Source organism: Pseudomonas sp. NFX15 (assembly GCF_049132105.1).
Taxonomy (GTDB): Bacteria; Pseudomonadota; Gammaproteobacteria; order Pseudomonadales; family Pseudomonadaceae; genus Aquipseudomonas.
The window spans coordinates 56,908-111,894 of the sequence record NZ_JAFMPV010000016.1 but is presented as its reverse complement, the minus strand read 5'-3'; the positions used below and the strand labels follow the sequence as shown (position 1 = coordinate 111,894).

Sequence of the window (54,987 nt, the reverse complement as noted above, 5' to 3'; positions counted from 1 at the left end):
GTTCGATTGAACACAAGATGGGCATCCAGGCGTCCGCGACCTGCGTGATGAACTTCGATGAAGCGGTGGGCTACTTGGTTGGCGAACCGAACAAAGGCCTGGCGGCGATGTTCACCATGATGAACTACGAGCGTCTGGGTGTCGGTATCCAGGGCCTGGCCACGGGCGAGCGCTCGTACCAGAACGCCGTGGAATACGCCCGCGACCGTCTGCAAAGCCGTTCGCCGACCGGCGCGCAGAACAAGGACAAAGTGGCTGACCCGATCATCGTCCACCCGGACGTGCGTCGCATGCTGCTGACCATGAAAGCCTCGAACGAAGGTGGCCGTGCGTTCTCCACCTACGTGGCGATGCAACTCGACACCGCCAAGTTCAGCGAAGACGCCACTACCCGCAAGCGTGCGGAAGACCTGGTCGCGTTGCTGACGCCGGTGGCCAAGGCATTCCTGACCGACCTGGGCCTGGAAACCACAGTCCACGGCCAGCAAGTGTTTGGTGGCCACGGCTACATCCGCGAATGGGGCCAGGAGCAGTTGGTGCGTGACGTGCGCATCACCCAGATCTACGAAGGCACCAACGGCATTCAGGCGCTGGACCTGGTCGGGCGCAAGATCGTCGGCAGCGGCGGCGCGTTCTATAACCTGTTTGCCGACGAGATTCGCCACTTTACGGCCACCGCGAGCGCGGACCTCGCCGAGTTCACCAAGCCGCTGAACGATGCGGTGACCACCCTCGACGAGCTGACTGCGTGGCTGCTGGACCGGGCCAAGACTAATCCGAATGAAATCGGTGCGGCGTCGGTCGAGTACCTGCAGGTATTCGGCTATGTGGCTTACGCCTACATGTGGGCCCTGATGGCCAAAGCTGCAGTGGGCAAGGAAACGCAGGACGATTTCTACGCCAGCAAAATGGGCACCGCACGCTTCTATTTCGCCCGCCTGCTGCCACGCATTCACTCGTTGAGCGCGTCGGTGAAGGCCGGTAGCGAATCGTTGTTCCTGCTGGATGCCGGGCAATTCTGATGAAGGCGCCCATGTAAGCATTCGCTTACATGGCGTGCTGCTGTTCTCCCATAGAAGCATTTTGGATCCACAGCTAATCTACTTCACATGGACGTAGCGCAGGAAGCGCAAAGCAACAACACGGACACGTAGGATTCTGCCAGGACGGCGGAGCGAAATGGATGTCAGGGAAACAGTCTGCAAAGCCCCGCTTCGGCGGGGTTTTCTTTTGCCTGAAGAAAAGTTTTCAGCTTGTCCCTTGCAAAGCCTGCGCGTTGTTCAAGCGTTGATCCGGTCCGTTAATCACTTCCTCCAGCAATGTCCGCAGCAAGGCCAGCGAGGCCTGTTGCCGTTGCACATCTCGGCACACCAGTCCGACTTTCAGCGGTACTCGCGGTTCGCTCAAGGGTTTCCACAGCAGTTCGTGGCTGCCATGGGTCTTTTGCGAGCGCCCGGGCAGCACGGTCGCCAGGCGCGTGTGCGGCAGGCTGTCGAGGATGCCGGCCATGTTGTTCAGTTCGGCTTGCACTTGTGGGCGGCGCCCAAGGCTCGCCAGTTGGGTCTGCCAGATCTGCCGGATCTGAAACTCTTCGCCCAGCAGTAACATCGGCAGTTCCGCTGCCTGGCTCATGGACACTTTCTTGAACTCACGCAGCGGATGGTCCGCCGGGATGACCAGTGTCAGTTCATCTTCGTACAGCATCACGCCATGTAATCCGGGCTGGCGGGGCGGCAGGTAGCCGATGCCGATATCCAGAGAGCCATTGAGCAGGCGCCGCTCGATTTCCAGACCGGTCAGTTCATAGATCTGCACCACCAGATGCGGCTGCGCCTTGCGCACCCGTTCGAGCATCTGCGGCACCAGGCTGGTGTGCACTGTCTGCAACACGCCGATGGCCAGGGTGCGCAACGCCTGCCCCTTGAAGTTGCCGAGCGCTTCCCGCGCCCGTTGCAAACCATCGAGCAGCGGCTGGGCGTGGTTGTACAGGGTATGGGCCGCGAGGGTCGGCAACAGGCGTTTGCTGCTGCGTTCGAACAGGCTCACCTCGAGGTTTTGTTCCAGATGGCGGATCTGCTGCGACAGCGCTGGCTGCGAGATCGACAAACGCTCGGCAGCCCGGCCCACATGACCTTCTTCATACACCGCGACGAAATAACGCAGTTGCTTGAAATCCATAAGTAATACTTATCAAAAAAGCTGGGAAATCGAAATGGCTCAACGCCTCGTCAACGCCTAGTCTAACCGCATTCACAAGGCTTACAGGGCCAATGAGCGCGATGATTAGCGTTTACTTCGATGGTGTTTACATAGGTAAGGCAAAAAACCTTAAAAGAGGTTTTTTTGAATGAATCTGTTCAGTCTGCGCCGCAATACTCCCAGTCTCGATGACTTGGTCCTTGACGCCTCCCTGCCTTCCAACGGCAATAGGTTTTCCAGCGAGTACTTGATGCCCAGTGTCGAGCGGCCGAAACAGGTGTTTGTGCGCGGCCAGGGTTCGTGGTTGTGGGACAGCGAAGACCGCGCCTATCTGGACTTTACCCAGGGCGGCGGAGCCAACAGTCTGGGTCACAGCCCTTCGGTTCTGGTCAATGCCCTCACTGCCCAGGCGCAATCGCTGATCAATCCGGGTTTTGGCCTGCATAACCGCGGCATGCTCCACCTTGCCGAACAGCTGTGTGCCAGCACCGACAGCGATCAGGCCTACCTGCTCAATACCGGCAGCGAAGCCTGTGAGGCGGCGATCAAACTGGCGCGCAAATGGGGTCAACAACATCGCGGTGGCGCATCACGAATCATTGTGGCCAACAACGGTAACCATGGTCGTAGCCTGGCGACGATTTCCGCGTCGGACAGCGTGAACCTGACCAACCGATTCGAGCCGCAACTGCCAGGCTTCAGCCACGTACCGTTCAATGATCTTCCGGCGTTGCACGCGGCTGTGGATGAGCGGACCGTGGCCATCATGCTCGAACCGGTCCAGAGCGAAGCCGGCGTGATCCCGGCGACCGCGCTTTACCTCAAGGGCGTTGAGCGTTTGTGCCGTGAACTCGGCATTCTGCTGATCCTCGATGAGGTGCAAACCGGCATCGGCCGTTGCGGCACCTTGCTCGCGGAACAGTCGTACGGCGTAAAGGCAGATATCGTCGTGCTGGGCAAAGGGCTTGGCGCAGGGGTGCCACTGGCTGCCTTACTGGCGCGGGGCAGGGCTTGCTGTTGCGAGCCTGGCGAAATAACCGGCACGCACCATGGCAACGCACTGATGACCGCGGCGGGGCTCGCGGTCCTCGACAGCGTGCAGGACAAGGCTTTTCTCAAACACGCCGCACAAACCGGCCAGCACATGCGCGAAGGCCTGGGACGACTGGCCCATCGTTATGGCCATGGCGAACTGCGCGGACAGGGGCTGCTGTGGGGGCTGACGCTGTCGGACGATTGCGCCGATGCAGTCGTCAAGGCCGCGCTGTACGAAGGCTTGCTGCTCAATGCCCCGCAACCCGACTGCCTGCGCTTCACCCCCGCGCTGAATGTCAGCAACGCCAACATCGACGAAATGCTCCTGCGCCTGGCCCGCGCCTTCTCCCGAGTACGCAGCGCGCAATTGCAGTGCCGCAAAGGGATCGCCGTCTGATCAGACGCGCCCTACACACTTCCAGAACCGTCTCGCGGTAATACGCACGCCCCACGCCCGATACTTTTGGCGTGGGGCGTTTTTTTTGTCCGCGAAACGCAACGAGTCGCCCAGCTCTGGAGTAGAGGGACTGAACCCTGACAAACGGCACAGGTCGATTAGCTGTAGGGCTTGAACGAGCCCACCCCAATCAGGAGTTTCCTCATGGACTTTATTCGCATCATCATCGCCATCCTGTTGCCGCCACTGGGCGTGTTTCTGCAAGTAGGATTCGGCGGCGCGTTCTGGCTGAATATTCTGCTGACGTTGTGCGGTTACATTCCGGGGATCGTGCACGCGGTGTACATCATCGCCAAGCGCTGAGTTTTTGCGGTACTAGATAGATCGGGATCGCTGGCAAGCCAGCTCCTACAGGGGATCACCGTTCTGTAGGAGCTGGCTTGCCAGCGATTGGAGCACCGCCGATTTCAGCCGGTGTGCTCCATCACCCGCCGATAAAACAACCACTCCTGCTCCAGCGCATGAGCCTGGTTACCGGCCTTGCGAAAGCCATGGCGTTCGTCCGCGTAGTAATGCGCTTCGACCAGGATGCCGTTGTCCTGCAGGGCCTCGACCATGTCGCGGGTTTGCTGCGGGACGACCACGGCATCCAGTTCTCCTTGAAAGAAGATCATCGGCACGCGGATGTTTTTCGCGTGTAAAAGCGGGGTGCGGGTGGCGTAGCGTTCGGCATCTTGCACCGGGTCGCCGATCAGCCAGTCCAGATAATCGCCTTCGAACTTGTGAGTTGCCTGACCCAGCGCTACGGGATCGCTGACCCCATACAGGCTGGCGCCGGCGCGAAAAACATTATGGAACGCGAGCGCGCAAAGTGTGGTGTAGCCACCGGCACTGCCGCCGCGAATGAATGCTTTCTCACCGTCAATCAAACCCCGCCCGGCCAGATAAGCGACCACCGCGCAAGCATCTTCGACATCAACGTCGCCCCAGCTCAAGTGCAGCGCCTGGCGATATGCCCGACCATAGCCGCTGCTGCCTCGATAATTGAGATCCGCCACGGCGAACCCGCGTTGTGCCCAATACTGGATGCGCGGATCGAGCATCGGATAGCACGCCGACGTCGGGCCACCGTGGATAAACACCACCAGCGGCGGTGGCGCTTCGCCGGTCATTGCCGGAAAGAAAAAGCCGTGGGCCTCGCCTGAGCCGCTTGGGTAACGCAAGGTTTGCGGGCGGCTGATCTGTTCGGGAAGAAGTGGTGCGATGCCGCCGGCCAGCACCTTCACTTGTCGGCTCTGGCGGTCGATGGCGATGACCGCCGTTGAACAGACGGGCGACGCTGCGATGCAGTAGACGAACTGCTCATCCACGGCAAGCGAACGGAAGCGGCTGTAATCGCCGGTGAGGTCGGCGCTGGACTCGCCGCTGATGCCTAATCGACCGAACCCGCCCTCGGTCCAACTGGCCAGATAATGCCCATCGTCCAGCGGTAACCAGGTGCTGGCGCCCAGTTGCCACGGGGCGGGGCCATGGTCGGCGGCGGCACTTGGCAAAGGAACCAGTCTGTTTTCAGATTCCCTCCATGGCTGCCAATAACCGGCGCGGTCGGTCAGACAATACAAGCGACCGTCGGCATCAAACTGCGGTTGTTGCACAGACTCTTGTGCGCCGTCGCCCGCCACACAACGCGGTTGGGTCAAGCTGCCATTGGCCATGCGTTCGGCAACCATCAAGCGGGTCGCGGTCCATGGCTGATTCGGGCGACTCCACTCGATCCAGGCCAGGCGCCGGCCATCAGGACTCATCGTCGGTGCGGCGTAAAAATCAGCTCCTTCGGCCAACAAGTGGCGCGCACCGTCCAGCCAATCGATCGCGACCAGTTGGTGCTTATCGTGATCTTCCTCGACGGCCAGTACCTGCCCGTTGGCGAACTGCAGATCGCCATAACGGTACGCGCCGGACGTTAGCCTTTCGGGCGATTCACCTCGCAACGATTGCCGATACAACTGCTGGTCGGCCTCGTTGACGAAAACGATACCGTCATCCGTCAGACAAAACGCCCCACCGCCATATTCGTACACTCGACTGCGAACACTGAACCCCGGCGGCGTCAGGCAATTCGCCGCGCCGTCACGCCAATGCCAGATCCGGCACGCAGCGTCTTCGGGGCGGTACTCGTTCCAGAACAGGCCCTGACGACCGACCTGCAACTCGGCAAAGTCGATACCGGCGGCAACGGCTTTGGCCGCGCTGAACGGTTCAGCTCTTGGCGATGAGGCGTGAATTTCGTTCATTGCGAAAGGCCAGTTGGTCGATGGTCTGGGTCGCGTGTTCGGCTTCTTCGCGAGCCTTGAGGATCACGCCGTGTTGGGGCGACTTGCTGCACACCGGGTCGGCGTTGCTGGCGTCACCGGTGAGCATGAACGCCTGGCAGCGGCAGCCGCCGAAGTCTTTTTCTTTCTCGTCACAGGAGCGGCACGGCTCGGGCATCCAGTCGTAACCGCGATAGCGGTTGAAGCCGAACGAGTCGTACCAGATGTGCTGCATGCTGTGGTCGCGCACGTTGGGAAACTGCACCGGCATCTGTCGGGCACCATGACAGGGCAGGGCGGTTCCGTCTGGCGTCACCGTCAGAAAAATACTGCCCCAGCCGTTCATGCAGGCTTTCGGGCGTTCTTCGTAATAGTCCGGGGTGACGAAAATCAGCTTGCACGGATGCCCTTCGGCGGCAAGTTTTGCGCGGTATTCATTGGTGATGCGTTCGGCGCGCACCAGTTGTTCTTTGGTCGGCAATAACCCAACGCGATTGAGCTGCGCCCAGCCGTAGAACTGACAGGTGGCGAGCTCGACAAAGTCTGCTTCCAGGGCGATGCACAACTCGATGATGCGGTCGATCTGGTCGATGTTGTGCCGATGGGTGACGAAGTTCAACACCATCGGATAACCGTGGGCCTTCACCGCCCGGGCCATTTCCAGTTTCTGCGCGAAGGCTTTTTTCGAACCGGCCAGCAGGTTGTTCACCTGCTCGTCGCTGGCCTGGAAACTGATCTGGATGTGATCGAGCCCGGCCTTCTTGAAGTCGCTGATTTTCTGCTCGGTCAGGCCGATGCCGGAGGTGATCAGGTTGGTGTAGAAACCCAGCTGCCGCGCCTCATGAATCAATTCGGCGAGGTCCTGGCGCACCAGCGGTTCACCACCGGAAAAACCCAGCTGCGCGGCGCCCATTTCCCGCGCCTCACGAAACACCTTGATCCATTGCTCCGTGCTCAGCTCCTTGCCTTGCTCGGCAAAATCCAATGGATTGGAGCAGTACGGGCATTGCAGCGGGCAGCGATAGGTCAGCTCGGCGAGCAGCCACAGGGGCAGGCCGATTTCCGGTTTGGGCGGCACTTGCACCGATGACTCAGGCAAGTTCGATCCAGTGCTGTGCACGGGCAACCTCCATGAATTGCTCGATGTCGTCACCGAGCTCGGGCACGCCGGGGAATTGCTGGTCCAGTTCGCTGATGATCGCGGCGACATCACGCTGACCATCGATCAAACCGCCAATCAACGCGGCAGTTTCGTTGAGCTTGATCATGCCCTCCGGGTACAACAGTACATGGCCTTTTTGCGCCGGTTCGTACTGGAAACGATAGCCAGGGCGCCAGGTCGGGGTCTTGCTGCGATCAAAACTCATAAGGTGATTCCTTTGTGCCAGACCCGTTCCCCGGTCACGCTGTGATACGGCGGGCGTTTGAGTTCGTAGGCCATGCTCATGGCATCGAGCATGCTCCAAAGAATGTCCAGTTTGAACTGGAGAATTTCCAGCATGCGCGCCTGGCCTTCGCGAGTTGTGTAGTGCTCGAGCGTGATCGCCAGACCGTGCTCGACATCACGCCGCGCCTGGCCCAGGCGCGTGCGGAAATACTCGTAGCCGGCCGGGTCGATCCACGGGTAATGCTGCGGCCAACTGTCCAGGCGCGATTGGTGGATCTGCGGGGCAAACAGTTCGGTCAGCGAGCTGCTGGCGGCTTCCTGCCAACTGGCGCGGCGGGCGAAGTTGACGTAGGCGTCCACGGCGAAACGTACGCCAGGCAACACCAGTTCCTGCGAGCGCAACTGGTCCGGGTCCAAACCCACGGCCTGGCCCAGGCGCAACCAGGCTTCGATGCCGCCGTCTTCACCGGGCGCGCCGTCGTGGTCGAGCAGGCGCTGGATCCACTCGCGCCGGATCTCGCGGTCCGGGCAGTTGGCCAGGATCGCGGCGTCCTTCAGGGGAATGTTCACCTGATAGTAGAAGCGGTTGGCGACCCAGCCCTGGATCTGCTCGCGGGTGGCGCGGCCTTCGTACATCGCCACGTGATACGGGTGATAGATGTGGTAATAGGCGCCCTTGGCGCGCAGGGCCGCTTCGAATTCGGCGGGGGACATCGGGGTGTCGGTCATTGCGGTTCTCCGGGTAGGACCGGTGGATTCTCTGTGCTTGAAATGGCCTCTTCGCGAGCAGGCTCGCTCCCACATTGGAATGCGATCCCCTGTGGGAGCGAGCCTGCTCGCGATAGACCGCGCAGCGGTCTCGATGACTTACAAAACAATACTCATGCCGTCAAACGCCACTTCAACCTGACGCCGATCCAGCTCCGAACGCTCGGGCGAATCCTCATCCAGAATCGGGTTGGTGTTGTTGATGTGGATAAGCACCTTGCGCTGCTTGGGCAGGTGTTCCAGCACTTCAAGCATGCCGCCGGGGCCGTTCTGCGCCAGGTGGCCCATCTCGCGACCGGTGCGTGTGCCGACGCCGCGACGCTGCATTTCATCGTCGTCCCACAACGTGCCGTCGACCAACAGGCAATCGCTGCCGGCCATGATCTCCAGCAGCGGCGCATCGACCTTGCCCAGCCCAGGCGCATAGAACAACTTGCCGCCGGTGTTCAGGTCCTCGACGATCAGGCCGATGTTGTCGCCCGGATGCGGGTCGAAACGGTGCGGCGAGTAAGGCGGCGCGGCGCTGCGCAGGGGCAACGGGGTGAAACGCAGGTTCGGGCAGGCGGGAATGCTGAAGCTTTGATCAAGCTCGATGCGGTTCCAGTTCAGCCCACCGTTCCAGTGGCTCAGCATGATGAACAACGGAAAACCGGTGCTCAGGTCTTCATGGACCATGTCGGTGCACCAGACCTGGTGCGGGCAGCCTTCGCGCAGCATCAGCAGGCCGGTGGTGTGGTCGATCTGGCTGTCCATCAGGATGATCGCGCCGATCCCGGTATCGCGCAGGGCGCGGCCCGGCTGCATCGGGGCGAAACTCTGGAGTTGCGCGCGAATGTCCGGCGAGGTGTTGCACAGCACCCAGTTCACGCCGTCATCGGAAATCGCGATCGACGATTGCGTCCGCGCCTTGGCCCGCAGGCTGCCATCGCGAAAGCCGGCGCAGTTCACGCAGTTGCAGTTCCACTGGGGGAAACCGCCGCCGGCAGCGGAACCTAGAATCTGGACAAACATGGACGCTCCATCCTTTCAACGCTGAAAATAAAACGCCTCGGATAACCGAGGCGTTGTGCTGCATCTGCCAAGGCAGGGATTAGCGGCTTGCGAAGTACATGGTGACTTCAAAGCCGATACGCAGGTCGGTGTAGGCAGGTTTGGTCCAGGCCATAAGTTGAACTCCTTCAGGTAGGTGGGACAGCGCTATCTATAGGTATAGTCCACCTCAAGTCAGAGATGTTCCAGATAGTTAGGTGGCTATGTTACTCAAAATTTCAAAGAGATTGTCCGTGAAACTTTGAGAAAGCTCATTGCAGCGCCGGTAATGATCATTTTGCCCCTTGCCATGGCTCACACGGGCTGGCCGCGCTGGCCAGGCAGCGCCAGCCGCCCTCGGCCTGATTCAGGCGCAGGGCCGCAGCCTGGATAGCGGGCCGGTCGATCTGCAAAATAGCCTCGGGCAATTGCGTCAGATAACCCGACGAACGGCTAGCCAATTTCCCCTGCCAGAGCAATTCGGCCGCTTGGCTGGTGGTGAGCGTGGCGCCGGAAAACTGGTCCGCCAAGACCTGCCGTTGAGCGTTGAAGGTGCTGTCGTCGAGCGCGTTGATCAGCTCGGGCAACTGCTTCAGGAATTGCTCGATGTGTTGCAGCAGTTCCGCTGGTGCAACACTCGGCGATTGCACGCCGAACAGCAGTCCGGTCTGCCCGTGAATCTGCCGCAGGGCGCTGAACACCGCATAGCCGAGCTGCAACTCCACACGCAGGCGTTGGTAGAACGGCGTCTGACAGACATGCGCGAGTAAACGCCACCCGGCTTCGTCGGCCAATTCCTGGGTGGCTGTCGGACAGAACAGCAACAGCGCGTGCTCGCTGGAGGCCGTATCGACACGGCTCCACAGATGTTGTGCAGCGATCGAAGTGGGCAGCGCCAGCTGATTGTCCGGCGTGCCGGGTATGCGGCTCAAAGCCAGGCCCATGGCCGCTTGGGTTTGGGGCGATAAGCCGATGGCCAGTCCGTCCCAGCGCGCACTCGACCAGAGTTGCTGCACGTCATTCGAGGTCGCGGTATGCCCGAGAATGTGATCGGGCAATGCCTTGAGCAGTTGTCGAATCGGTATCAGCGCAACGCTGGTCGATTCTGCTTGAGCGACCGCGGCATCAGGTTTTGTCAGATCGTTCAGCACATGCTCCAGGACGCTGGGCATCGGCTCCTGAAGTCCGTTCAATTTCAGTAGCCATTCGTTGCCCGATGCGCTGAAGGAAAAGTCCACGCCAGCCTGATGTGCGTCTTTGCGCAGGGGTTGCAGGTGGTTTTCCAATCGGGATTGAAGGTGGCTATCGGGCGCCGAATCCAGACGCCAGCGCAGGTAAATCGCCCCTTCAGCACCACTGTCCGGCCATGCCTGGCTGAACTGCATCGGTGAACGTTCGCGACGGCTGCGCGAGCGGTCCTGGGCAAAGGTGCGCAGGCCGCGGTGAGCGCTGGTCTGGCCGCGAATCAACCCGGCGTTGGAGGCTGGGGCTTCGTCGCGCAGGAACGGGTTAGGTGTCGGCAACAGCCATTCGCCGCTGAAGTTATCCACAGCACCGATTTGGTGGAGGAGTTGCCGGAGGGCTGCAACACCTTTTTCGGACAGCCCGGCTTCGTGTTGTTCGCTGTCCAGTCGCGCCAGTTGCAAGGCACTGCTGACTTGCTGCTGGCGTTGCAGCACGGCGGCGTACTCTTCGCGCAATCGGCTCCAGTCCTGCTTGGCAAAGAAACAGAGCCAGTCGAGTAGACGTTCGCGGATATCCGCTGCCGAGTCTGTGTCGGACAGGGTGAACTCGATATGCAGCAAGGCTTGCCCGGCGAACTGGTACAGCGGTTGGGCTTTCAGGTTTTGCGCCAGCCCGTGTTCGCGCAAGTTCGCCAGCAAGCTGCCGGGTTTGGCCATATTGAGCCAGTGGCACAGGAACGCCAGCGCTTCGCCCACGTTGCCAGGCAATGTTTCGAGGGCGAACAGCAGGTCCAGGCGTCGTTCCCCCGCCTGTTGATAACTGTTGTGCGGTGCATCCATCAGCGGTGCGGGCGCTTGTTGCGAGACTGTTTCGCCTACGGCAATGACGCTGGCAAAGGCTTCGGCCAGTGCCTTCAACTCATCGAGACTTTGCGGCCCGGCCAGGCTCAGGGTCATTTGTCCGGTCTGGTAAAAGCGCTGATGAAAATCCCGCAAGGCTTGTTGAAACTCAGGTTGCTCCACCAGCAGGCTGTCACGATTGCCAGCATGGAAACCCCGTAGCGGATGAGCTTCGGCCAAGCCATTGGACAGCGCAAACTGCTGCTGCGCCGCCGCATCCTGCGACCAGGCGACAAATTCCGCCTGCAGCACCTCCCGTTCCCGCTGCTGATCGTCTGGATTCATACGTGGATGGGCGAGCATGTCTGACAGACGCTGCAGTCCACCAGCAAAAGCCTGAACCGGCAGTTCGAAAAAGTAGTCCGTCGTGCGCTCGCTGGTGCGCGCATTAACCTGCCCGCCGTGACCTTGCACGTAGGCCATCAACCCTTGTCCAGCAGGCCAACGCTCAGTCCCCAGAAACAGCAGATGCTCAAGAAAATGCGCCAGCCCTGGCCACGCCAGCGGCACATCATGGCTGCCCGCCGCGACCCGCAACGCTGCGGCGCAGCGCTTCAAATTCGGGGCATGACGCAACGTCACCCGCAAGCCGTTGGCCAGGGTTTCGGTGTGGGGGCGAGGGGGATTCAGCGCGGGCATGGGCACTTCCAGAACAGTGAAGTGCCAATGCTAGCGGATAAGCGAGGATCAGCGCTTGTTCAAGTCGCCGTAAAGCTCGGGGCGACGATCGATCAGGTAGCGGTTGGCAGCGCGGGAATCGACCATCAACTGGCGATCCAGCTCCCCGACAATCAGCGCTTCATCAAGACCCGCCTGGGCGATTCGGCTGCCATCCGGTGCGGCGATGCTGCTCTGGCCGCAATAGTGGATGTCGCCTTCGTGGCCGCAGTAGTTGGCATAAGCCACATAGCACTGGTTTTCGAAGGCACGGGAACGCACGGTGACATCGGCGACGAAATCGAACGGAATCATGTTCGCGGTCGGCACCAGGATCAGCTCAGCGCCGGCCAGTGCCAGGCGCCGGGCGTTTTCCGGAAACTCCAGGTCGTAGCAAATCAGAAAACCGAGCTTCCAGCCGTTGAGTTCAACGATGGGAAACTCGTCGGAACCTGCGCTGAACATCGAGTGATCGAGGTCGCCGAACAAGTGAGTCTTGCGGTAGTTGCACAGGCGCTCGCCGTTGGCATCGATCAACTGGACTGCGTTATAGATTTGCCCGTCGGCGGTGCGTTCGGGATAGCCATACACAATGGCGATCCCGGCGGTCTTGGCAATGCGCGCAATCAGCTGCGCCGATTCACCGTTGTGCACCTCCGCCAGCACGCTGACGGCATCGGCGCCGATGTTGTAGCCGGTCAGGAACATCTCCGGCAGTACCAGCAAATCGGCGCCTTTGGCCTCCAGCGCCAACTGGTGCAGGCGTTGCAGGTTGCCGGCGACATCCAGGGGCAGCGGTGGACATTGGTAAAGGGCTACGCGCATTTCGGATTCCTCTTACTCGGGCAGGGCGATCGGTCCGATCTCGTTGAACACATCTCCTGGACCCGGATTCTCGGTGTGAGTTGCACCGCCGAAGTGTTTCATGATCCCCCACACCGCGTTGAGCGAGGTCTGCACCGCACCCTCGACCCACGCCGGCGTCCACGAAACGTCATCGCCGGCAATGAAAATGCCGCGCTGCTCGGCCGGCATGTCGTCCTGCATGAAGTGCGCGTACATGCGCTGGTTGTAGCGGTAGTGACCGGGCAGGGCGCCTTTGAACGCGCCGAGGAAATGCGGGTCGGCTTCCCACGAAACGGTGATCGGGTCGCCGATGATCCGCGCGGCGATGTCGACTTTCGGGTAAATCTTCTTCAACGCATCCAGCGCCAGCTTCACGCGTTTTTCCACCGGGTGCGGGAGCATTTTCAGCGCGTCGCTCATCCATGAGTACGACAGACAAATCACCCCTGGCTTGTCGTCGCCGTTGTCGAACAGGTAGGTGCCACGGGTCAGGCGATCGGTGAGGGTCATGCTCATCAGGTCGCGACCGGTTTGCGGGTCCTTGTCCTTCCAGAACGGGCGGTCGACCATCACGAAGGTCTTCGACGATTGCATGTAGCGGGTGCGGTCCAGGGCCATCCACATCTTTTGCGAGAACAGCGTTTCATCGCATTCGATCTGGGTGGTCAGCAGCCAGCTCTGGCAGGTGGTCAGCACGGCGGCGTATTCGCGGGTGTCGCCCCAATTGTCGGTGACGGCGAAACGGCCACCCGGCGCGTGGGCAATTTTTTTCACACCGGTACGCGGTGCGCCGTGGTGCAGGGAGCTGAGGCTGGTGCCTTCGGGCCAGTGCACGCAACGTTCCGGCACATGGCGCCAAATGCCTTGCGGCACTTGTTCCACGCCGCCAACCACGAGGTGCTGGTGATCGTCGCAGTTGGTCATCACCACGCGGAAGATTTCCAGCATCGAATTGGGGAAGTCAGAATCCCAGCCGCCGGTGCCGAAACCGACCTGGCCGAACACTTCGCGGTGATGGAACGACAGCTTGGCGAACGCCTTGGAAGTGGCGACGAAGTCGTAGAAGGTGCGGTCGTCCCACAGCGGTACCAGCTTGTTCCACAGCTCTTTGAGGCGTGGCACGTCGCGGTCGCGAATGGCTTGCTGGATATCGGCGAACTGCGAGCCGGCTTCCAGGGCATCGGCCCAGGCGTCAGCCACTTCCTGGAACAGTGCAGGAAGGTCCGACAGTTTCTGAGCGTAATGAGTCTGGCCTTCGAGGTCGATCACCGTGCTGCCCGACGCGGGTGTCAGCGGGTTGGGGAAAGGTTTGGTTTCTAGGCCGAGCTTGTCGACGTAGTGATAGAACGCAGTGGACGACACCGGGAAGCGCATCCCGCCCAGTTCGGCCACGATGCCTTCGGCACCGTTGAACGCCTGGGAGCGCAGGCGGCCACCCATTTTCGAGGCTTCGTAGACGACCGGTTTCAGGCCCAGTTTCATCAGTTCATACGCCGCCACCAGGCCGGCGATCCCGCCGCCGACGATCGCCACTTCGGCACCGTGATTGTGCTCGGGGATGCTGCCCAGCCCGGCCGGGTGTTCGATCCAGTCGTCGAAGGCGAAAGGAAAGTCCGGGCCGAAAATGGTGACTGGTTTCTTACCGTCTGCTGGATGGCGATTGTTCTTGTTCATGGCTGACCTTGCTGGCGACCCGACGCGGAATGCGCATCTGAGTATAGGAAAAGATGCCAGCCATTCTAGAGAGCTCAGAACACGTTAATAAGACGCAAAGTGTCGTCGTTTTGCCATTTTACTGCTCAATATGACGATCTTGATATGCACACTGATCACTGTGGGAGCGGGCTTGCTCGCGAATGCACTGTATCAGTCGCTAGTGGAGTCGACTGACACGACGCATTCGCGAGCAAGCCCGCTCCCACATTAGATGGTGTTCAAACCGGCTGTCCCCGATCAATCTTGCTGCTCAAGATGATCGACGTCGTGGTCTTCTCCACCCCATCCACACTGCCAATCTGATCCAGCAACTGATCCAGTTGCTCCGGCGAATCGGTGCGCAACCACGCCACATAATCAAATTCACCACTCACCGCGCACAATTGCTGCACCTGCGCCATCGCACTCAAGCGCCGCACCACTTCCTTGCCCGAACGCGGCTGCACAGTGATCCCGACATACGCCTGCAACCCGCCATCCACCACCTGCTGTCCGAGGCGCACGCCATAACCGGTGATTACCTTGGCCTTCTCCAGCCGCGCCAGGCGCGAAGTGACGGTGGTACGGGCGATGCCCAGTTGCCGGGCGAGCATGGCCACGCTCTCGCGGGCGTTGATCTGCAGGGCCGCGATCAATTGGCGGTCGATTTCATCGAGAACAGGGGGGCGAGTGTCGGGCAACGGCGTGGCTCCAGAGGCGTGAATCAATGGTCCAGCATGTTACAGGCTCGTTCGACGCGACGCTTGTGGCCGAAAGAGAGTGGGCAATCGACTAAGATTGATGCTGTCGTGGGTGAGAGGCCAAGGATATGACAACGAAGCTGCCTGCCGCAGTACGGGACCGCGCATTACAGATCGCCCATCACGAAATGGGCCACTACGTCATGGCCCGCGCCTTGGGCTTTGTTACGGGCGGCGTGACCCTGACGGTGACCATGGATTTGCGGCACCAAGGAGGGGCTTGCATTACGTTAGTGCGCCCCATTTCGTCGATAGAAGCCATGAAAGAGCATCTGGAAGCCCGGATGATGGTGCTCCTGGCTGGCGCAATGGCGCAGACATTCCCTTCAAAACCTTCAGCCGCGAAACGCGTCGATAAACCGAAGGCCACAGCCATCCTCAAAGGCGAGCAGGGTGCGGAACAGGATTACGCAAAAATCAGGGAGCTTCAGCATCTGCTGCGCAACATCGCCTACCCCGATACCGATCCAGTGTCGTGTGAGCGAATAGCGGCGCAGCTTAAAGCGATGACTGACCGGGTGTGGGATCGGACTCAAAAAATCGTAGAAGATCAGGCCGAGGCGATTGCCGAATTGGCCGGCGCGCTGGTCGACGGCATGGTCATCGTGGAGCAGTGGGGAAGGGCGGCGGATACGTATGAGGTTATGTACACCGGGCCGATGTTGGAACGGTTGCGGGCGGTGCAGGCCATCCCTTCGTTATGTGTTTGGACTGACAGTTGCGGTGATGCCGTTCAGCACTGGAAATAGCGAAGGCCCGAAGAGGCTGGCTCTTTAGTTTGACGTATAAGCCCGAGTCGGTCGCACAGCCTCTATTCAGTACCCGCACGATAATCAGGGCAGTCATAAAAGGGCTTGACGGTAAAACTTTTCCTGTGCGACAAGTGTCCACGTTTTATGGAATGTGGACAGCGGGGCTTTTTGAGTTCATGAAGAGTCAAGATATTTTGCTTCTTTTTAAAATGGCTAGCCTCCACGCGCAAGAGGAGAAGCTGTTTGAAAAAATGGAATCGAAGTCAATGGCGGATTTATTTGAACCGCTGTTGGAACCCGGTGTGAGTCCATCAATGATGGCTGACGATCCGGTGGGGCGCGCATTGGCTGCTCACAATCCTGATCCAGAAGACACGGTTTATCGCGTGCAGGAGCTTGATACCCCCATGGGTGATGCTGACGGGTGGGAGGGGTGGTCGGACGCGGTTCCGTCCCTTCCAGGGTCGAGCTGGAATGAAAGTTACTCCTTGCGCGCACTCTCGGCATCTCTTGGCCTGAGTAAAAGTGAGGTTTCGAACTCAATGGCACGGTGTCGCGAGGCGGGGTTGCTCACCAACGACTACGACACTTCTCTCCCGAAGGTGAACCGCCGAGAGCTCGTGAAAATCACGGAGCATGCCCTCAAATACTTTTACCCGGTAAAGCTGGGTGCAATTGTTCGCGGCATACCCACCGGCTTTGCAGCGCCGGCGCTGTCCAAGAGCCTCAAAAGTGCGGGTGGGCTCATTCCGGTTTGGCCTGATGCTTTCGGGAGTGAGCGCGGTCAGGCGATTGAGCCGCTCTACAAAACCGTTCCAGACGCGGTGAAGAAGGACCGAACCCTTTATCATTACTTGGCGCTCGTTGATGCGATCCGCGTTGGCGGACCGAGAGAGTGCGCAGTAGCGGTCAACATACTCAAGGCAGGGATGGGGCTGAAATAAGATGGCATCAAATGCTGACCACAATTACGAGCTGATCGAGTACGTGGCTGAAGGTCTGGGCAAAGAATTATTGACTGAAGTTGCCTTTGTCGGTGGATGCACGACGGCAATGCTGGTGACCGACACCGCTGTCATGGATGACATCCGGTTTACTGATGATGTCGACTTGGTAATCGAGTTGGCAGGTGTGAGTGCCTGGCAACGCCTCACAGAACGCCTGGCGGCCAAAAAATTCAAAATCACAGGGGAAGACGAGGTCAACTGTCGATTTCGTTTCAACGATGTCATCGTAGATGTGATGCCTTCGGATCCGGCTGTTCTCGGCTATGCGAACCGCTGGTTCGTGGAAGGGCTCGCTCAAGCTGTAAAGTTCGCGCTACCCAGTGGTCTGGAGATACAGATCTTCAAGTCGACTTACTTTCTTGCTACGAAGCTGGAAGCCTTCAGTGGTCGCGGAGAAGGCGATCCTTATCACAAGGATGTCGAGGACATCGTTATCTTGATTGATGGGCGCCCGGAGTTGTTGGAGGAGGTCCGAGGGGCAGAAACTGAATTGCTGCAGTTCATCGCCAAGGGAGTTGGTGAGCTGTCTAGGCTCAGTGGCATCGACTACGCAATTCAAAGCTCAGGCTCGGTTCGGGCAAACCCCGCTCGTGGCATGCTCATCCATCAGCGTATGAAGGATCTGAGTCTGCTCGCATGAGATACGAAGTCAGATCGGTAAAAGGGCGAGCCCGAGAAGCCAACCATGATTGCGCTGGCGCGGTATTCGATGGCGTGAGGGGGCTGTTTGTTGTCGTGGATGGCACTTCGAAGCCCGGTAGCGACCAGTTGGCCCATGGATTTGTGCAAGCAGTGATGGATGCCTGCCAGGCCCGTATTAGTCAAGGCGCTGAAAACACTACTCATAGTGGCGTCCAGCAGCTGCTACGGTCTGTACTTACAGATTTACACGCTCCACTGTTTGCTAAGCAGACCGGTACAACAAGCTACTTGGTTGGTATTGCTTCTCATGGGCAGCTCACCCTTGCATATGAGGGCGACTGTTCATGTGGCGTTGTCAGTGCGGAGGGTGGAATCGAGTGGTTCACACCGCCGCATTGCAAGGCGAACTGGAGGCGTGACCGATCACATCGGGAACTTGCGCTTGATCCGGCCCGCCATCTGATCACCCGTTGCTATAGGGCCAACCGTTCCCCGGATCCAGATTTTGTTTTCCGTTCAGTGGCTGCAGGCGAGCGCCTGGTGTTCGCAACGGATGGCTTTTGGGCGGAGCTGACCGATGCTCGACAGGATGACGTGCTTGCAGCTCCTGCCATTGAAATCACTGATGTAGACGATGATGTGACTTGGATTGATGTGAGGCTGTAAACATTGCGAGTTGGCCGGTTTTTTCATTGATGGCGCGCCACTTGCGTATGAAGTGGGTCGAAGGGCTTGAAATGGGGCCGAAGTCATTCCAACTGAAGAGTTCCAGTCGCTCCCACCGACCAGACACGAAAAAGCCGCGCAATGCGCGGCTTTCTTGTTTGGTGGGCCCACACGGACTTGAACCGTGGACCAAAGGATTATGAGCCCACTTAATGTCCTTAAGTCCATTGAGTTTGGCGAGAAAACATTAGAATTATCTGGCTTGGTGTACCTATATTCCGCATATTTTTACCGGTGCTGTGGACGGAGTGTGGACGGTCATTGCGGGTGGCGACAGATAAAAATGGCCAAGAAATCGTCGTCTCACAGTTACTCGAAGTGGGTCCCCGTGCGAGTGCCATTAGACATTCGTGCTTCCTACGAACCGCTGTGTAATATTTAGGCAACGATAGAGGGAAAGCCCGATGACGAGATGGACTCAAGAGTTTGATAAGCACCCATTCAAGATCCTATGGGCAGCGTTGCTGATGGAGATCGAGCCGATAGGTGTCGATGATCAAACTGTATCAACAACGGTGGAAGAACTGGCAAGGCTGAAAAAGGTACTCGCCTATGTCGACAGCATCATTGCTAATGCAGATATGGAGCTTACCCCCAAAACCGTGTGGGTAAATTGCCACGGCCAAGCAGAGGCATGTTTACAGCAGATTCGAGCATACGACAGCAATCGGAACGTCGCACACCTCATCCAGGCGAACGAACACGCTGATAACCTCTTAACCTACGTACGCCCATACATGGTGCTTCCACAACAGGCCTTACAGGCGCTTGGAGAGGCGGAAAAGGCATTTATCAATCAGATTTCGCAGTATGTTGAAGCATTTAAAACGCGGGCCTCAGCGGTTCAAGCAAGCCTTGAAACCGCCGTAGATGACGCTGTCGCACAACAAAAGAATATTGAAGCTATGGAGCTGCGTGCGAAGCAGTTCGACGATTACCTGTACGAAGGGGTAGAGGGAAACAACCCGGCAGAAAAGTACGTCAAGGAAATGGTTTCTGATGTGGAAGAAAAACAGAAGGCCGTAGTGGCTTTGCATCAGAAACTTTTCGAAGGGCCTGAGTCCACATCTGAGACAGTCACGATTTATGCAAAAGAAATACATGACTTGCGCAACTCACTTGACGATATGCTGGACTCTGCCACAACAAGAAACAAAGAGTTGGAACGTTTTTATGAACGAATTTTTGGTCGCCGGCTGGCCGATGACGACGAAATGCAAGAGGACGGGTTAAAGCGAGAACTCGATAATCGGCTAGAGCAACTCGGTAAACATGAAGTAGAGCAAAAGACGCGGCAAGAAGCATTGTTCGAAAGTATAGAATCTTTGTTGCCTGGAGCCACGAGTGCGGGTCTAGCCTCAGCCTATAATAAACTCAAGAACAAATTTGATACCCCTATCATTGGCTATACGGTTGCGTTTTACGTCTCAATGCTGATTTTGTTCGTCGGTGGAATGGCACTGGTGGCGGACAATTTCTCGCTGTCGCCGTTCCGCGTTGAATTCGTAAAAACGAGCGACTGGGACGGAATGTTGCGTACCCTTCTTGCCCGACTCCCGATTGTCTTGCCCGTGATTTGGGTTGCAATATTTTCAGCAACTCGCCGCAGTCAGTATGAACGGCTTCAGCAAGAGTATGCTCACAAGGAGGCTTTTGCGTCTTCATATGAAAGTTATAAGAAGCAACTTCAGGCGCTTCAGGTCGATGCAGATGTCTTACAAAAAGAGTTGATTGGAAAGGCTATCGAAGCCATTTCTTTTAACGCCTCTAAAACTCTAGACGGCAAACATACGGAGAAGCTCCCGGTCCAACAGTTACTAGAAAAATTCAGTATTGAAGAGGTCAAAAAGCTATTGGATTTTGCAAAAAAAGAATAAGTTGATCATAAAGGCCCATAACCAACAGAGTGCGTCGAATCGCTTCGAGCCGTTGGAAAGGTTTAACTCAATAAATTCAGGAGGGCTGGTGAAGGTATTATTTCAGTTGCTTAAAGAGTTCTGGTTGCCGTTTTTTATTTCTGTATCTTGGACTATTTACTCGAAATGGGGGGTTAAGTTTGATTTTGTAGGGTATATGTCTACCCTAGGTCCTGCCTTTTTTCTGGTGAGTTGGGTTGTTGGACAAGTGTTCAGAGTTAGGAAGCAGGTTGGCGTAGAAAGTAGTTTTGGGAATGTCGAACGCCGACTGCAAGACTTAGCGGAAAGTTTAGAGCAGAACGTGGCAAAAATGGTAGGCCATATTAATGGAGGCGACAGCTTTTGCTATTTGATGCCTAATGGAGGCAGTGGAGGGCAGTTCGTCCTGCGGCATTGTGGCGAATACCCTTTATTTAAACTCCATATCAGGATTGCCGATATTGGTGCGTTAAGACAGGGAGGTATGCTGGAACAACAATTTGCATACGAGGAATTTGCAGTTAACTCTTTTGCTATGTTAGATACGCCACAGTTTTCAGATTCTCAGGCTCTGAATATATTTTACAATTCGAGAAGTGGGAAGGTTGTTCAGCAGATTCGTTTTGTAAAGGTCAATGGCCACAGTGGCTACGCCTATCGCATTACTCGCGATGCAGAATTGTTGGTTCAATATTTACCAGAAAATTTCCCGCTAGACGAGGAAGATAAGAAATCTTGGTTGGGGGAATTCGGTCTCAAGGGAAATAAGGCAAGTTGGACCACAGAGCATATTTTATCGGAGGCGTTAAAACATCAGCTCGTGTCGTAACGCGATAAGAGGGGAGACAGTGGGGGCCGAATTTGATTGGTCTTCATTGCCTTGCGATAGGTCTCGTCTGTGACGAGAGAAATGAAACGCCAATTCACGAGAAAAAAACACTATCAAGGCCCTTATAGAGCGCTCTGCGTGGCATTTTTACTCAATCTCAAAGTGTTCGAATTTTCAGTTCGCTCCCTCTCCTCTACCAGTTTTGAAAATCGAGGAATTACCTTCGTTTTCTATTTCTACAGGCTCTAGCCCGGGGCTGCCAGGTATCCGCTGTGAGAGGCGTACTAAAGGCTTTATGCGTGAGGCCGTATCAATCTCTTTCTCTTTCCTGCAAAAAATGAAAAGTCCATCACCCTGGCTATCCCCGTAGCCAGGGTGAGCCGGACGGCTATTTTCATCATCCAGATACTTTCACAAAAAATATGTATAAAGCCCGTCGGCGGGAGGGGGAAAAGTGCGTTCCTTGCCTGCGCTTTCTTCGCGCAAGAATTTTCCTGTGAGTAACGGGGATACGGACGCAAGCGCGGCTCAAGCGCTAGGTGGCATCCAGAGAAGTCATGAAAACTAGGGAAAGACTGGCAGAAAACGGTCTTGCGGAGTGACCCTTAAGGGGTCAATATAGTTTCCAAGGGGGACGCGGAAGGCGCCGCCCAGACCAAGGAAGCCAAATGGACCTAGATGAAAAAGCTTACCTCGAACTGGATAAGCTCCAGCTAGAAAACCGGAAGTTAGTCGCTGAGACCCGCAAGCTAATCACCGAAGAACAGAAGTTGAGACGGGAAGGAATGTTTTACCCGCTACTGGTTGGAGCGGCCCTGATTACCGCGGTAGTTTCCCTGATCAACCTGCTCAACAAGCCCTGAGTCACCGGCCCCGAACATCGGGGCCAACCCTCTCGGCCTTGAGCTTTACCGGGAATCGGTCCAAATTACCCATAAGGGCCGCGATAGGCGCGCCCGCCCCCCCTTACGAGGATGAACGATGAACCACAGCCACAAGACGCCGATCAAGCCGATGGCAGATGAGATCGCCGCCCTGGACAAGCTCCTAAGCAAAAAGCCCACCTACGGCTTCGTGCCGTTCTTAATCGGTGCCGCATGCGCCGGTATGGTGTTCATGGCTTACACCTATATCTCGCACCTGTAACCTACCTTTCCAGCTTTTGGCCCCAGCGTTTTGGGGCTTTCGGACATTCAATGAAACGAATTCAGCACTATGGACCGCCCACGGCGGAAGATTTGGCGCGCCTGAAAATCGAACTGGGGTTCACCAGTCCGCAGATGGCGGATCTGGCCGGGTTGGCGAAGGGGTCGCAGTGGCGCAAGTACACGGGCCGCACTGAGGGCCGAGTCATGGGGATGCACATGCATTTCTACATGGCGGCGTTGCTGACGCTGAGTGAAGACGAATTGACCCGTGTCGTTGCCACCATGCGTACACAAGGGGCCGACGTCGAACTGGGGCCTCTACCAGCCGGTCCGCCAGCTTTCGCTGAAGCGCAAGCTACTGCGAAATTGCACTCCACTTGACCAGCCAGTTGCGTTCGACCTGCTACGCTAGCGAAATAAATGAAGGCCAGTTTTGAGGGTTCTATGAGGTTCTTTTTTTTAATTGGGGTCTTAATTGGGTCGCTGATTGTATTTTATATTTTATTGGGTGTGGCGGCTTACTCTCAAGAGATATCGCTTTTGATTAATCCATTGGTCGTTGCTGTTTTAAAAGATGTTCTAGGGCCGGTGTCGGCGGGTTTTGGGGGGGCTATCGCTGGTGCATATGGTGCGTATTTTTTGCAACGGAAAAGTGAGTCCGATAAAGAAAGCAGAATTGACGCCTCAACACTTCATAGGGCTATTATTCTTTTTGGGGACAAGCTTAATGATTTGCTATCCATAAAAAAATATAACATTCACCCGTACCAAAATAGTGAAATTAGGTTTCTTGAAATCCCGAAGATATCTCCGAGACCAAGCGTGCAGGACCAGCTTGATACGCGAATCATCGACATTTTGATAGCGATGAATTTGTCTGCGCATTTAGACATTGTAAAGATTGCAGGCTTCAGATATAGCGCCTGCTTTGAGAACTTCTCAAACAGAAATCAGATGTTGGATGAGTATCGAGAGCTTTTGCATACCTCCGAATTTCGTAAAGAGACAGGTGTTAGTTTGGACGATATCGCTTCTGTGGTTAACCCGGGCCGATTGATTGCAATATGCGCCATGACTGAACAGACCCTGGAAGTTTTAGACGAGGCGCTTCAAAGTTTAAAAGAAGCCACAGATCTTTTGGCTGATGCTTTTGAAGCGAAATTTAAGGGGAGCGGTACCCGAGGCGTGCGAATGGTGTTCTCTGATGCTGATATTTATTTAGCACCAGTACCAAAGCCATATTTTGATACTGAACGCTTAAAGGCTTACTTTCGTAGGCGTTGATATTTTTAACTATTGATACGTGCCGCTATCAATTACGGTTCATGACCTCGTCTGTTATCCACTTACAGGGTGATGGGTTTTAGCTGCCCAACCAGAACGGAAGCTTGTGTTGCATTGTCGGTAAATACGCTTGCATCGCTCGGACTCGGTGCAGGCCCAGGTATATGAGAATGGCCGGCCAGTTGCGTATTCATCGCCGTCACCAGATCGAGTAAGTCGCACAGGACCTGCAACACGTTCACCCCTTCCGATCCCATCCAGGTTTTCTCCGCCACACTGAGCCGTAGGCCGGTGATGCGCTCTTCCATATCTCCCCCCACCGACGCATTGAGCTTTTGCCCGACGACCAGATTCAGGTCACGACCGGTGGCCTGGTGCAGGTCGTCCACGGCCGCCAGGCTGGCAGAGCCACCCGAGAGCAGCTTGAGCGAGCCCAGGGCCTCGATCTTTTTGATGCCACCCACTGACTCGATACTGTGGTCATCCACGGTAAGTCTGTGGCGTTGGTAGTGCTCAGTGTTCTCCAGAGCCTCCACACGGCGTTCGCTGGCTTGATCATGGATTTGACCATCGGTCTGGCGCAGCCAGTTGCCATCGGCGTCGACGCGCTGCTGTACCGCTTCGCTGTGCTGCCAGACCTGATCGCCTTTGGGCAGGTTGGGCAGGCTCAAGCCCTGGGGCAGGATGGCCAGGACAAAGGGTTTGTGCGGCAGGCCGTAAGCAAACGACACCACGACCATGGTGCCTTCGTCGGGAAGGCCGTAGATCCCCATGGACTCTCCGCCCATCGGCAACGGCAACGGCACGCCCTGGAGCAGCGGCAATGCCGTATCGGGTTCGCCGTCCGGCCCCAGCACCTCAAGGTCAGCAGCGAAGCGCGGGCGAAAGTCGTCGCACAGCCCCGCGTTGGTCGGTGGGTCCGGGATGGCCACCACCCGGGCAAAGCGCGGCAGGTGATAGCCGCCAGTCAATTCGGGATATTGGCGGTCAACCACGCGGCGGATTACGTCTTCCATTTGATGCTCATCTGGCTTTCGGTGAGGGTTACGGCGGTGATGCGCTCGCCCTGGTTAATCGGCGCACCAGGACGAATCCCTGGCAGCGCGGCAATGACCGCGCTCTGGTTGCTGTTGTAGCTGTCAAAAAGCTCGCGGGGCAGTTGCAACGGCTGGCGCTGGCCCCAGAAGCTGTCGGCCCAACTGCCCACATAGATTTCGCCGTCGCCCTGCTGCTGCCACATAAAGTCCGGGATCGAAAACACTTTGCCCAGGCTGTCGATGGCTTGCACGCCGTTGGCCAGGTTGAAGAAAAACGCGGTTTTGGTGCGGGCGTAGGCTTGGTCAGGCACCCGAAAGCGTAGGCCATTGCGCTCACTGATCGCGGCCAGGACCGCGTGCAAGTCCACATGACGCAGGTTCAGCGGCATGGGGATTTCCAGCGCGGCGGACAGTTCACGGCACAGCAGGACTTGCTGTTGGCTGTTGGCAGCAGTGCAACGCTCCACGTAGCCCAAAAAATGCCGCTGGAGTGGGCTGTCGTTGTAGCCAATGTCGAAGGTCACCAACCCGTGTACGGATTCGCTGGCGGTGATGGTGAAACTGGCGCGCCCGGGGGCGTGATGGTCCAGGCGTGTTTCATCTTTACTGAGGGGGTAGGACACCCCGTCGACGGTCAACACTTTGTGCAGGTTCATGGCGTGACCGGTTTTAACCAGTCGTCGACGGACTTCAGGACTTTCTCAAATCCATCCATCTCGACGGGTGCGCTGCCACCATCCGCGCTGGATGCACCAGAGACGGGTTGTCCTGGTGCACTCTGCTGCACCACTGGATTATTCGGGCTGCGCTGCTCTACGCGCTCCGGTATCGACAGTTTTTCGATCAGATTGAACTGAACACGCCAGGCTCGCAGGCTGTCGTCTTCATTAGCGTTCACACTGTCGCGGAACTGTACTTCGCGCACACCGAAGGCCGAGGCCGTGCGGTTGACGATCCGATAGACAGTCAGTTGTCCGCCGCCGGCGGTGGAGCTGGCCAGGCGCATCAAGTTGCGCAGGTCGGACTCATCTCGGTAGGGGATCATCAGTGTGACGCTGATGGTTTTGGGTTTGAAGCCCTTGTGCGCCTGCGCCGTATTGCTGGTCTGGCCTGACAGGTCTTCACTTTCGATAGTCAAGGTGGCCGTGACTTTGAGGCCCTTACCCTGAACTTTCTCGCCGTTGAGTAGCAGCGTCATAGCCCGATCAACTCCTGCACAAAGCTCAGGCTCTCTTCGCTGCCGAGCAACAGCAGGCCCGCACACAACACCCATTCATAGCCAGGCGTGGGGCCTTCCAGCAGTTGCCGGCGCAACTCAGCGGCATCACCTGGGCCGATCATGCGCGCCTGCATTGTGGCATCGGGCACACCGTTGGCCAGCGCATCTTGCAGATCTTTCAACTGCTGATCACTGGCGGCCTGCTGCTCAGCCTTGCGGGTCGCCAAGGCGCTCAGGTCAGACATGGGGGACGTGTCGGCAGCGTAGCTTTCATAGATGGCCAACTGACTGTTTAGCGTCTGCTGGGATACCCGGGTCACGGTGCAACGCTCCAGCGGCAAAGCTCCCCAGCGCGGCAATGTCTCGGCCGTGGGCAGTGTCCACTTCTCCGCCTCCAAACGCGCGATGTTCGCGGCACGGCGTTCGGCGCGCTCCAGGTCGGGAGTGGGCAGCAAGGCATTGAAGCGCCCCAGGGTGGCAGCAAACTGGTCGAAGCGTGTCGAAAGGAACAGCACACACAAACCATACTGCTCGCCTTCGGGACGGCCGGCATCGGTGTCGGTAAGCTTGTTGGCCAGCGCCTCCAGCAGGTTGGGTGCCGAGAGAAACTTTTGATACCCCCGGCCCTGGCCCATGCCACTTTGGAACGGCGTCACCACGAGGCTGGCCGGCGCGGTGGCCAGTTGCTCGGTCATGGCGGCGCGCCCGACCTCGATGGCCTCTTGCGCGGCAGAACCCACGGGGCCCGGGTTGGTGGTGGCCGTCATGCCGGCCAGGCGCTCTTCTGTCTTGGCGATCTCAGTGCTGGCCAGGCCTTTGGCCTCGTCCAGGCCTTCGACCCATTGGGTGGCTTCGCTGGGCCACTGCATTGTGACCGGCGCCCAGGTCATGGCTGCTGGCCGTCGGGCGCGGTTGGGCGGTCTTCAGCATTGGGAAACAACTCACTCCGGGGCCAGGCTCTCAACTCAACCCGGTAGGTGCGCCAGGCCTGTTCCGTGAACGAGGCCTGCGGATCCTGATCTTCGTGTTTGCAGATTTCTTGCTCTGCTTGAGCCAGTTGTTCTTTAACCCACAGCTGTTCGATTCGGGCCTTGGCTTCGGGGCTGGTATTCGCTTCCGAGGGTGGGGCAGCGATCTCGCCAAACTCACCTGCTACCACGCGCTCATAGATCTCCGGGCCGTAGCTGGTCGAGTCGTTGGGTGTGGCGGTGAAAGGTATATCACCCAGCGCTTCGGTGACCAAGACCACGTTGACGGCTGTGTGGTCTGCATTGGTCCATTGCGGGGTCAACACGTTGGTGTAGTTCATCATGCAACCCTCTTGCAAATGGTTGTCGAATAAATATTACCGGCGGAACTGTTCGAGGAGCCGCCCATAACCATCCAGGTACCTCCAGGAGCGCCGTAGTTCTCGCCACCCGCGTTTGACCACCCCATGTAGCCGCCTGCTACTAGCGTTCCCGGCCCCAATGCACCTGTATTTATGTTTACGACAACAATAAACATGCCATAGGTGCCCACCTCACCCGCGCCAAACGCGGCGTTGGCCCAGCGCACTTTTTCTGTGCCCATGCCGTCCATCCATAGCTCGCCAAAATCAGAGGCATCAACCGTAACCTTGACCGCGCCGTTACCATTCCAACCCAGCTTTACCGCGTTCTGTAGCTGTCCAACACCCGTGCCCTGTTGCACGGGAGTAAAACCTAACGCCGGTTGATATAAGGTAGGGTTGAAGTTGCCGCTATTCCAACCCATTTGCCATGCACTGAAGACGTATCCCGCTTCTGTCAGGACGGCACCACGCGTATAAAGCGTCCCGGTGCCGTATTCGATGATTTGTTGCGAGAGCGTGTCCTGACTGACTGCGACTATCATGGCGGAGTACAGACCACCATTTGGAAAGTTCGGCCCGGAGTTCACGCGGTAAACGCCTGCGGCGGTGATTGTGTTTAGATCTGTGTCGATGGGAAGGACAATCCCTCCCCGACCCCAGCCATACGCACCCGCGAGTAGAATGCGCCCCGGCTCATCATCTTGGGGGGAGGTTTGTTTAACCAGATTGGTGCCATTCCAGCTGGTGGTCCATTCACCAAAGTTAGGAACCGGGTCAACGCCCGCACGGTCGCCAGCCCGAGATACGATGGTGCCCGATACGTAGTTGACGAGAATCTGCGCAATCGTGTCGTCTGCGCGCAATACCAGCATCGGACTGTGCAGCATTCCATCCGGGATTCCGCCTCCAGTATTTACTCGGTAAAGACCACCGAGAACAACCGTGTCCAGATTCGTGTCGGCAGGCAAAACAATGCCGGTGCCACCCAGCCCAAATGCTCCGACCTTCATCAGTGCCTCAGCCGTTTCGTCGTGCACATCGGTTTGCGCATCCAAGTACGCGGCGGTACCGAGTGCGGCGAGGTCGGTTTCGATGCCCGTCTTGACGGCATACACGGCGGCGGTGGTCGCCAGAATGTCACTGCTGTTGGACTCAGGGTCATCGCTCTTGGCGTTGGGCAGATTGCCCAGGTCGACGTCCTCTTTGGTGGTGGCTCGTGCCCGCAACTCCGGATAGTCACCAATGCGCGCGGCGAGGTGCTGAATCAAAGCTCCAGTAATGGGTTCAACGGTGCTACGCAGGTCGGTGATTTCGGTGGCGCTGAGAACCGTAGCCACCGGCACCAGGTAGTGCCACACACCGTTGTTATCGGCGTAGTCCACCAGGGCGTCGCCGTAGCTGGTGGCCAGCACCACTTTCACGTCACTCAACTGACCTTGCAGCGAAATGTCGTACCACAAGGTAAAGGGGAACGCCGGCGGCGTGATGAGTGCGCCGGCTGGCTGATGGACAGCCAAGCCTTCCACGTAGGCAATGCCTGGCTGGAGGGTGAACTGCTCGTCCTGATAGACCAGGGCCAAGCTGTCGGCAAAGAAACAGGCCCGCCCGAACATGTCGCGGTTGCTCAGGCGCTCGCGCTCGTCCATGCCCGACATCCGCACGGTGAAGTCCGCCTGCCAGGTGTCGGCGTTGATGGTCAGCTCGGTGACCGACTGCGCACCGTCGAACACCAACATCATGTTGCGGGTGATGTTGTTGCCGATCTGCTGGTTCGGGATGTTTTTGCGCTTCTGCTGCACCGGCGTGTAAGCCGCGGCTAACAGCGCACCTTCAGCAGTTTCCAGGCCCAACCAGTTGAAGTCCCAGTCGCCGACATTGGAGCCGATCATGCTGCTGTAGACCACCTGGTTGGGGTCCACGTAGCCGCCTTTGGTGATGTCCGTTTCGTACATGATCTGTTCGGGCGGTGGCTTGCCGGCATAGCGATCCACCGGTGTGGCCGGATCAAGCCCGGGCACCAGGGCGTAGAGAAACTTGCTCACGACCAGGACTTCCTGAGCGGCTTGCTTTTCGGCGATCAGGTTTTCACCGGCGATGGTTATTGCGGCCATGTGGCTTCCTCGTAACTGGCAATCAGGGTTTGCTGGTCGTCGTTGAACTCCACCGCGAACACCCGCAGGTTATCCAGCGGGGTCACGGTCAAAAATGCGTATCGGCGACAGGTGCGCCCGTAACTGCGGAGCAGTACACGCAGCAGGTCGGAGTGCAGTGCGCTCTGTTCGTCGGTGATCTTCACGAACACCACGTCCCAGTCGCGGCCCTCCATGCGCTCCTGAATCTCGACGCGGCCGACGCCCAGGCGCATCAGGATTCGTTTCAAACCCGCCGTGCTGCCCGCGTCCACGGCGTTGATGTAGGCGTGCTTGATCCGCAAGCGGTACAGGCTTTCCTCTTCCCCGGGGAAACGAGTGATGTCGCGCTGCCAGGCGAGCAGATCGAGCAACGAGAGTGGGCAGATGTCAGGGTCGATCTGGTGCAGCGGCCAATTCAGCCAGCCCTCGACGTTGCCCCACCAGGCTTGTGCGGCTGCTTTGAGTTTGGCCAGCTCCGGCCCGTCGAGCCAAAACGGCAGTTTGAGGTTAAACACCGGCCACCACCTCCAGCGTCTGGATGCGGGGAATGTTCAGGTCCGACACGATGTCGAGGTTGTCGAAGTGCAGCGAGTCGAGTTCGGGGAAAGTTTGGTGCAGCTCTTCGCCCAGGCGGCTGAACGAAAATCGCGACTGGGGATAGGTCAGCGTGGGCTGATAGTCGGCCTGGGTACTTTCACGAAAGGCCGTGCGGATGAACATCTCGACATCGGCAAACAGCTTGTCGGATTGCTCTGTGGGCAGATTCAGCACCGGCCACAGCGTGACGCGGATGTCATGCAGGGTCTCGGGCATGGCCATGACCAGCATGTCGTCACCATGGCCATGGTTGCCCTGGTCGCGTATGTAGTCGTTAATTTCTTCCAGGTAGCTGTCCGCCGGTACGTTGGCTTCAAACAGCACAAAAGCATTGGCACTGCCTGGGCCGCGTGGGGCTTCGTGTTCAAAGTACACGCCGTCCGGTTGTACGCCGGGAAAGGTGGTGATCAGCGCACGGTAAACCGCGTCGGTGTTCCACTGGTTGATGGCCGAGTATTGGTTGCGCGTGCGCAGGCGAAGGTCTTCGTCCGACTCCTTGTCAGTGCCCGGCACGGTCATCCAGCCGTCCAGGTTGACCACGTTGACAATGCCCGGTACCGGCTCCGGCAAGATGGCGTAGTAACCCGGTGCGAGGTTGTAGCCGCTGCCCGGTTCGGCGGCGATGGCCGGAATCAGGATCTGGGTGAGACCGTCGGTAAAGGTGCCGGGCAGACTGGTCAACAGCTCGTACACATGGCCGTTAATGGCGCCGGACTGAACGCGTGTGCCGGCGGCCACTTCCAGCGTGCCGACTGGGCTGGAACGGGTGAACAGCAGATTGCCTTCGGTTTTGGTGGCGCCCATGGGTTCCACCTGAACTGCCCAGGCGAGCATTTCCAGATACTCACCTTCGGCGGTTTTGACGTAGGCGTTGGGCAGCGAGACTTCGACCATAAAGTCGATTAACCACATCACCGGTTCGGTCACGATGGCCGTCACCACCCGCCAGAATGGCGACCAGGCGCTGGTGTTGCTCAAGCGACTGCCCTGTTCGGCAATCTCACTTTCCCATGCAGCCTGTAGCTCTTCCTGCGTGGTCGGAATGCCGGCGTCAGCCAACGCCTGACGAAAATCTACATCGCTCAAAACGCCACCTCGATGCTGCCAAATTTAATGGTATCGGCCTCGATCAAATACTGGCCGTACCCGGGTTGAGTGATGCGCGCCGTACCCGGCACCAGACGTTCGTCCGCTTCCACCATCAGCTCCAGCTGCTGGATGCAGTCGCGCTGACGCAGGCTGTTGCGCTCGGCGATCAGCGTCACCAACAGGCCGCTTTCACGAATCATGTGAGCGATGTCCTGGGCAATGCTGGCGCGGTCCTCGATCTCCATGGGCTGGTTCGATGGATCGAACACCAGGTCATTGGCACTGATCAGCAAGTCGACGTATTCACTCATCCGGCGGCCATCTCCAGCATCTTGTCGAGTTCGTGTTGCGACAGCGGTTGGCTGGTGTGGATCTCAACCTTGCCAATCTGCGTGCCCTTGTTCTGCGTGGTGTTGTTCTGGAACGACTGCATCAAACCGCCGGCAGGCACCTCACTGGGACCGGCAGGCAGCAAGCTGGGAATGGCGCCGTTGATGGTCTGCTGCGCCTTGGTGGCCATGTTGGCCTGGTCAGCGGCCTGCATCGCCTCGGGAACGCCGGGCACTACCGCACCGTGTAGCGCTTCGGGCGCGCCTGGGCCTGTCGCGGCGCCCAGGGCTTCCGCAGTGCCCGGGGCGGTCGGCGTCGCAAAGCGGGTTTCGATATTGATGCCAGGAATCTGGTTCAGCAGCTCGATCAAGCCGTTGGCAGCGTCCCCCAACAGGTCGAACACCGACAGGTCACTCCAGGCGGTGGTGAACGCGCTCCAGGCTTCGCTGGCCAGCGTGCCGAATGAGGCAAGCCAGTTGCTCAGGACTTGGAATTGTTCATTGAGCCAGGTGAACGCGGCACTGTTGAGCAGCGCCGCCGTCCATTCATCCCAGTAGTAAATGGCCGCGACAATGACGGCGACCAGGGCAACGATACCGGTGACGACCAAGCCGATCGGGTTGGCGAGTAACGCGGCATTGACCAGCCAGATGATCCCTTGCCAAATCATCATGGCGGCACTGATGGTGCCCATGCCGATGGCCATAACGCCGAGCAGCGTGATGTAGAGGGCACCCCAAACGATGTTGGACATTACCGCCGCTTTGGTCAGTAGCCAGCCCATCCGGAAGATCTTCTGAATGACGATGAAACCGACCATTACCGTGCGAGCCATCCCCATGCCCAAAGTGAAGAGCGCGATGGCCGCTACCAGCGCAATGACGCTGAGCACGGTCATACCGATCACTTTGGTCAGGTGGGGGAACAGCTTGGTCCATTTCAGAACCTTCGCGCCGCCTTCGGTGAGCATCTTCAGCAGGGGCGTCAGCGCAGGGCCAATCAATTGGCCGAACGCGATTTTCAGCACTTCGATGGTGCTGGCGAATTGTGCCCAGGGATCAATCATGGCTTCGGCCATGGTCTGGGCTTGTTCCATGCCTTGCACCTGGCCCAGGGCGTTCAAACTGTCGGCCAGGCCATCGGTATCGGCCATCAGCAGCTTGATCATGCTCACGGCTTCGTCAGAGCCGAAGGCTGCTTTCAAGGCATCCGACTCGGCCACGTCCAAGGTGTCGCCGAACTTGCCTTTGATTTTTTCGAGGATCTGCAAAACGGGCAGCATCGCGCCCTGGGCGTCGGTGAATTTCAAACCGAGTTTGCCTTGGGCACCGCCAACACCGGCCAAAAAGGATTTGTACTGGGTACCGGCTTCGCCTCCGCTCATGGTGGCTTGCAGCGTGCCGAGGATCGCCATTTGTTCGTTCAGGCTGATGCCGGCGGCGGTGGCGTTGGCACCGACCGAGGTGAACGCGTCACTCATCCCCTGACCGGTGGTCTTGAACATTTTTACGGCGGTCGCCGTGACACCAGCTAGGTTCTCGACCCAATCGCCTTTGCCCATGGCGTCGGCCTGGTCTTTGAAGATGCCGTACATGGTGCCGACGTAGTTGGTGATGGTCGCCGCATCGGCCTTGGTGGCTTTGGCCAGCACGTTGGATGCGTTGGTAAAGGTGGCCAACTGAGTGCCGGTGAGCCCGGCAATGGCGCTCTGAATGTCGTAGGCGGAGCGGACAAAGGCCTGGGCGTTTTCGCCGTAATTGATGGCGAACTCCAGGGACTTCTGGTTGAGCAGGTCCAGGCTCTCGGCGGCGACGCCGAGTGACTTCACTTCGCCCAACGCCCGCTGCTGGTCAATCGCGGGGCCCATGGCGGCTTGCAACGCGTAGCCGGTGGCGACCAAACCGGCCGCCCCCACGCCCATCTGGGTCAGACCCTTTTGCGCACCGCTGGCCAGCTCGGTAAAACTGGCGTTCACCTTACCCAGGGGGCCGGTGATCATGTCGGTGAGCGCAACGATGAAATTGAGCTTGGCGCTGTTGTCAGCCATGAAACTCTCCGTTGACCAGGTGCTGGCCGATTACCCTTTGAACGCCCGGGAAATGCCGTTGGCGATGGCGATTTCCATACGGCTCCAATACTGATCGTCCAGCCATTTGGCCGTGCCCATGTTGTCCGTGGTCGGCTCTTCACCCGGTAGCCAGCGGTCGACCAGGGCCATCAGCTGGCCTAGGGCGTTTTCGTTTAAGCGCTCGGCGCGGGCGAGCGCTTTTTTACGTTGATCTCAATGTCCGGCGTGTATTCCTCCAACAGGGCACCGGCCAGTTGCAGGGTAATCACCGGATTGCCCAGCAGCGGGCGCAGGCTGGCCAACTGTTCCTGCTTGACGGTTTGGGTCAGCAGGTTGTTGGCCGGCGCGACCTTGTTGGTCGGCGTCAGGTGGTTGAAGTACTTGCTCACGTCCACCGGTTCCAAGGCGAAGGTAAATTCGTTGTCGCCGACTTCCAGGGTGATTTCGCGTCGTTCGCTCATTGCTCAGTTCCGTTTGTTTGAAGTGCTTAAAAGTGCGGTCAGACGCCGCTCCAGGTTCTCTTCCAGCTTGCTCAGCGCCTTATCCAGGTGCTCATTGCGCACGTACTCTTCGGCGATCTTGATGCGGAACTCCAGGTGTTCACGGCGGGCGAAACTGATTTGCCGGAACAGGTACACCTGGAAACCCAACACGCCGGTCACCAGCAAGTCAGTTAGCAGCAGCATCACGCTGACGCTGGCGGGTGAAAGGTCCATCGACGTCTCCAGTCATCAGGGCCGCTCATGCGAGCAGCTCGCTGTCTTAGCCAAACGTGCAATTGGTCAGGCTGTAATTGAGTGCCAGGTCATAGACGCCATTGGCGAGCTGGACCAGCAAAACCAAAATGCAGTTGAGCAAGGTGCTACGAACCAGCCACTTATCGACCTTGCTCATCCGAGCAGGCCTTCGATCTCGCTTGGGTCGAGATACGGCACACCGTTGATGCGAATAAAGTCCGGTGACGTGACGTCGAACGGCACTTTGTGCACGCTCTTTTCACCACCCTTCGGATCGATGTCGAGCAGGTTGGACACCTTCAGTTTCAAGCCGAAGGCCTCCACTCGCAGCTCCTCGCTAGGGGTCTTGGCAAAGAACACGCTGTCGAAGGGTTCAAGGGCTCGAAAGCTGCCTGCCTGACGGGCCGCGTCGATCAGCAAAGAGAAGTTGCCGCTGTCCAGCTCCATCTCGCCGCTGGCCGACACGTCGCCGTCCACATGGCCGTCCGGAACGCCGCCGGTTTGGGCGACGGCGGTGTTGTCGGTGATGTCCAGGCTGATTTTTTCGACGTGGATTTGCAGATCGCCAATGTTCACGTCGAAGTTTTTGCCGCCAATGCGCGCACCCATGGGTTACTCCTCCTCGCCGTTGGACAGGTCCAGGGCGATGTATGCCGTCAGGTCTTTCGGGCAGTTGTAAGGGGTGACCGTGAAGTAGATTTCCACGGCCGTTTTGCTCTTCCAGAAGATGGTCACGTCGCCGTCTTTGGGCGACTCGATGTCGCCGGGCTGTACCTGGCCATTCACCGTGACGGAACGCGCCATCTCACGCAGTGGGGTCATGAATGCCTGCGTGGCGGTGGCCATGCTGTTGGGCGTGTTGTTCAAGCGGCGATCCGCCACCCGCTGGATCAGCAGCACCTGGATGCGGCGCGAGGCCTTGTCGACGATGCGCAGGTACTCGATCACCTGAAAGTCGGAGCCCGGCGCGTCCAGCGTGTTTCCGTCGGCCCAGAACACACCCGGGTAATCCGGGTAGGTTTGCGATACAGAAAAACGGGCCTTGTCCAGCTCGGATCGCACGCTACCTGGCAACGGTTTGCCGGCGGCGTCGACGGGCACGGGCCCTAGGCCCTGCAATGGGCCGGAGGCAACCCGCATCGGGCTGTCGGCAACGCTGACGATGGCATTGGCCAGGCGACCGGCCAGGACGCCCTGGTCGTTGCCGTGCAACTGCGGCACGACCATGACCCGTTGAGCCGCCACACCGGCGGTGATAGCGCGCTGGGCTGTCAGGTAGGTCGACCAGTCTTCGGGGATACGCAGCGCCGGTGTTTCCCCTTCGGTGGTTTGAGCCGCCTTGGGGGACGTGCGTGTGCCTTTCGCAACGGTGTCCGGATCCTTCGACGCAGTGGCTGTTTTCAACGGTGGCGCCGGATCCGAAATGTCGATGCCCCGGGACGCCGCCATGAAGAACACGCGACGCCCGTATACGCTGGTGATTTCCGTCGCCTTGTCTTGCATCGCCGTCAGCTCGGCACCGGTGGTCACAGGCGTCGTAATGATCACGCCTTCGACCGAGATGCCAGCCTGCTGGGCCTGGTCCAGGGCCTCGGCCCAGTCACCACCCGTTTCAATTGGGGCGGCCATGCAGGCCCAACGGTCACCGCCATTGAGCTGCGCGGCGGCAATCTGGGTTTTCAAATCGGAGACATCGACGCCCAGCTCGACATCGAGGTCGCTCTGGGTGTTGAGCGCGACCAGCTTGCCGATGTTGGCGGATGCCGGACCGATGAACAGAAAATAACGCTCGATCTCCGTCACCGGGCCTTGGCCGAGGTTCAGGTTGTTGACGCTTACTTTGCCAAGAGCCATGGGAAGGGGCCTCTATCGCGGTGAATTAAGGATTTGTGGAATGAGGTAGGTCACCAGCTCATTGACCTCTTGCTGGCTGGCGATGCCGAAGAACTCACGGCCTGGGATATTGATGTCCCACCTGGTGGGGCCAGGGTCGTCGCCCTTGAGCAGACGGATCAGCAGGCCGGCCTGGTCGTAACTCAGGTTCGCTTCGATCCACGCCACACCGGGGCGCATAAAACGAGGTTTGCGGCGTTTTTTGTCCGGGTTCTGAATGGCGCGTTTGTAGCCCAATACCCGCAGGCGTTTGGCCTGAAAGCGGGTGGCCATGAGGGTGTTTTTGCCCTTCTGCCGGCTCAGTTGGTCGGCACCGCCACGCAGGGTCATGCCGGCGTTATGAACGCTGGCGATCATCGCGGTTTTGGCGTTGCCCCAACCCACTTCAGCGGCGTTGCCGACCAGGCGCCTGACGCCCATTCGCTTGGCCAGGCCGGTGAGCATGCGTTTCTTCTGCCCCTGCTTGCGAAACTTGCGGGGCTGGAATGGACTGTCGTGCAGGTCGCTCTGTTTGCGCACGCGTTGCCGCCATTGACTGCGCAGACGCAGGCCCACGCGGTTCATCAAGCGCGCTTGTAATTTGGGCGGCAGGCTGAGCATGGCCAGCTGGGACTGTACATCCAGCATGCCCTCGACGGTCAGGCTGATGGCTTGTTTACGCGCCATACACCACCTCACCACGCTCGGCAATCCACAGGTCAAACGGCACGAAGGCCCAGGTGGTGCCAAAGGCTTCAAACTCGCCATCCGGCGATTCGGACAGGTGCAACGGCTCGATAAATTCGACGGTGATTTCGACGTCCGCCAGGTCCGGGTCCATTTGCTCAATGTCAAAGGTCGGCGCCGGCAGTTCGTCCAGGTGGCGGTCAGGATCGTTGTTCACCAGCCAGGTGCCGAGCAAGGCCATCAGCCGCCCGGGATGATCAGCAAAACGCTCAAGCACAATGACAGCGCGATAACGCATGTCACCCATGTGCAAGCCGAGTTCTTCTGGCTTCCAAACCAGCGACAAGTTGACCTGTTCCGCCCAGCTTTCGAGCTGCTCGGGGACCACCACGCGATGGTCGATCAGGTACTTGGTCAGGGCGCGCAGTTTTTCCATCAGAGCAGTTCCGCGGTGACACGCCCACGGCCTTGCAGCACGCGCACGGACTGCTGGCTGTAGGACAGAAAAAGCTCATGTCGTTCTGGGGCTTCTTTGCCCAGGTTCTCGGCGCTCTCGCGGCGGTTGACGGTGGCGAACTGCTGGAGCAAAAAGGATTTAGCGCGGCAGTACGCGGCACGCCGGTAGCTGGCCAGGTAGAAGGTTTCCAACTCCATGCCGGAGCCTTCCAGGGACTTGTAACCCATGTCCTGCCATTCGGATTTACGCTTGGCTAGGTCCAGGTTGACTTCACCCATGGCGAGCGTCAGCCCCTCGACCATCATCTCCGGCAGGTATTCCGCCGGCAGTCGGTAGGAGGCCTGGAATTCGGCCAGCTCAAGGTCCGGCCAGAATCCGTCGTTGGGTATTGTGCAGTCCACCAAGGTGGTCGGCTTGCCGCCAAAACTCATGTGCTGACCTCCTCGGTGGGCTGTTACGGAATAGACGCGGGGGTGACTGCGTTAGGCGGTTGGCACAGGGCCTTCACCTCGGCAGGCCCCCGCTTGGGGGGGTTAGTCGTTTATTCGGTACCGGATTTGTCGCCGTCGGCTTCCTGCTTGCGCAGGGCCTTGCTGGCTTCATCCATGCGCGTCTTCACACCGATTTCGGGGTAAAGCTCATTGGCCCGGTAAAAGTGCGCGCAGGCTTTGGCCCAGCGCTTGTCTTCCATGGCGAGGATGCCCAGCAGCTTGTGGTAGCGCGCCGGGATCTTCTCGAACAGCTCCCACGAAGCGGCCGGTGGCGGCAGCTCGCGTGGGTCGCCACCACGGGGATCGCGGTGGCCTGGCCACTGACCGTCCACACGCGACAACAACTGCGAGAGGTACGGTTCCGGGTTGCGCTGGGCTTTGTGCTGCGCCTCGGCCCACTCGACCATCGTGTCACCCACAAAGGTGGGAATGTCACGGCGGAAGCGCTCTGGCATCGCCTGGCCCTGCTCGATGGCAAAGTCGGCCAGCTCCAGGGCTTGCTCAAACTGTTCGGTGTCGAACAGCCAGACCAGGACCTGCATCAGCACCAGGTTCGGGTGGTTCAGGCCGGACTCGCGATAGCGCTGCACGTACACCAGGTACTTGGGCAACAGCTCGTCGCGCTTCAAACGCTGGCGAGCCTCCAGTGAGTTCAGCTCGGACAGTCGGCCGCAATCCTCGGCCAATGCGGCGTTCATTAAGGCCAGGTGTTTTTGCGCGTTGGCCGGTCCCGCCAAAGCCGTGGCTGAGGTGTAGGGTTTTGAGTCGGGGGTCGGCCCCTGCTCAAGCAGGCGCTTTTTGTGATTGAGGGCGAGGCTCATAGCTCAGGAGTTTCCGGTGGCAGGGTGACCGTGACGAACTCCACGTTGGCCGCTTCGATGCCGGCAAACTTGCCCAGTTGCTCGACCACATAGCCCTCATTGCGCGCGTTGTAGTCTTCAACCTGCGAGCGTTTCGGGTTCTGGACGATCTGGCGGCGCCAGCTGCTGTCCTGGAAATAAATCGACAGGTTGTCCCAACTGGTGACCACCACGCCTTTGCTCGGAAAGTGCGGACAGGTGTACGACGGCAGACCACCGTAAGTGGCGACCACCTGGGCCATCTCGATGCGCTCTTTTTCGGTCGGCTTGTCGCCTTGAGCGGCATACAGCTTGCCCTTGTCGTAGGCCAGCAGGTCGCGACCGATAATGGCAACCAGGTCGCCACCGTCGCGGAACTCTTCGTCGATCATCAGCGAGACATCGAAGACCAGGGCGTCCAAGTTGGCGTAGTCACCACCGACACCGATCTGGATTTTTCCAACGGTCGCACCTTCGACCAGGATCTGTTGCGGCGCTTGCTCGCGAACGATCTGCATCCAGCCTTTGTTGACGTCCTGCAATAAAGGATTGGCGGCGCGGTCGGTGTTGGGGGCCACGCTGGTGCCGTTCCAGCCGATCATGATGCGGTCGAGGCCAATCTGCTTTTGCACGGCAGCGGCGTACTTCTGCGCAAAGTCGGGGAACTTGGACCAAGCGTCGATGGTGGCGTATTTCAACGCCACGTCGCTTTGGGTATCGAACAGCTCGTACCCGAGGCCATCGAGTCCCAGCACGTCACGGGCGACCCGGTCACTGGTGGCCGTATTGATACGGCCGGTGACGGTGCCGTTGACGCCGATCATGACCTTTTCGCCCTTGATCTCGGTCACTGCCAGCACGTTGATGCGTTGCAGGAAAGCCGAACTCAGGGTGATTTTTTCATTCAGCGTCTGCGCATGGGTCGGCTCGACGTTGAATTCTTCATGGACTGAGGCGACGGCATAAGTCGATGCAATCGCCAAAGCCAGGGTGCTGAATTTCAAGCGGGCAGCGTTACTCAGATTCATCAGTAAACGGCCTCTGGCTGGTCAGTCACGGCGCTGGCGGTCTGGGGCAGATCCTGCCGCTTGCCGTGATTGAGCGCGGTGTTGAATTTTTCGGTGAGCGAGTCCAACGAGCCTTTCAAGGTGTTGAACTGCTCGACGGTGATGCCCGTGAGCTGATCGCCGGTCTTCTCGGTGGTGAGCGCGGTGTCTGGCTCGTTCGGCTTCTGCGTGGCAAAGGTGGCGGCGCTCGTTTCCAGGCTGGTGGCCACGGTGCCAAGTTTGTCCACCGCTGCGGCAAAGGCCTGCACGGTTGTTTGATCCATGGGGGTATTCTCTTCTGTGGGGTGTGCGGGGGCTTCTAAACCGCCTTTGCCCAGGATGGCGGCGAACGCACGGGCGAAGAACGACAGGGCCACAGCCTCATCGCTGTTGCCCGTGGTCAGGTCGTCCAGGGGTTCCAGGTTGGCAAAGTGGTTGCCGGCCTCGGCTCGACGACAAAAGTGCAATGCCTCGGTACCGAGGCTGGCCGGGTCATCGGTCACCGCCATGCCGCGCAGATAGGGTTTGCCGGTGTCGGCGAAGTTCGGCTGAATCTCCACGCTAGTGAACAGCTTCTGGCCGTCTTTGTTCAGGCTCAACAAACGGTCGTTGGGCTGGAGCCTGGCAAACAGGGCGACTTTGCCGCCGCTGATATCTTCGGCTTTCACCTCGGCGACAGTGCCCAGGCTGCCAAAGTAGCGAATGTGTTCGTACCAGATGGTCGCGGTGTAGGTGGCCGGATCGTAAGCGCTGGCCATGTCGCGCAGGTCCTGGGCTTCGATGGTTCGGCCATCAACGGTTTTGCCGCTGGTGGCGACACGTTTCCAATCAGAAACAAGGGTGCGAGGCATGAAGTAAAGTCGCTCGATTCGGTGCAGTGGCCGCCACGATAGGCAGCTAGGCCAGCCCGAACAAACGGTTCCATTGCGCGAAAATCCTAGATTCAGGAAATAGGATTGAGCAGGAATTTAAGGGCGGGTTTGTAGAGTAGGAGCTGCATAAACTGCGGCTCATGCCCTACTTACCCGAAGTCAAAGATGCGGCCCGAAAGCTCTATTTGCGCCGTTACAAACCCCGCGAGATACAGGCGCAACTCAAGCTGCCTAACATCCGGATTGTGTACTACTGGATCGCCAAGGGCAGTTGGGACGAGCTGCTGACGGACGAAGAACCACTGACGGCGGTCAGCCGGCGCATCACCCTGATTCTGGAGAAAGTCGAGACGCTGGGAAAATCCGAACTGGACGAACTCGACCGGCTGCTCAGCGTGCGCGAGCGCTTGCAAAAACAGGCAGTCAAACCGGTCCCCGGCTCTTCGGATCTGCACGCCGCCGCCGGCGCCGATGGCGAACGGCGAGCGCCTGGGGATAAGTCCCGCCGAGGCGACGCTGACAGCCAGGGAAAGAAGAAACCCAAAACGATAAAGAACGACATCAGCCACCTGACCGAGGTGGACTTTCTCGACAAATTCACCAGCAAGCTGTTCGGCTATCAGAAAGAGTTGTTCGAAGCCAAACAGAACCCTCTGACGCGACGCGTCCGCAACGTGCTGAAGGCGCGCCAGACCGGCTTGACCTACTACTTTGCCGGCGAAGCATTCATGGATGCGGTGCTGACCGGTGACAACCAGATGTTCCTGTCCGCCAGCCGTGCCCAGTCCGAGATTTTCCGCAACTACATCATCAAGTTTGCCCGCGAGTGGTTTGGTCTGGAGCTGACCGGTAACCCGATCATCCTCAGCAACGGCGCCGAGCTGCGCTTTCTCAGCACCAACAGCAGCACCGCCCAAGGTCACCACGGCCATGTCTACGTCGACGAATATTTCTGGATTCGTGACTTCGAAAAACTCAACACGCTGTCGGGGGCCATGGCCACCCACAAGAAGTGGCGTAAAACTTACTTTTCCACGCCCAGCGCGGTTAGCCATCAGGCGTATCCGTTCTGGACCGGCGACGCCTTCAAGCGTGGCAAACACAAGAAGGCCAGCCTGCCGTTCCCCAGCGAAGCCGAGTTGCGCCAGGGCGCGCTGTGTCCGGATGGCCAGTGGCGCAAAATCATCACCATCCACGATGCCATTGCCGGCGGCTGCGATCTGTTCGACCTGGAGCAGTTGCAGCTGGAAAACTCCGACGACCAGTTCGATCAGCTCTACCTGTGCAAATTTATCGACAGCACGCAGAGTGCCTTTGCCCTGGCGGATCTGGAGCGCTGTTATTCGGATCGCTTGCTGTGGACCGACTACGACGCGGACCCAAAGGCGCTACGGCCATTCGCCAACAGCCCGGTGTGGGTCGGCTACGACCCCAGCCGCACCCGCGACGACGCCACCTGCGTGGTGGTCGCTCCGCCCCTGGAGCAAGGCGGCAAGTTCCGGATCCTGGAGAAGTACTCCTGGCGCGGGCACTCGTTCACCTACCAGGCGTCGCAGGTCAAGAAAATCACCGAGCGTTTCAACGTCCAGCACATCGGCATCGACATCACCGGCGTGGGCTACGGCGTGTTCGACCTGGTGCGCGATTTCTTCCCACGGGTAACGCCGATCCATTACAGCCTGGAAACCAAAAACACCCTGGTCCTCAAAGCCCAGGACACCATTCAAGGGCGGCGGATCGAATGGGACGCCGACTGGAACGATATCGCCTCGGCCTTCCTGACGATCAAGCGCGGCGCCACCAACAGCGGCCAGATCACCTACAGCGCCTCGCGCACCGACGCCACCGGGCATGCCGACATCGCCTGGGCCGTGATGCACGCACTGGCCAACGAACCTCTCAACGTCAATAAAAAGCGGCGCAGCCGCTGGTCAACTCTAGAAGGCAGCCATGAACGAACTCGAACAGCCCAATCCCCAGCCTCACAAAGTGCAGGCGTTCAGCTTCGGCGCGCCAGAGTCGGTGCTGACCAACAACGTCGGCGAATACCTGGGCGTGTTCTCGACCAGCGACGGACGGATGTACGTGCCGCCCGTATCGCGCACCGGGTTGGCCAAGATGCTGCGGGCCAATGCCCACCACGGCACCATCCCGCGCTTCAAGCGCAACATGCTGCTGCGTGACTTCATCCCCTCGGCCGGGTGCAGCCGGCAGACCATGGGGCGCGCAGGATTGGACTTCATGGTGTTTGGCGATGCGTTTTTCCTGCGCATCCGCAACGTCATCGGCCAGGTGATTGAGTTGCAGCACTTACCGGCGATCAACATGCGCCGCAAGGTTGGGGGCGGATTCATGATGTTGCTGCCCAACGCCAAAGAGTTGCACTTTGAAGAGGAGGAAGTGGAACACGTCATGGATTACGACGTAGAGCAGAATATTTATGGTGTGCCCGACTACCTGGGCGGCATGCATGCTTTGCTCTTGAACGAATCGGCTACCTTGTTCCGTCGTCGCTATTACAACAACGGTGCCCATGCGGGATTTATCTTTTATACGAACGACCCTGACTTGTCCGAAGAGGACGAGGCAAACTTAAAGTCCCAGATTCAAAGTGCCAAGGGTGTGGGTAACTTTCGCTCGATGTTTGTAAATATCCCCGGCGGCGCGGAAAAAGCCATTCAGATTATTCCGATTGGGGATGTGGCCACTAAAGACGAGTTCGAGCGGATCAAGAACATCACGCGCAATGACGTGATTGCTGCTTGGCGAATGCACCCGGCCTTGGCGGGTGTAATACCGGAAAACGCGGGAGGATTTGGGGATATAGAAAAGATCGACAAGGTTTACACAAACAACGAAATACGGCCGATTTGCCAACTCTTTCTCCAAGTCAATGAGTGTTTGAGGGCTGACCGTCATATTGCCTGGGCTGAACCCGCGCCTGTGACCTGATTCACCACAGTTAGTATCTGAAGAGTTACACAACAACCAGATGTTGTATGGCAAAATAGCCCTCTGTGAATACGGTGGGTGGGCTATGCGAATTTACTGTAAGGAATGTGGCGGGAAAGGTCGGATTGCTTCACGTGAAGAGTTGTCGCTGGAATTTGCCAGGCTCTATTGCCAGTGCCTGTCTGCCAGTTGTGGCCACACCTGGGTGGCCACGCTGACGTTCTCCCACACGTTGAGCCCTTCAGCGCAAGTCGCAGACCGTCTTATCTTCGACCGGTTACGTGCGATGCCCAGGGCTGAGCAGCGAGACTTGTTCGATCAGTTGGGAGCACTTGCGAGTTGATCTATTACACCGGCCAGCTCCTGGGAGCATTCGCAAAGCCTTTCTCCAGACCATTGAAGAATTGACAACACACCATCCATTTCTTTCGTTTGCAATGGACCTGCGGTAACGGCTACACCGATGCAGCTTAGTACCCTGTCAATGTCTTCTACCATGTCTCTCGCGGTAATTAGACTTTTTGTTTTTGCATCCATTTACGTCATTCCACTTGGTTGGATTGTCCAACGGTGCGAGCGTTTTATAGCGCCAAAGTACTGACGTCAAGTTAAGCGACTTATCGTTTCTGATGTGAGATATTTTTACTTTTTATATGAAATTTCGTGCGGCACAATTTGTGCGAACTTTAAAGAGCCAATACTTATTGAGGCGGTGCAAGTCACACTTTTTGATCTGAGCTTGCCGCAATGGAATGTGATTATATTTTTTGTAACGCAGCAGAAACATCAAAGGCGCCGAAGCGCCTTTGAGGATATCGCACTAATAGGATAGTGCGACAACTCTTAGTTACTCAGCTGTTTATTTATGTCCACGACCCCGTAGCGACGATGTCCATTAAGATTCTCATAGGCTGCCACCAGGAAACCCCGAGGCAATGGAATCTGGACCCAACCCGATCCGGTGTTGTGGTGAAGCAACTGGGTGGCTTCGACCAGAAAAAAGTCAGCGGGCAATTCCAATTGCTCACGACCGGAACGGGCTTGCTCGTCGCTGATAGCAATAATCCGACCGTCGATCAGCATGGGTCATTCTCCAAGACGATCTCACAGGCGTTGAAATTGACGCAGGACTTGTACCGCTTGAAGTTGGTTTGTTCAGACATGGTGCTCTCCCAGTGGGGTATTCCGTGTATAGGGCTTGGCGAGTAGGTCAGCGATGACAACGGCGTCTTGGTCACTCAGGTCGCCCATGCTTTGGGCCAGACAGACCATGCTTTCCAAGCGTTGACGAGCGTCCGGGGTTTTGTGGACCAGGTACCCTATTAGGGCAGTGCCGATCACGGCGGTGGCTAGTAGAGGCCGAGGTGGTTTGAAGGGCTTTCCCGGCTGGTCAGGCTCGGTGGTATCCTTCAGGCCGCTGCTGCTTGGGTGCTGTGCTTGCATGGTGTTGCTCCTCTAGTGGTGGTTGGTGTCGGGGAGGTGCGAACTCCTCGACACCGTCTCTCTCACGCTTGCCGCAATCGGCTCGCCGTGAATACGGGGCGCTGCTCACAGCGCACCTCAAACAGTCCCAAGTCATGACCGTCTACGTCCTGCATGTGCACGACAGTGATGAACGTCGGGGCGTCTTTCGGGTGATCCCTCCAATGTGCGGCGGCCGCCAGCTCGGCCAGGTCCTCGGCAGTCCGCTGTTCCACGTAATCGGACGGCAGCGGTAATTGGCCGGGCAGCGTGTTCGCGCGGTAGCGAATAATCATGGGCGCTTTTCCCCTCAGGCCTTGCGCACCAGGTGCACCACGAAATCAGACGGAATTCCCGCGTGAATGCCCCGTGCTTTCAGCTGCATTACGGCCTGGATCTGAAACTGGGTGCAGTCGTCAGCCAGAAACTGCTTGTCACCGGCCATGGCCCTATCTGCGATCTGATTGACAAAGAACGGGGTGGTGCAGTGCTCGCCGACCATAATTGGCGCCTCGATCCCTTGACTTTTCAGTTCGGCTTGGATGGCGCGCAGGCGGGTGGTTTTGCCAGTGCATTGGTCGCCGGTGATGACTTGTACTTGCATGTTGTCGCTCCTTTTTTGCTGGTTGCATCAGGCTCCGCGCCTGAAAAAAAGCCGCGTGTGCCCGGGTGTACCCCGGAACATCCGGAACGGCTAAAAGTTGAAGGCCGCTAGCCCACGGTTTACGGGGCTTTCAGGTCGATAGGTACTTGGAAGCGCGAGCCGGAACATGGCAGAACGGGATTTTCTAAAGGTTCGCTGTAGGCCTTTATTTACAAGGGCTGGCGAGGTGTTCCAGCAAATGCCGTTGGTGGAACACTTGCAGAACAGAGAACGGAAAGATGTTCCGGCGTGATCCAGCCTGTTCCGGTCAAGGGTGATGGGGGGTTGTTGTTTATCTATCTGTTTTATATAGATATTTTTCTTAAAGATATTAATGTTCCAGATGTTCCACCCATTCAGCGGCAACACACGCATTACCTCAAAAACACCCGATTGCCCCTGTACACGCTGTTTTATCCCCAAGACGTTCATCAGGATTTACTCCCCTTCCGGAACAACCAGCAGTTGAGCGAGCGCTTCTCGATGACCGAGCGGACTTTGCGAGTCTCGACAAACGTGTGTGAGGTGCTGAGGGGCAGTGCGCGATGCAGCTGCGTCGCGTGAATGACTTCCTGGCCAGCGAGACGGCAGGCGTTATGGAAGTGCTCAATATTGATGGCGATCAGATCTTTGTCAGCGCTGTGGTTGAGAGTTTCCTGAGTGACTTCGCGATTGCCCGCGTCATCGCTGATCGAAACCACTCTTTCGTTGAGGTAGTGATAGATCTGCCAGAAGCGCCCGGCTGTTGGGTTTTCGGTGCTGACACGCTGCTGCCGATCGATGGCGCGGCGCTCGATGTGCTTGATGACTTGCTCCAGGTTGTCGTCGCTCCAGTCCGGAAACAGTGCTTGGGTGGCTTTTGCGGCTGCCATCATCTGCGCATGACAAAGTACGATCCGTTGGTGCTGAAGAACAGGGTTTGCTTGAAGACGTTGCTCGTATTCCGGAAACGCATCGAAGTAGCGCTGGAGCCAGGCTGACTCCTGCCCGATGCAGTGCCCCAGGTAACCGGCCAATTGCTCCACGGGTAGGCCATTCAAACGAATGGCCAGCACCTTCAAGGCAGGGGTGTGGTGCGCCCTGGTCGCATGGAAATGACTGATGCGGGTCAAGATCGCCTCGGAGCCTTCAACGCTGGCGTTCTGAGCCATGCACAGTGCTGCCAGGAAAATCAGGCTGTCGGTGTCGTTGCTCGAGGACTTCACGCCCACCGTTCGCAGTGTGGCGTTGTGGTCAAACAGCGCTTTCCACTTTTCCCAGTTGTATTGACTGACTACCGTGCGGCCCTGGGCGTCGACGGTCTGGCTGTCAGATTCAATAAGCACCACAGGAAGATTGCTTACCTGAGACAGTGCACGGGTCAGGCCAATCGCGCTTGCGCCTTCGCTGTTGGGCTTGATGCCTTCGAAGTTGGAGCGACCGAGTAAACGCCACAGAAAACGCAGCAAGCTGGACTTACCGGCGCCGGCGTCACCGGTCAGCTCTAGAAACGGCCAGGACTCTTGTTTGCTGCGGATCTGCTGCACGAACAGCGTGGCTGTCCACCACGACAACGCTGCGAGTCCATTCAGGTGATGCACTGCAAAGAAGTCGGAAAACCAGCTTGGATCGAAGCCAGAACCGCGGACGATCGTCAGGCTATTGAGCGAGGTTTTCAGCCCTGTTTTCCCGACTTCAAGGTAGCCGTGGTCGTTGGCCAGGTACTCACGTCCCTTGTGGTAACCGAACTTCTGGAAGCAGTAAGTCTTGCTCGATGCGTCATAGCCGACAAAAGGCAGTGATCGGACGGTCAGGGCGTTGTCCAGCCATTTGCTGCGCAGCATGGCCAGCACCTTTTCCCCACCTTCAAAGTTGCCGCCAGGTGTGCGCTCCAGCAGCGATTTGGCGAAGCTTCGCGGATCGCCGATTGAGTTCGGCGCCAAGGGCTCCTTGCAGTTTTGCGCCGCGTTGGGGAAGTTGAATTGGAAGAAGAACTGCTGGTCACCGCTGATCGCATCACGTTGGATGTATTCAAAGCGCGGCACGCAGTTGGCCACTTGCTTGATGTCGCAGTATTTGTAGAAAAGCTGCTCGCGAGCGACCGCTGCTTCGTCTTCCTGTGTTTTGTTCAGCTCATCGGAATTCACCTTGGCGGAATATAGGCGTTCGCCGAAGTCCAGCAGGAAGAAATTGAGCGGCTTCTTTTTGTGTAACAGGTAGGCCTTTTTCGCAGGGCTCTCGGCGATGAAGATTCGCCCCTGGTAGTTGGCCTCCTGCATGAATTCATCATTAAGTTGCCCGTCGCGGTACACGTCGTCCCAATCGCGGTCGATACCAGCAAGGGCCACCCATGCCAGTTCATCGCGGGCAAGCAATTGGCTGCGGTACTTCGGAATAACTGAGTGGCCGGCCTTATCGTCGTCCAAGGCGATGATCCAGCGTACTTTCATGCCCTTGTGCGCCTCTACGAGGTCCCAGGGGAAGTTGTTGGCTGAGATGGACGCCATTGCCTTGTAGCCAGCCAGGATCAAAGCAATTGCGTGGAAGATGCCCTCTACAACGTAGACCGTGTCACCTTGCTCGATGGACATACCAGGCGGAACCCAAGCGCCACCCTTGTATGACATTTTGTACTTGATGCCGGCTTTGTCCCCGCCATTGGCCGTGACCATCGTCGCGTCAATGATTCGTTCCCAGTAGCCATCGCAGAGTGGGAAACGAACGGTGTCCGCCCATTGGCCATCCTTCATTTTGCGTCGGCTCTGCTCGTACCAGCCTTTCATCTTGCTGATATCGAAACCGCGATTGCGCTGTAGGTAGGCATCAGCAGTGGCGTTCGGGTCGACCTCGGTACGCGGAAACCGCTCACTGAGGTTTTCGAACAGGTGGCTGTAGCGCTCCCGAGTCTTTTCCTCAAACTGACACTGGTTCAGACGATTGCATTTGAGCTGATACGGCTGTTTGCGGGCGATGTACAGCGTGCGTTCGCTACAGCCTGGGCAGACTCCCTTTTGAAAGTAGGTGCTGCCAATGTCTTTAAAATCAAGTTCGTGGTCATGCTCCAGGGCGGAGACCACTTCTAGGCGGTAAATATCTTCGAATTGCATTTGCCGGCCCTCAGCGCTGGGAGACGCGTTCGGCTTGCTCGGCCGCTTCTATGGCCAGCGCAACCATGTTTACCAGCAGTGCTTCTTTCGAACCTTCAGTTTTTGCTCGTACCAGGATTCGCCCACGCTCGATGTCATTACGGATCGCTCGTTCTGACTGGCCGGACCGGCGTGCCAGCTCGCGAACGGTTGTGTAGGGCGTGTCTATGGTGATCTGCATTTGCTAAGCTCCGTGTGTATATATGCCGAATAAAGTGGCATATGCACATATTGTGATGTGCATACGCACATGTCAAGAGGAGGGTGCTCGTTGGAATTAGGTCAAAAACTCAAGGAAGTGCGGCTGACTGAGCGTCTGACTCAGGCGGAAATCTGTGAGATCGCGGGAATCAAACTCGAAACATGGAAGGGATATGAGTACGGGCGGCGGGCGTCTGTCAGCTCCGTGGAGCTGTTGAAGATCACTAAACACCCTCGATTTAAACGCTATGCGCTGTGGTTGGTAACGGATGAAGTCGCGCCCGAGGTTGGTCAGATAAGCCCGGTTATTGCCATATGAGGCTCGCTGAAAAAACACGATCCAGTGAAAGTCCAAAAGACTCTGGAGGCAGGGCAGAGTTGGCCTGTGTAAGCCTATGGCCATAAAGAAACTGGAGGATGGCCGCTACGAAGTGGATTGTCGTCCCGACGGACGATACGGCGTTCGTACGCGCAAAATATTCCCAACCAAAAATGAAGCGCAGAAATACCACAATCGAGTGATGGGGGAAGGAGCTACAGGGGCGTTCGAGAAGGCACCCAAGCACGATACGCGCAAGCTATTGGATCTTGCTGAGCGTTGGTATGTGGTGCATGGGCAGACGCTTAAAACTGGTGAGCAGCGTTTGGCGTTACTGCGAAACATGATCGAACGGATGGGTAATCCGAGGGTTGCCACGTTCAGTGCCGCGGACTTTGCCCAGTATCGAGCTGAGCGCGCAGAAGGAAAGCACTCGCGGAAAAAACCAGGAAGAGGTTTTACAGAGGAAGGTAAGGACACCAAGCCAATTAGCGCCAATATGTTGAATCACGAGCTGGCGTATTTACGGGCCGTTTTCAATGAGCTGGGGCGTTTGGGCGAGTGGGACAGTGATAACCCACTGGCCAACGTCCGGAAGCTCAAGTTCGACGAAACCGAGATGGTGTATCTGTTGGCCGAACAGATCAAGGAACTGTTAGAGGATCTCTCCAGACGCGATTCTGACGCTGGCTTGATTGCTCAGGTGTGTTTGGCTACTGGTGCCAGGTGGGGTGAAGCCGAAGGTTTGCAGGCTCGCCAGGTCCGCCATGGGTTGGTCCACTACAGCAAGACAAAGTCGAGCAAAAATCGCTCAGTGCCGATCGCAGAGGGCCTTGAGAAGCGGCTCAAAGGAAAATTGCCATTCACCCCCGCATACAACACATTTCGCCGGTCAGTTGAAGCCGTTGGTATTGAGCTACCCGAAGGACAGATGACCCATGTTTTAAGGCATACATTTGCCAGCCATTACATGATGAATGGTGGAGATATTCTGACGCTACAACGGGTGCTAGGCCATGCGACGCTGGCTATGACACAAAAATATGCGCACTTCAGTCCAGGGCATATGGCTGAAGTTGTTCATTTGAATCCAATGATGAAGTTCTTAAGCAGGGATGGAGGTGCAGCATGAGTGGAAGCGGAGTTTTAAAAGAGGCCTTGTTGTTGAGCGAGGTGATACTTTCGGATTTGGAAATGAGTGCCATTCCTCTAACCAATATTGCAATGAAGGTCAGTAGGCTTGCACGGTTGGTTGGTGATTTCGATCAGCAACAAATCATGGTGTATGAGGCGAGTGGGTATCCATCGGGGCCTGAGGGGATTAAAGCTGATGTTTGGCGACTAGCTGAGTTGGCGGGCAGGGTTAATATAGTGAAAGAAGGAGAAGGAGAAAAGGAAGTAAAAACTGAGCGCGCTAATACTGAGTCAATCGAGCAAATAGAGATTGAGATGGCCGGTGCTAGGGAACGTATGGCTGCCGCAGCAGATGGTAGTATATCTGTAAGCTCAGCTAACCCCTACCAAACGGTACAAACGCCTACCGGAAACGCTGCTGAACGCAAAAATATTCTTACATTCCTAAGTCAGAAATCTAGTCTGCTATCTCGCCGAAGATCTTATATACACAATTACGTCTGCGGTGTTTACTTTGAGCTTAAGTTCTCATCGGTGCCGAGTGATATCTTCGATAGGACCAGGGCAAAGGTTGACAAGAAAATCGGAGAAATTGTCCCCGGTGCTGTTAAGAAGTTTACGTCTGTATATGAAAATCTTCTTTCTGAAAATGATGAAGATTGGTCGAATGCGGTGCATAGCTGTAGACGTATTTTGCAAGAAACAGCAGATGGTGTTTATCCAGCTCGAGAAGATAAGGTTGTTGATGTTGGAAATGGTAAAACCAAGGCTATAAAACTTGGAGTCGAAAATTACGTCAATAGATTAATTGCATATGTAGAAGAGAACTCTGATTCATCTCGTTTCAGCGAGATTGTTGGGTCGCATATGAAATACCTAGGGGAGCGTTTGGATGCGATCTTTCAAGCTGCTCAGAAAGGCTCTCACAACGTCATATCGTCTCAGGATGAAGCTGACAGGTACGTGATTTATACCTATCTGGTCATCGGCGATATTCTCCAACTGAAGGCTGATGTGGAGCGTAGTGAGGCCAAGTCTGAGGGTGAGGCTTCGTGAGTGTGGACGGGTTGTGGACGGTTTCAGCTTTTTGAAGAATCGCTTGAGCGATTGAGCTGCCCCCTAAAACGACAAAAGCCGCGCAATGCGCGGCTTTGAAGATGGTGGGCCCACACGGACTTGAACCGTGGACCAAAGGATTATGAGTCCTCTGCTCTAACCAACTGAGCTATAGGCCCTCAGTAGGTCGCGGATTATAACGACGGTTTTGCGACTGTGCTATCCGAAAAAGCCTTTACGGTTGTACGAAGAAACGTCGCGGCGAATTCGTCCGGGGGCAGGGGCAGGCTGACGATGTAGCCCTGGATTTGTTCACAGCCTTCATACGCGAGGAATTGCTGCTGCGCCTGGGTCTCGACGCCTTCGGCAATCACGGTGAATTGCATGCTGCGGCCAAGGGCGATGATGGCGCGCACGATCGCGGCGTCGTGGGGGTCGTCGGGCAGGCCGCGGACGAAAGACTGGTCGATCTTGAGGATGTCCAGCGGCAGGCGTTTGAGGTAGCTCAGGGACGAGTAGCCGGTGCCGAAGTCGTCGATGGCCAGCTGCACACCCAGGTGCTTGAGCTGATGCAGCACAGCCAAAGCTTCTTCGGCCTGGCTCATGATGAAGTTTTCGGTGATTTCCAGTTGCAGGAAGCCGGGGTTGAGGCCGTTGTCGTTGAGCAATTGTTCGATACGGCCCAGCAGGTTGGGCTGGCGCAATTGGGCACCGGCCAGGTTGACCGACAGTGGGCCGAGTACTTCGTACAATTTGTGCCATTCGGCCAATTGCCGGCAGGCGGTTTCCAGCACCCAGTCGCCGATTTGCAGGATCATGCCGTTTTCTTCGGCCAACGGAATGAAGTGTTCCCGCGGCACGTCGCCAAAGGTCGGGTGGTGCCAGCGAATCAGGGCTTCGGCGCCGACGAGGCTGTAGTCCTCGAGGCTGATCTTCGGTTGGTAGCACAGGTGCAATTCGTTGCGCTCGATGGCGCGGCGCAGTTCGTGCTCCAGCGCCACGCGCTCGCTGGCCTGGGCCGTGAGGTCGCGGGTGTAGCTTTCGACGCGGTTGCGTCCCTTGGCTTTGGAGCGGTACATCGCGGCATCGGCGTTCTTGATCAGGGTGGCGACGTCGCAACCATCCTTGGGGTAGAGGCTGGTGCCGATGCTGGCGCTGATGAAAAACTCGTGTTCGCCGGCCTGAAACGGCGCGCCGAAACAATTGAGCAGCTTGGTGGCGATGTGGTCGGCATCGCTCGGTTGTTGCAGGCCCGGCAGCAGGATGATGAATTCATCCCCGCCAAGTCGTGCCACGGTGTCGATGTCCCGCAGTTGCTCCTTGAGGCGCACGGCGATGCCCTTTAACAACAAGTCGCCGACCGGGTGACCGAGGCTGTCATTGATGTGTTTGAAACGGTCTAGGTCGAGGAAAAGCACCGCGCCCTGGCCGCCGTTTTCCTGTTGGTTGTTGAGTGCCGTCAGCAAGCGGCTTTCGAACAGTGTGCGGTTAGGCAGTCCTGTCAGCGGGTCGTGGTGCGCCTGGTAGTCGAGTTTGGCCTGGGCATGCTTGAGGCTGGAAATGTCGGCGAACACCGCGACAAAGTGGGTAATGAATTTATCGCGGTTGCGCACGGCACTGATGGTCAGCCAGCTCGGGTATAGCTCGCCATTCTTGCGCCGGTTGGAAATCTCGCCTTGCCAGTGACCCTCGGCCGTCAATTGATGCCACATGGCGGCATAGAACGCGCTGTCATGCAGGCCCGAGGCGAGCAAGCGCGGCGTATGGCCCAGGGCTTCGCTTTCGCTGTAGCCGGTGATTTCGGTGAACGCCCGGTTGACCGCGCTGATGTGCTGTTGTGTATCGGTGATCAATACGCCTTCGGCGGTGCTTTCGAACACGGTAGCGGCCTGTTGCAGTTTTTCCTGCATCAAGTGCCGCTCGGTGATATCGCGGGCGATGGTCAGCATGCAGTCTTCATCGCCAATCGGCAGCGGACGGCTGGACACTTCACAGAGGCGGATCTGCCCGTCGCTGCGGCGAATATGGCAACTGAAGTCGCGGACGAAGCCGTCGCGGTGCAGCAGGTCGAGCATTTGCTTGCGTTCGTTGAGGTTGACCCAAATGCCGAGGTCCAGCGCCGAGCGATCCACCGACATCGCGCTGTTGAACCCGGTGATGCGGCTGAAACCCTCATTGACTTCCAGCAGCAAGCCATCACTCTGCCGCGACAACAGCAAGCCGTCAGGGGAGGCGTGGAAGGCCTTGGCGAACTTCTCTTCGGAGGTTTGCAGTTGTTGCTGGGTTTCCTTGAGCTGGGTGATGTCGCGCACCACGACCACCAGCGCCGGCGTCATGTCGAGGTCGAACGGTTCGGCCGAGATCAGGCCGGTAAACACCTGGCCGTTGCTGCGGCGGAAGGGCATTTCCAGGTTGCGGATACTGCCGGCCTGCAGGCGCTGCAACAGGCCCGGACCAACCCCGGGGATGCCCCAGATGTTCAAGTCGGTGGCGGTCAGGCCAATGACGTCCTCCGCCTTGAGGCCGATCTGTTCTTCGAACGCTTCGTTGACTTCCAGCAGGCAACCGTCGCTCAGGCGTGCGATCACCAGGATGTCCGGGCATTGCTGGAACACCGAGGCAAACTTCTGTTCCGACAGGCGCAGCGCTTCTTCAGTGCGCTTGGCATCGGTGATGTCGATCATCAGGCCGCGCATGACCGGTTCATGCCCGTGTTCGATCAGGCTGACGATGTCGCGTACCCACAGGCAGCGGCCGTCGGCGGTGATCACCCGGTAATCGAGGCGATGATCGCGCCCGGCCAGCACTTCATGGTCACAGAAGGTCTGGGCGCGGGTCAGGTCGGCGGGGTGAATGATGTTGCGCCAGAAGCCCGGGATCAGCCAATGAGACAGGGGATAGCCGAGAAGGTCTTCGGCGTGGGGCGACACATAGCTGTAGGTGAAGTCGGTGACTTTGGCTTCCCAGGCGATGGCCGACAGGCTCTCCACCAGGCCCCGGTAGTGGTATTCGCTGCTGCGCAGTTCCTGTTCGAGGTCGACCCGGCGGGTGATTTCCGAGCTCAGGCGGCGGTTGATGCGGATAACCACCGCCAGCACGATGGTCAACAACAGCAGTCCGGGCAAACCGTACACCAACAAATCGTTCCAGAAGGTCCGGTGGTCGAGGACGTTGCCGACCCAATGTTCTTGAATGGCGCTGATCTCTGCGGGGCTCATGTCTGCCAGGACCTTGTCCAGAATGCCGACGAGCATTTGGTTATCGCGAGGCACGCCCATGGCCAGTTGATAGCGATATGGGGTCTCACCGCTGACATACAGCCCTTCGAGCTTGAGTTGGCGCAGGCTCCAGACACTGGACGCCAGATCTCCTACCACCGCGTCAACGGCGTCGGTGGCCAGTGCCTGTAATGCCGAACTGACGTTGGGCATCGCTACCAGGTTCAGGTCGGGATTGTGGGTGCGCAGCAGTTCGTGGGGGGCATAATTTTCCACCACGGCGATTTTCAGGCCGTACAGGTCTTTCAGGTTGTGCGGCTGGGCGCCGCCGACGTGGGCCAGGATGACAATCGGAAAGTCCAGGTAGGGGCGGGTGAACGACAGGTAGTTCTGGCGTTCCGGTGTCGACATGATGCCCGGCAGCAGGTCCAGTTTGCCTTGTTTGGCTTGATCCAGGACGGCGGTCCAGCTTGCCGGCTCAATGGGCGTGAGCCGGGTGGCCAGCCGTTGGCGGATGACTTCGATGTAATCGGCGGCAAGACCCTGGTAGCGGCCCTCGTCGTCACGAAACTCGAAGGGCGGCCAGGACGCATCGACACCCAGGCGCAAGTCGGGGTGA

The 54,987-nt window shown here is 57.8% G+C and carries 59 protein-coding genes and 1 tRNA gene (2 of these 60 cut by a window edge); 19 read left to right on the top strand and 41 right to left on the bottom strand.

The window, feature by feature from the left end:
* Positions 1–1,022, top strand: partial view of an acyl-CoA dehydrogenase C-terminal domain-containing protein gene (locus J1D76_RS17980; RefSeq protein ID WP_421139599.1) — the 3' portion only. The gene continues 757 nt to the left of window position 1, outside the view; only the last 1,022 of its 1,779 coding nucleotides appear in the window; its start codon lies beyond the left edge, outside the window; it ends in the stop codon at positions 1,020–1,022.
* A 226-nt stretch (positions 1,023–1,248) separates the two neighbouring features.
* Here J1D76_RS17980 and J1D76_RS17975 read toward each other — a convergent pair whose 3' ends face one another.
* Positions 1,249–2,178, bottom strand: coding sequence for a LysR family transcriptional regulator (locus tag J1D76_RS17975; protein ID WP_421139598.1), 930 nt, complete (start codon positions 2,176–2,178; stop codon positions 1,249–1,251).
* A 169-nt stretch (positions 2,179–2,347) separates the two neighbouring features.
* Between J1D76_RS17975 and J1D76_RS17970 the strand changes: the two genes are divergently transcribed.
* Positions 2,348–3,631, top strand: coding sequence for an aspartate aminotransferase family protein (locus J1D76_RS17970; RefSeq protein ID WP_421139597.1), 1,284 nt, complete (start codon positions 2,348–2,350; stop codon positions 3,629–3,631).
* A gap of 204 nt (positions 3,632–3,835) precedes the next feature.
* Positions 3,836–3,994, top strand: coding sequence for a YqaE/Pmp3 family membrane protein (locus J1D76_RS17965; RefSeq protein ID WP_003228885.1), 159 nt, complete (start codon positions 3,836–3,838; stop codon positions 3,992–3,994).
* A gap of 104 nt (positions 3,995–4,098) precedes the next feature.
* Here the strand turns inward: J1D76_RS17965 and J1D76_RS17960 are convergent, their stop codons facing one another.
* From J1D76_RS17960 to J1D76_RS17915, 10 genes are all read right to left on the bottom strand, one after another.
* The gene (locus J1D76_RS17960; protein WP_421139596.1) at positions 4,099–5,925 is read right to left on the bottom strand and encodes a S9 family peptidase; all 1,827 of its coding nucleotides are present in this window, start codon (positions 5,923–5,925) and stop codon (positions 4,099–4,101) included.
* Positions 5,891–7,063, bottom strand: coding sequence for a pyrroloquinoline quinone biosynthesis protein PqqE (gene pqqE / locus J1D76_RS17955; protein ID WP_421139595.1), 1,173 nt, complete (start codon positions 7,061–7,063; stop codon positions 5,891–5,893). Before pqqE ends, J1D76_RS17960 begins: the two co-directional genes overlap by 35 nt.
* Complete coding sequence (pqqD, locus tag J1D76_RS17950) at positions 7,035–7,310, bottom strand: pyrroloquinoline quinone biosynthesis peptide chaperone PqqD (protein ID WP_421139594.1); 276 nt, start codon at positions 7,308–7,310, stop codon at positions 7,035–7,037. The genes pqqE and pqqD overlap by 29 nt, the downstream gene beginning before the upstream one ends.
* Positions 7,307–8,059: a pyrroloquinoline-quinone synthase PqqC gene (pqqC, locus tag J1D76_RS17945; protein ID WP_421139592.1), complete on the bottom strand. Its 753-nt coding sequence runs from the start codon at positions 8,057–8,059 to the stop codon at positions 7,307–7,309. Before pqqC ends, pqqD begins: the two co-directional genes overlap by 4 nt.
* Positions 8,060–8,197: 138 nt before the next feature.
* On the bottom strand, positions 8,198–9,109 hold the full coding sequence (gene pqqB / locus J1D76_RS17940; RefSeq protein WP_421139591.1) for a pyrroloquinoline quinone biosynthesis protein PqqB: 912 nt from the start codon (positions 9,107–9,109) through the stop codon (positions 8,198–8,200).
* A 79-nt stretch (positions 9,110–9,188) separates the two neighbouring features.
* Entirely contained in the window at positions 9,189–9,263 is a 75-nt protein-coding gene (gene pqqA, locus J1D76_RS17935; RefSeq protein WP_003444522.1) for a pyrroloquinoline quinone precursor peptide PqqA, read from the bottom strand.
* A 157-nt stretch (positions 9,264–9,420) separates the two neighbouring features.
* Positions 9,421–11,850: a pyrroloquinoline quinone biosynthesis protein PqqF gene (gene pqqF, locus J1D76_RS17930; RefSeq protein ID WP_421139589.1), complete on the bottom strand. Its 2,430-nt coding sequence runs from the start codon at positions 11,848–11,850 to the stop codon at positions 9,421–9,423.
* A gap of 48 nt (positions 11,851–11,898) precedes the next feature.
* The gene (locus J1D76_RS17925) at positions 11,899–12,693 is read right to left on the bottom strand and encodes a carbon-nitrogen hydrolase family protein (RefSeq protein ID WP_421139588.1); all 795 of its coding nucleotides are present in this window, start codon (positions 12,691–12,693) and stop codon (positions 11,899–11,901) included.
* A 12-nt stretch (positions 12,694–12,705) separates the two neighbouring features.
* Positions 12,706–14,388: a flavin monoamine oxidase family protein gene (locus J1D76_RS17920; protein WP_421139587.1), complete on the bottom strand. Its 1,683-nt coding sequence runs from the start codon at positions 14,386–14,388 to the stop codon at positions 12,706–12,708.
* Positions 14,389–14,648: 260 nt separating this feature from the next.
* The gene (locus J1D76_RS17915; protein ID WP_421139586.1) at positions 14,649–15,110 is read right to left on the bottom strand and encodes an Lrp/AsnC family transcriptional regulator; all 462 of its coding nucleotides are present in this window, start codon (positions 15,108–15,110) and stop codon (positions 14,649–14,651) included.
* Positions 15,111–15,238: 128 nt separating this feature from the next.
* On the opposite strand from J1D76_RS17915, the gene J1D76_RS17910 reads away from it, so the two are divergent.
* The 10 genes from J1D76_RS17910 (at position 15,239) to J1D76_RS17865 (ending at position 23,453) form a co-directional block, all read left to right on the top strand.
* Positions 15,239–15,919, top strand: coding sequence for a peptidase M41 (locus J1D76_RS17910; RefSeq protein WP_421139584.1), 681 nt, complete (start codon positions 15,239–15,241; stop codon positions 15,917–15,919).
* A 152-nt stretch (positions 15,920–16,071) separates the two neighbouring features.
* Complete coding sequence (locus J1D76_RS17905; RefSeq protein ID WP_421139613.1) at positions 16,072–16,866, top strand: MarR family transcriptional regulator; 795 nt, start codon at positions 16,072–16,074, stop codon at positions 16,864–16,866.
* A gap of 1 nt (position 16,867) precedes the next feature.
* Positions 16,868–17,569 carry a hypothetical protein gene (locus J1D76_RS17900; RefSeq protein ID WP_421139583.1) on the top strand — a complete coding sequence of 234 codons (702 nt, stop codon included), beginning with the start codon at positions 16,868–16,870 and terminating at the stop codon, positions 17,567–17,569.
* Positions 17,566–18,237, top strand: coding sequence for a PP2C family protein-serine/threonine phosphatase (locus J1D76_RS17895; protein WP_421139581.1), 672 nt, complete (start codon positions 17,566–17,568; stop codon positions 18,235–18,237). Before J1D76_RS17900 ends, J1D76_RS17895 begins: the two co-directional genes overlap by 4 nt.
* 464 nt (positions 18,238–18,701) lie before the next feature.
* Positions 18,702–20,174, top strand: coding sequence for a hypothetical protein (locus J1D76_RS17890; RefSeq protein WP_421139579.1), 1,473 nt, complete (start codon positions 18,702–18,704; stop codon positions 20,172–20,174).
* 88 nt (positions 20,175–20,262) lie between these two features.
* Entirely contained in the window at positions 20,263–21,021 is a 759-nt protein-coding gene (locus tag J1D76_RS17885) for a hypothetical protein (RefSeq protein ID WP_421139578.1), read from the top strand.
* A 668-nt stretch (positions 21,022–21,689) separates the two neighbouring features.
* Positions 21,690–21,884, top strand: a complete 195-nt coding sequence (locus tag J1D76_RS17880) for a hypothetical protein (RefSeq protein ID WP_421139577.1) — start codon at positions 21,690–21,692, stop codon at positions 21,882–21,884.
* A gap of 118 nt (positions 21,885–22,002) precedes the next feature.
* Positions 22,003–22,167, top strand: a complete 165-nt coding sequence (locus tag J1D76_RS17875) for a hypothetical protein (protein WP_421139576.1) — start codon at positions 22,003–22,005, stop codon at positions 22,165–22,167.
* Between the two features lie 50 nt (positions 22,168–22,217).
* Complete coding sequence (locus tag J1D76_RS17870; protein WP_421139574.1) at positions 22,218–22,550, top strand: XRE family transcriptional regulator; 333 nt, start codon at positions 22,218–22,220, stop codon at positions 22,548–22,550.
* 39 nt (positions 22,551–22,589) lie between these two features.
* The gene (locus J1D76_RS17865; protein ID WP_421139573.1) at positions 22,590–23,453 is read left to right on the top strand and encodes a hypothetical protein; all 864 of its coding nucleotides are present in this window, start codon (positions 22,590–22,592) and stop codon (positions 23,451–23,453) included.
* Between the two features lie 62 nt (positions 23,454–23,515).
* On the opposite strand, the gene J1D76_RS17860 is transcribed toward J1D76_RS17865, so the two are convergent.
* The 22 genes from J1D76_RS17860 to J1D76_RS17755 form a co-directional block, all read right to left on the bottom strand.
* Positions 23,516–24,469 (bottom strand): hypothetical protein, encoded by a 954-nt coding sequence (locus tag J1D76_RS17860; RefSeq protein WP_421139572.1) that lies wholly within the window; start codon positions 24,467–24,469, stop codon positions 23,516–23,518.
* Complete coding sequence (locus tag J1D76_RS17855; protein WP_421139570.1) at positions 24,457–25,146, bottom strand: hypothetical protein; 690 nt, start codon at positions 25,144–25,146, stop codon at positions 24,457–24,459. Before J1D76_RS17855 ends, J1D76_RS17860 begins: the two co-directional genes overlap by 13 nt.
* Positions 25,143–25,688 (bottom strand): DNA-binding protein, encoded by a 546-nt coding sequence (locus J1D76_RS17850; protein ID WP_421139569.1) that lies wholly within the window; start codon positions 25,686–25,688, stop codon positions 25,143–25,145. Before J1D76_RS17850 ends, J1D76_RS17855 begins: the two co-directional genes overlap by 4 nt.
* Positions 25,685–26,599 carry a hypothetical protein gene (locus tag J1D76_RS17845; RefSeq protein WP_421139568.1) on the bottom strand — a complete coding sequence of 305 codons (915 nt, stop codon included), beginning with the start codon at positions 26,597–26,599 and terminating at the stop codon, positions 25,685–25,687. Before J1D76_RS17845 ends, J1D76_RS17850 begins: the two co-directional genes overlap by 4 nt.
* The gene (locus tag J1D76_RS17840; protein WP_421139567.1) at positions 26,596–27,021 is read right to left on the bottom strand and encodes a hypothetical protein; all 426 of its coding nucleotides are present in this window, start codon (positions 27,019–27,021) and stop codon (positions 26,596–26,598) included. The genes J1D76_RS17845 and J1D76_RS17840 overlap by 4 nt, the downstream gene beginning before the upstream one ends.
* Positions 27,018–29,153 carry a phage tail protein gene (locus tag J1D76_RS17835; protein WP_421139566.1) on the bottom strand — a complete coding sequence of 712 codons (2,136 nt, stop codon included), beginning with the start codon at positions 29,151–29,153 and terminating at the stop codon, positions 27,018–27,020. The genes J1D76_RS17840 and J1D76_RS17835 overlap by 4 nt, the downstream gene beginning before the upstream one ends.
* Positions 29,141–29,689 (bottom strand): phage tail protein, encoded by a 549-nt coding sequence (locus J1D76_RS17830; RefSeq protein WP_421139564.1) that lies wholly within the window; start codon positions 29,687–29,689, stop codon positions 29,141–29,143. The genes J1D76_RS17835 and J1D76_RS17830 overlap by 13 nt, the downstream gene beginning before the upstream one ends.
* Positions 29,682–30,857 (bottom strand): baseplate J/gp47 family protein, encoded by a 1,176-nt coding sequence (locus J1D76_RS17825; protein ID WP_421139563.1) that lies wholly within the window; start codon positions 30,855–30,857, stop codon positions 29,682–29,684. Before J1D76_RS17825 ends, J1D76_RS17830 begins: the two co-directional genes overlap by 8 nt.
* Positions 30,854–31,171 (bottom strand): DUF2590 family protein, encoded by a 318-nt coding sequence (locus tag J1D76_RS17820; protein WP_102701202.1) that lies wholly within the window; start codon positions 31,169–31,171, stop codon positions 30,854–30,856. The genes J1D76_RS17825 and J1D76_RS17820 overlap by 4 nt, the downstream gene beginning before the upstream one ends.
* Positions 31,168–33,237, bottom strand: coding sequence for a phage tail tape measure protein (locus J1D76_RS17815; RefSeq protein ID WP_421139562.1), 2,070 nt, complete (start codon positions 33,235–33,237; stop codon positions 31,168–31,170). The genes J1D76_RS17820 and J1D76_RS17815 overlap by 4 nt, the downstream gene beginning before the upstream one ends.
* A 30-nt stretch (positions 33,238–33,267) precedes the next feature.
* A complete protein-coding gene (locus J1D76_RS17810; RefSeq protein WP_410922435.1) occupies positions 33,268–33,411 on the bottom strand; it encodes a DUF6890 family protein in 144 nt (47 codons plus the stop codon).
* Between the two features lie 20 nt (positions 33,412–33,431).
* Positions 33,432–33,719, bottom strand: a complete 288-nt coding sequence (locus J1D76_RS17805) for a putative phage tail assembly chaperone (protein ID WP_421139560.1) — start codon at positions 33,717–33,719, stop codon at positions 33,432–33,434.
* A gap of 3 nt (positions 33,720–33,722) precedes the next feature.
* Positions 33,723–33,974: a hypothetical protein gene (locus J1D76_RS17800; RefSeq protein WP_008048496.1), complete on the bottom strand. Its 252-nt coding sequence runs from the start codon at positions 33,972–33,974 to the stop codon at positions 33,723–33,725.
* Positions 33,975–34,020: 46 nt separating this feature from the next.
* Positions 34,021–34,152: a hypothetical protein gene (locus J1D76_RS17795; RefSeq protein WP_410922391.1), complete on the bottom strand. Its 132-nt coding sequence runs from the start codon at positions 34,150–34,152 to the stop codon at positions 34,021–34,023.
* Entirely contained in the window at positions 34,149–34,604 is a 456-nt protein-coding gene (locus tag J1D76_RS17790; RefSeq protein ID WP_008048493.1) for a phage protein, read from the bottom strand. The genes J1D76_RS17795 and J1D76_RS17790 overlap by 4 nt, the downstream gene beginning before the upstream one ends.
* A 3-nt stretch (positions 34,605–34,607) precedes the next feature.
* Positions 34,608–35,849 (bottom strand): DUF2586 domain-containing protein, encoded by a 1,242-nt coding sequence (locus J1D76_RS17785; RefSeq protein WP_421139559.1) that lies wholly within the window; start codon positions 35,847–35,849, stop codon positions 34,608–34,610.
* Positions 35,850–35,861: 12 nt separating this feature from the next.
* Positions 35,862–36,554 (bottom strand): phage virion morphogenesis protein, encoded by a 693-nt coding sequence (locus tag J1D76_RS17780; RefSeq protein ID WP_421139558.1) that lies wholly within the window; start codon positions 36,552–36,554, stop codon positions 35,862–35,864.
* A complete protein-coding gene (locus tag J1D76_RS17775) occupies positions 36,544–36,990 on the bottom strand; it encodes a phage tail protein (RefSeq protein WP_421139557.1) in 447 nt (148 codons plus the stop codon). The genes J1D76_RS17780 and J1D76_RS17775 overlap by 11 nt, the downstream gene beginning before the upstream one ends.
* The gene (locus J1D76_RS17770) at positions 36,990–37,442 is read right to left on the bottom strand and encodes a head completion/stabilization protein (protein WP_421139556.1); all 453 of its coding nucleotides are present in this window, start codon (positions 37,440–37,442) and stop codon (positions 36,990–36,992) included. Before J1D76_RS17770 ends, J1D76_RS17775 begins: the two co-directional genes overlap by 1 nt.
* Positions 37,443–37,552: 110 nt before the next feature.
* Complete coding sequence (gene gpM / locus J1D76_RS17765) at positions 37,553–38,323, bottom strand: phage terminase small subunit (RefSeq protein WP_421139555.1); 771 nt, start codon at positions 38,321–38,323, stop codon at positions 37,553–37,555.
* A complete protein-coding gene (locus tag J1D76_RS17760) occupies positions 38,320–39,369 on the bottom strand; it encodes a phage major capsid protein, P2 family (protein ID WP_421139554.1) in 1,050 nt (349 codons plus the stop codon). Before J1D76_RS17760 ends, gpM begins: the two co-directional genes overlap by 4 nt.
* Positions 39,369–40,238, bottom strand: coding sequence for a GPO family capsid scaffolding protein (locus tag J1D76_RS17755; RefSeq protein ID WP_421139553.1), 870 nt, complete (start codon positions 40,236–40,238; stop codon positions 39,369–39,371). Before J1D76_RS17755 ends, J1D76_RS17760 begins: the two co-directional genes overlap by 1 nt.
* 161 nt (positions 40,239–40,399) lie before the next feature.
* Here J1D76_RS17755 and J1D76_RS17750 point away from each other — a divergent pair, with 161 nt between their 5' ends.
* The 3 genes from J1D76_RS17750 to J1D76_RS17740 all read left to right on the top strand — a co-directional run bounded on the left by J1D76_RS17750 (position 40,400) and on the right by J1D76_RS17740 (position 43,554).
* Complete coding sequence (locus J1D76_RS17750; protein ID WP_421139552.1) at positions 40,400–42,442, top strand: terminase large subunit domain-containing protein; 2,043 nt, start codon at positions 40,400–40,402, stop codon at positions 42,440–42,442.
* The gene (locus J1D76_RS17745) at positions 42,339–43,211 is read left to right on the top strand and encodes a phage portal protein (RefSeq protein ID WP_421139551.1); all 873 of its coding nucleotides are present in this window, start codon (positions 42,339–42,341) and stop codon (positions 43,209–43,211) included. The genes J1D76_RS17750 and J1D76_RS17745 overlap by 104 nt, the downstream gene beginning before the upstream one ends.
* Before the next feature lie 85 nt (positions 43,212–43,296).
* On the top strand, positions 43,297–43,554 hold the full coding sequence (locus J1D76_RS17740) for an ogr/Delta-like zinc finger family protein (RefSeq protein WP_421139549.1): 258 nt from the start codon (positions 43,297–43,299) through the stop codon (positions 43,552–43,554).
* Here J1D76_RS17740 and J1D76_RS17735 read toward each other — a convergent pair.
* From J1D76_RS17735 to J1D76_RS17710, 6 genes are all read right to left on the bottom strand, one after another.
* Positions 43,530–43,748, bottom strand: a complete 219-nt coding sequence (locus J1D76_RS17735; RefSeq protein ID WP_410922437.1) for a hypothetical protein — start codon at positions 43,746–43,748, stop codon at positions 43,530–43,532. The genes J1D76_RS17740 and J1D76_RS17735 overlap by 25 nt on opposite strands.
* Positions 43,749–44,054: 306 nt before the next feature.
* On the bottom strand, positions 44,055–44,294 hold the full coding sequence (locus J1D76_RS17730) for a hypothetical protein (protein WP_421139547.1): 240 nt from the start codon (positions 44,292–44,294) through the stop codon (positions 44,055–44,057).
* Between the two features lie 422 nt (positions 44,295–44,716).
* Positions 44,717–44,968, bottom strand: coding sequence for a hypothetical protein (locus tag J1D76_RS17725; RefSeq protein ID WP_414876853.1), 252 nt, complete (start codon positions 44,966–44,968; stop codon positions 44,717–44,719).
* Positions 44,969–44,982: 14 nt separating this feature from the next.
* A complete protein-coding gene (locus J1D76_RS17720; RefSeq protein ID WP_421139546.1) occupies positions 44,983–45,276 on the bottom strand; it encodes a hypothetical protein in 294 nt (97 codons plus the stop codon).
* Between the two features lie 470 nt (positions 45,277–45,746).
* Positions 45,747–48,401, bottom strand: coding sequence for a toprim domain-containing protein (locus tag J1D76_RS17715; RefSeq protein WP_421139545.1), 2,655 nt, complete (start codon positions 48,399–48,401; stop codon positions 45,747–45,749).
* A gap of 10 nt (positions 48,402–48,411) precedes the next feature.
* Positions 48,412–48,621 carry a hypothetical protein gene (locus J1D76_RS17710; RefSeq protein WP_095944849.1) on the bottom strand — a complete coding sequence of 70 codons (210 nt, stop codon included), beginning with the start codon at positions 48,619–48,621 and terminating at the stop codon, positions 48,412–48,414.
* Positions 48,622–48,711: 90 nt separating this feature from the next.
* Between J1D76_RS17710 and J1D76_RS17705 the strand changes: the two genes are divergently transcribed.
* The 3 genes from J1D76_RS17705 to J1D76_RS17695 all read left to right on the top strand — a co-directional run bounded on the left by J1D76_RS17705 (position 48,712) and on the right by J1D76_RS17695 (position 51,150).
* On the top strand, positions 48,712–48,960 hold the full coding sequence (locus J1D76_RS17705; RefSeq protein WP_095944850.1) for a helix-turn-helix domain-containing protein: 249 nt from the start codon (positions 48,712–48,714) through the stop codon (positions 48,958–48,960).
* A 76-nt stretch (positions 48,961–49,036) separates the two neighbouring features.
* Positions 49,037–50,092: a phage integrase gene (locus J1D76_RS17700; RefSeq protein WP_421139544.1), complete on the top strand. Its 1,056-nt coding sequence runs from the start codon at positions 49,037–49,039 to the stop codon at positions 50,090–50,092.
* Positions 50,089–51,150: a hypothetical protein gene (locus tag J1D76_RS17695; protein ID WP_421139542.1), complete on the top strand. Its 1,062-nt coding sequence runs from the start codon at positions 50,089–50,091 to the stop codon at positions 51,148–51,150. The genes J1D76_RS17700 and J1D76_RS17695 overlap by 4 nt, the downstream gene beginning before the upstream one ends.
* A 102-nt stretch (positions 51,151–51,252) precedes the next feature.
* On the opposite strand, the gene J1D76_RS17690 is transcribed toward J1D76_RS17695, so the two are convergent.
* Positions 51,253–51,329, bottom strand: a tRNA-Ile gene (locus J1D76_RS17690).
* Positions 51,330–51,344: 15 nt separating this feature from the next.
* Positions 51,345–54,987, bottom strand: the 3' portion of a protein-coding gene (locus J1D76_RS17685; RefSeq protein ID WP_421139541.1) for a bifunctional diguanylate cyclase/phosphodiesterase. It continues 104 nt past the right edge of the window; the window shows 3,643 of its 3,747 coding nt (coding positions 105–3,747); the start codon falls outside the window, past its right edge — the gene reads right to left on this strand; it ends in the stop codon at positions 51,345–51,347.

Excerpts from the sequence above, each read along its gene's own strand:
- J1D76_RS17845 (WP_421139568.1), bottom strand. The coding sequence starts at position 26,599 with ATGACCTGGGCGCCGGTCACAATGCAGTGGCCCAGCGAAGCCACCCAA.
- J1D76_RS17800 (WP_008048496.1), bottom strand. The coding sequence starts at position 33,974 with ATGGACCTTTCACCCGCCAGCGTCAGCGTGATGCTGCTGCTAACTGAC.
- J1D76_RS17815 (WP_421139562.1), bottom strand. The coding sequence starts at position 33,237 with ATGGCTGACAACAGCGCCAAGCTCAATTTCATCGTTGCGCTCACCGAC.
- J1D76_RS17860 (WP_421139572.1), bottom strand. The coding sequence starts at position 24,469 with ATGGAAGACGTAATCCGCCGCGTGGTTGACCGCCAATATCCCGAATTG.
- J1D76_RS17850 (WP_421139569.1), bottom strand. The coding sequence starts at position 25,688 with ATGACGCTGCTACTCAACGGCGAGAAAGTTCAGGGTAAGGGCCTCAAA.
- J1D76_RS17750 (WP_421139552.1), top strand. The coding sequence starts at position 40,400 with ATGCCCTACTTACCCGAAGTCAAAGATGCGGCCCGAAAGCTCTATTTG.
- J1D76_RS17710 (WP_095944849.1), bottom strand. The coding sequence starts at position 48,621 with ATGCAGATCACCATAGACACGCCCTACACAACCGTTCGCGAGCTGGCA.
- J1D76_RS17790 (WP_008048493.1), bottom strand. The coding sequence starts at position 34,604 with ATGGGTGCGCGCATTGGCGGCAAAAACTTCGACGTGAACATTGGCGAT.
- J1D76_RS17960 (WP_421139596.1), bottom strand. The coding sequence starts at position 5,925 with ATGAACGAAATTCACGCCTCATCGCCAAGAGCTGAACCGTTCAGCGCG.
- J1D76_RS17820 (WP_102701202.1), bottom strand. The coding sequence starts at position 31,171 with ATGAGTGAATACGTCGACTTGCTGATCAGTGCCAATGACCTGGTGTTC.
- J1D76_RS17835 (WP_421139566.1), bottom strand. The coding sequence starts at position 29,153 with ATGGCCGCAATAACCATCGCCGGTGAAAACCTGATCGCCGAAAAGCAA.
- J1D76_RS17745 (WP_421139551.1), top strand. The coding sequence starts at position 42,339 with ATGTACGTGCCGCCCGTATCGCGCACCGGGTTGGCCAAGATGCTGCGG.
- J1D76_RS17895 (WP_421139581.1), top strand. The coding sequence starts at position 17,566 with ATGAGATACGAAGTCAGATCGGTAAAAGGGCGAGCCCGAGAAGCCAAC.
- J1D76_RS17840 (WP_421139567.1), bottom strand. The coding sequence starts at position 27,021 with ATGATGAACTACACCAACGTGTTGACCCCGCAATGGACCAATGCAGAC.
- J1D76_RS17785 (WP_421139559.1), bottom strand. The coding sequence starts at position 35,849 with ATGGCTCTTGGCAAAGTAAGCGTCAACAACCTGAACCTCGGCCAAGGC.
- J1D76_RS17965 (WP_003228885.1), top strand. The coding sequence starts at position 3,836 with ATGGACTTTATTCGCATCATCATCGCCATCCTGTTGCCGCCACTGGGC.
- J1D76_RS17855 (WP_421139570.1), bottom strand. The coding sequence starts at position 25,146 with ATGAACCTGCACAAAGTGTTGACCGTCGACGGGGTGTCCTACCCCCTC.
- J1D76_RS17880 (WP_421139577.1), top strand. The coding sequence starts at position 21,690 with ATGGACCTAGATGAAAAAGCTTACCTCGAACTGGATAAGCTCCAGCTA.
- J1D76_RS17900 (WP_421139583.1), top strand. The coding sequence starts at position 16,868 with ATGGCATCAAATGCTGACCACAATTACGAGCTGATCGAGTACGTGGCT.
- pqqB (WP_421139591.1), bottom strand. The coding sequence starts at position 9,109 with ATGTTTGTCCAGATTCTAGGTTCCGCTGCCGGCGGCGGTTTCCCCCAG.
- J1D76_RS17730 (WP_421139547.1), bottom strand. The coding sequence starts at position 44,294 with ATGCTGATCGACGGTCGGATTATTGCTATCAGCGACGAGCAAGCCCGT.
- J1D76_RS17735 (WP_410922437.1), bottom strand. The coding sequence starts at position 43,748 with ATGGATGCAAAAACAAAAAGTCTAATTACCGCGAGAGACATGGTAGAA.
- J1D76_RS17975 (WP_421139598.1), bottom strand. The coding sequence starts at position 2,178 with ATGGATTTCAAGCAACTGCGTTATTTCGTCGCGGTGTATGAAGAAGGT.
- pqqC (WP_421139592.1), bottom strand. The coding sequence starts at position 8,059 with ATGACCGACACCCCGATGTCCCCCGCCGAATTCGAAGCGGCCCTGCGC.
- J1D76_RS17890 (WP_421139579.1), top strand. The coding sequence starts at position 18,702 with ATGACGAGATGGACTCAAGAGTTTGATAAGCACCCATTCAAGATCCTA.
- J1D76_RS17760 (WP_421139554.1), bottom strand. The coding sequence starts at position 39,369 with ATGAATCTGAGTAACGCTGCCCGCTTGAAATTCAGCACCCTGGCTTTG.
- J1D76_RS17700 (WP_421139544.1), top strand. The coding sequence starts at position 49,037 with ATGGCCATAAAGAAACTGGAGGATGGCCGCTACGAAGTGGATTGTCGT.
- J1D76_RS17865 (WP_421139573.1), top strand. The coding sequence starts at position 22,590 with ATGAAGGCCAGTTTTGAGGGTTCTATGAGGTTCTTTTTTTTAATTGGG.
- J1D76_RS17740 (WP_421139549.1), top strand. The coding sequence starts at position 43,297 with ATGCGAATTTACTGTAAGGAATGTGGCGGGAAAGGTCGGATTGCTTCA.
- J1D76_RS17780 (WP_421139558.1), bottom strand. The coding sequence starts at position 36,554 with ATGGCGCGTAAACAAGCCATCAGCCTGACCGTCGAGGGCATGCTGGAT.
- J1D76_RS17695 (WP_421139542.1), top strand. The coding sequence starts at position 50,089 with ATGAGTGGAAGCGGAGTTTTAAAAGAGGCCTTGTTGTTGAGCGAGGTG.
- pqqF (WP_421139589.1), bottom strand. The coding sequence starts at position 11,850 with ATGCCCGCGCTGAATCCCCCTCGCCCCCACACCGAAACCCTGGCCAAC.
- J1D76_RS17775 (WP_421139557.1), bottom strand. The coding sequence starts at position 36,990 with ATGGAAAAACTGCGCGCCCTGACCAAGTACCTGATCGACCATCGCGTG.
- J1D76_RS17725 (WP_414876853.1), bottom strand. The coding sequence starts at position 44,968 with ATGATTATTCGCTACCGCGCGAACACGCTGCCCGGCCAATTACCGCTG.
- gpM (WP_421139555.1), bottom strand. The coding sequence starts at position 38,323 with ATGAGCCTCGCCCTCAATCACAAAAAGCGCCTGCTTGAGCAGGGGCCG.
- J1D76_RS17925 (WP_421139588.1), bottom strand. The coding sequence starts at position 12,693 with ATGCGCGTAGCCCTTTACCAATGTCCACCGCTGCCCCTGGATGTCGCC.
- J1D76_RS17910 (WP_421139584.1), top strand. The coding sequence starts at position 15,239 with ATGACAACGAAGCTGCCTGCCGCAGTACGGGACCGCGCATTACAGATC.
- J1D76_RS17920 (WP_421139587.1), bottom strand. The coding sequence starts at position 14,388 with ATGAACAAGAACAATCGCCATCCAGCAGACGGTAAGAAACCAGTCACC.
- J1D76_RS17970 (WP_421139597.1), top strand. The coding sequence starts at position 2,348 with ATGAATCTGTTCAGTCTGCGCCGCAATACTCCCAGTCTCGATGACTTG.
- J1D76_RS17795 (WP_410922391.1), bottom strand. The coding sequence starts at position 34,152 with ATGAGCAAGGTCGATAAGTGGCTGGTTCGTAGCACCTTGCTCAACTGC.
- J1D76_RS17805 (WP_421139560.1), bottom strand. The coding sequence starts at position 33,719 with ATGAGCGAACGACGCGAAATCACCCTGGAAGTCGGCGACAACGAATTT.
- J1D76_RS17905 (WP_421139613.1), top strand. The coding sequence starts at position 16,072 with ATGTGGACAGCGGGGCTTTTTGAGTTCATGAAGAGTCAAGATATTTTG.
- J1D76_RS17755 (WP_421139553.1), bottom strand. The coding sequence starts at position 40,238 with ATGCCTCGCACCCTTGTTTCTGATTGGAAACGTGTCGCCACCAGCGGC.
- pqqD (WP_421139594.1), bottom strand. The coding sequence starts at position 7,310 with ATGAGTTTTGATCGCAGCAAGACCCCGACCTGGCGCCCTGGCTATCGT.
- J1D76_RS17870 (WP_421139574.1), top strand. The coding sequence starts at position 22,218 with ATGAAACGAATTCAGCACTATGGACCGCCCACGGCGGAAGATTTGGCG.
- J1D76_RS17720 (WP_421139546.1), bottom strand. The coding sequence starts at position 45,276 with ATGCAAGTACAAGTCATCACCGGCGACCAATGCACTGGCAAAACCACC.
- J1D76_RS17875 (WP_421139576.1), top strand. The coding sequence starts at position 22,003 with ATGAACCACAGCCACAAGACGCCGATCAAGCCGATGGCAGATGAGATC.
- J1D76_RS17770 (WP_421139556.1), bottom strand. The coding sequence starts at position 37,442 with ATGAGTTTTGGCGGCAAGCCGACCACCTTGGTGGACTGCACAATACCC.
- J1D76_RS17715 (WP_421139545.1), bottom strand. The coding sequence starts at position 48,401 with ATGCAATTCGAAGATATTTACCGCCTAGAAGTGGTCTCCGCCCTGGAG.